Genomic DNA, 45,580 nt, shown 5'->3' with positions numbered 1-45,580 from the left:
AAAGCCAGGGTCAATTGGAGATTTTCCAGTGCAGGTGCGCGCATTCGGTTAGGGCATCTCTATCCTAAATTAAAGCATGCTAACTAGGCAAAGTTTATTTGGTGAACTACTAGCTTTGGGGGAACTAATCCTCCAAGCCCCCAGCATTGGGGGATTTAGGGGGAGATGCAGGAGCTTAGTTGGGTTCTTCATATTTCTATTCAGCAACGCTTAAAATCCCAATAAAAAAGCCCGCATTAGCAGGCTTCTGTCTTCTCAACTTTAGAATTCAGATCGATCGACCAATCCCACTACGCTCGCACTTTTGCCTCACGATTCTTGAAGTAGAACCGGAAGAACAATTTTTCGAGTTCGACCCAAACGAACATCAACGAGCTGAAACCAATACAAATTAGCAGCTCAAATGGGCTGAGATAGTGAGTTCCAAAAAAGTCTTGGAGAGGCGGCACATACACCAGTGCAAGCTGTAGAAGGCTGGTTAAGCCCACTGCGAGCAGCAGGAACGGATTGGTGAACGGGTTAAGCTCGATCGTCAAGCGAGAATTCGAGCGAATTGCCAATGCGTGCCCCATTTGTGCCAGACAAAGCGTGGTGAAGACCATCGTTTTCCAGCGATCGCGCACCAGCAGTTCTGTTTGCACCTGCTCGGTGTAGCCATATGCCCAGACCATCAGCGAGATCGCGATAATTGCCAGCACGATTCCAATTCGCACCATGTATGAGCCCAGTCCCCGCGCAAAGATGCTCTCTTTCGGGTCGTGGGGCGGACGGTTCATCACGTTCGGTTCCGCAGGTTCAACCGCTAAGGCAAGTGCAGGTAAACCATCCGTAACCAGGTTCATCCAAAGGATTTGTAGGGGAGTCAGGGGAACACCACCCGCACCCAGAAGCGGGGAAGCGGCGATCGTCAGCACTTCTCCAATGTTCGATCCCAGAATGTACTTAATAAAGCGGCGGATATTCGTATAAACAACCCGTCCTTCTTCGACCGCAGAAACGATCGTGGCAAAGTTATCGTCCAGCAGCACCATATCGCTGGCTTCTTTGCTCACATCGGTTCCGGTAATGCCCATCGCGATCCCGATATCGGCTTGCTTCAGGGCAGGTGCGTCGTTCACCCCGTCTCCGGTCATGGCGGCAATTTTGCCTCGATTCTGGAGCGCCTGCACGATTCGCAGCTTGTGTTCGGGTGCAACGCGAGCGTAGATGCCAACGCGATCGACCTGCTGCTCTAGTTCCTGCTGGCTAAACCGCTCCAGTTCCCGCCCAGTCAGCACTGCATCACCTGGATAAGAAATGCCCAAATCTTCTGCAATTGCCTGTGCAGTAAGCTGGTGATCTCCGGTAATCATCACCGGACGAATGCCTGCCGTCCGACAGCGGGCTACGGCATCGCGCACTTCGGGTCGGGGCGCATCAAGCATATCCACCAGCCCCAGCCAGACCATATCCTGTTCTGCGTTGTCCTCATTGCCTTCGGGAAGCATCTGGGTCAGCGGTCTGGCAGCAAAGCCCAAAACCCGCAGTCCGCGTCCGGCAAGCTGGTTGTTTTGTTCTAGAATCTGCTGACGCTGCGCCTCGGTCAGAGTCTCAACGCGATCGCCCACCATCACCTGCTGACACCGCTCCAGCACCAGTTCAGGCGATCCTTTACAGAACATCACCAGCGGCGAATTGGGAGACAACAACGTCGGGAATTGCTGGTGCATTTCTCCGGTCGCATCTTTGACGACAACGCTCATCCGTTTGCGTTCGGAAGAAAAGGGAAACTCGCCCACCCGGGGAAGCTGATTATTCAGTGGCTCTTTCATCAGTCTGGCTTTGCCGCCGACAACCAGCAATGCGCCCTCGGTTGGGTCGCCGATGATTGCCCATTGACCCTTTTCAGTTTGCAGAGCCGCATCGTTACACAAAACACAAGCCAGCAGAAGAGCTTGAAGATCGGCTTTATCGGGAGCCTCGATCGGTTTCGTTTCGCCCGGATGGAAAAACTGCCCTTCAGGAACGTAGCCTTCGCCCGTCACCTGAAGCGACCCAGAGAGCGGATGCACCGACTGCACCACCATTTTGTTTTGGGTCAGCGTTCCGGTCTTGTCCGAACAAATCGTTGTCACCGAACCCAGGGTTTCTACCGCAGGCAGTTTACGGATGAGAGCCTGACGGCGCACCATTCGCTGCGTTCCCAGTGCCAGGGTGACGGTAATGACTGCAGGCAGACCTTCGGGAACGACCGCAACCGCCATACTGAGCGACACTTCCAGGAAGTCGCGGAGCTGTCCAATTCCGGTCGCCAAAACCCCGCCAATGACGACGATCGCCACCAGTGCCAGGGCACCTGAAACCAGAACCTTGCTGAGCTGGTCCATCCGCTGCTGGAGCGGAGTCGGCTCAGATTGAACGCCCTGAAGCAGAGTGGCAATTTTGCCCAGCTCGGTTCGCATTCCCGTTCCCGTCACCAGGACATTGCCGCGCCCATTTACAACTTCGGTTCCCTGAAACACCATATTGACCCGATCGCCCAGTGAAGCATCCTGGGGTAGTTGGGCGTTTGCCTGCTTGACGACGGCGTGGGCTTCTCCCGTCAGGGCAGCTTCCCGAACTTGCAGGTTCGCCGCTTCCAGCAAACGACCATCGGCGGCAATTTGCACTCCGGCTTCCACCATCATCACATCGCCCGGAACCACATCCTTTGCATCAATTTCGCTGATTCTGCCGTCGCGCAGCACCCGCACACGGGGCGAAGCTAAATTCTTCAGCGCAGCCAGAGCTTTTTCAGCGCGGCTTTCCTGCACGTAACCCAAAATGCCGTTGAGAATGACGATCGCCAGAATTGCAATCGTGTCTTTAAAGGGAATTTCATCTGGCGAAGCAGTGCCTGCCCGGAGATCGATTAAGTCCAGCACGCCGGAAATAAGGGCAACTGCAATCAGCATGATCAGCATAATGTTCTTAAACTGATCAAGCAAAATTTCCCAAGAGCTGCGCCCGCTTGTCTCTTCTAGCTCGTTGAGACCATATTGCCGCTGCCGTTCGGCGATTTGTTCTGGGGATAATCCTGCTTGTCGATCGCCCTGAAGAATTTGGACCGCTTTATCAGCTTCCAGTGTGTACCAGAGTGGAGTTTGAGAAGACGGAACATCGGTAGTCATGAATCAGCTCACAGGAAATTTTGAAGGTCTGGGAATAAGAAGGGCTAGTCGTTATGAAAAAGACTCATCAGACCCATCCTATTGCGATCAGGATAAGCTCCGCTATTATTTTGCGGCTAGCAATTTAACAATATTCTCTTCTAAGGATAACTATTAAAAAAAGATAAAACGTAAAACCTGGAGAAGTAAATTGTTTGGGGCACAACCTATTCCTGCATAATAAGCGCCAGAGAATAGGAGCAATCCGCACTCCTTTAATATTTAGTTTTGTATCTTTTACTCAATAAATAATAAATTGTAGTTTTTGCTACAGTTTTTCGGGAAAGATAGAGATAGCAGGACAGACCATCGCTTCAAATCATCACTTCAAACCATCGCTTCAGTCGTCTCCTGCTCAGCCATTGAGAAGTCATTGAGAATTTCCGCAATGAGGAGGCATCGAATGTCTAACCCAAACTCCGGCACGATCGCTCATCAAGTGTCCGGTTCTCTTTTATCTGACGCAAATACTCGACTTGAAAAAGCTTTGCGCTACGTGACGATCGGCGAAGATGCGATCGAACGGCTCAGAGCACCCAAAGCTAGCCTTACCGTCTCGATCCCAGTGAGAATGGATGACGGTTCGCTACGTGTTTTTCAGGGCTATCGCGTCCGCTATGACGACAGCCGGGGTCCAACAAAAGGTGGGATTCGCTTTCATCCGGGCGTGACGCTCGACGAAGTTGAATCTTTAGCATTTTGGATGACCTTTAAATGTGCCGTGCTGAATCTGCCGTTTGGCGGCGCAAAGGGTGGCGTGACCGTGAATCCTAAGGAGCTGTCTAAATTTGAGCTAGAAAGCCTGAGCCGAGGCTACATTGACGCGATCGCCGACTTTATTGGACCCGATGTGGATATTCCCGCCCCCGATGTCTACACGAATGCCATGATCATGGGCTGGATGATGGATCAGTACAGCACGATCCGCAGGCAAATTACCCCTGGAGTTGTGACGGGCAAACCGATCACCATGGGCGGCAGCCTCGGACGTGAAACTGCAACCGCAATGGGGGCTTTCTTCTCGATCCAAACACTGATGCCGAAGCTCGATCGCAAACCTAGCGAAACGACGGTAGCTGTCCAGGGATTTGGCAATGCTGGAGCAGTTTTGGCAGAATTGCTCTACCGGGCAGGCTACAAAGTCGTGGCGGTCAGTGATTCGCAGGGCGGCGTTTATGCAGCACAAGGACTGGATATCCCCAGCGTCCGCCAAATCAAAGACGCAACACGCGGCATCAAAGCAGTTTATTGCAGGGGCAGCGTGTGCAGCCAGATTGACCATGAAGTCATCACCAATGGGCAACTGCTCGAACTGGATGTTGATATCTTGATCCCGGCTGCGCTCGAAAACCAGATCACTGCTGAGAACGCCGATCGCATTCAGGCGAGATACATTTTCGAGGTGGCAAACGGACCCATTACATCGGCAGCCGACGCAATTTTGGAAAGCAAGGGAATTCAGGTGTTTCCCGATATTTTGGTCAATGCGGGCGGCGTCACAGTTAGCTACTTTGAGTGGGTGCAAAACCGCAGCGGGCTTTACTGGAGCCTGGAAGAAGTGAACCGCCGCCTCAATGAAAAAATGACCGAGGAAACCGAGCGGATTTGGGTAACGGCAAAAGAGCTTTCCTGCTCAATGCGAACCGCCGCCTATGTTCATGCCCTCGATCGCCTGGGACAAGCTCTGCGGACACGAGGTACGCGGGAAGACTACCGCAGCTAAGCTTGCCAATTCAGTCAGGAATCCTTCCGCAAAAAAAGTGACGATCGCACGAGTCCCCCTTATACTTTTGGAACGGTCAGATTCATGCACTTGGCTGTGGTGGAAAACTCCTTTATCTAGCGTTAGTCGTGCTGAATTAATGGGATCGTGCTATAGCAGTAGAGATTAAATTCTGAAGGGTCATTCTAAAAGGTGAAAGGCTATGACGGCTGTGCTTGATCCCAGTGCTGCTCGGCGGAAATCGTCCCGCTCCTCAACAGCACCCCGTCGGAAAAATTCGGCAACGCGATCTTCACTTCGAGGAACTGCGAAGCAATCGACTCGGGGAGAGGCGAAGCAAGGTAGAGCGAAAGTGGTTCCGCTGCGGCAAACCAATCCTGTCTCAGATCCTGCTTCAGACCTGACGATTTCGGCAGGAAAACTGCGATCGATCGCCCCAGAAGCCAACTTGCGCCATCTGGAGCAATCTTCCTTAGGGAAAGCCACAACCCGTTCGGCTGCAAAGCGATCGTCAGTGCGAAGCCTGCCCCAGCCCCAGCCGCTTCCCCTCTGGCTGCGGGGACTGTTTGCCTTACAGCAGGGATCAACGCTGATTACGCTCTTGCTGGTGATTGCAGGACTGGGCGTTTATGGCTGGACGGTTTACACCCAGCAGCGATGGAGCGACGCTTATCGGCAGCTCGAGCGATTGCAGAAGCGGGAACGGCAGTTTCTCACGACTAACGAAGTTCTTAAAAATCAGATGGCAGAGCAGGCAGAAAAGCCGGGAACAGGTTTAGTGCCACCCGACCCCAACAGCACAATTTTCCTCAGTCCTGCCCCCCTGCGTCCTGCGACTGCCCCTGAAGTAACCCCTATGCCGGATACTCCAATTCCTGCCCGTCCTTTGGGCTATTAATTCGGCATTTTCTGTTTAACATTTTTTGACATTTAATGTTGAGCAGAATTTTTCTGTTCAGATTATCGTTCTGGCATCACTCCCTGTTTCGAGTTGGTCGATGGCTACTCCTCCTTTCCCGTTTTCTGCTCAATCTGCTGCCCAATTTTCGCGCCGTGCCTCTGCCCGAAGTCGCCGTCGTGCCTCAGGAACTCCAATTCCGCAGCAGCGATCGTCCCGCCGGGAAAACCGCTTTAGCTCGGTTTCTGTAGCGCGTTCTCGATCGAAAAACCCCATTCGACGCGATCGAGTCCAGCGCGATCGAAAAGTTTCGGGTTCTGGTTCCGGTTCTTTTGGGATTTCGCCAAAGGTGCAGCGGCAGCGATTGCTGATTGTCTGGCTGATTATGCTGGGTGCAATGCTGCTTTTGCTGCTCAATTTGCTGAAAATTCAAGTATTCCAGGCAGGGATGCTGCAAGAACGAGCAAAAGAACAGCAGGTGCTCGATCTGCGCCCGGTCATGCCCCGTCGTCCGATTGTGGATCGATCCGGGAATGTGCTGGCGATCGATCAGCCCGTTTATACGCTATTTGCCCATCCTTTTCTGTTTAACGAAGCTAAAGAGAAGGTTGCCGCAGACTTGGCGCCGATCGTGGGACAGTCGGTGCAGCAGTTAATGGACAAATTTAAAGCTCAGGAAAGCGGTATTCGAGTTCGGGATGATATTTCAGAAGATACCCAGGAGCGAATTGCAACTCTGGGGTTCGACGGCTTAGAGTTGGTTCCTGAGCAGGAAAGGATTTATCCGCAGCAGGCTCTTTTTCCGGAAATTGTGGGATTTGTGAATGCCGATCGCCAGGGTCAGTCCGGCGTTGAAGCTTCTCTAGAACCTCAGATTGAGCAGTCGATCGCGTCAATGACGCTCAGACGATCGGGTGATGGGGGAATTGTGCCCATTAACCTGCCCGAGCATTTTCTTCAGCATCAGAAAGACGATTTGCGGCTTCAGCTTACAGTAGACAGTCGGCTTCAGCGGGCGGCTCGTTCTGCGTTGGATGGGCAAATGCAGAAGTACAACGCCAAGCGGGGAGCTGTGGTGGTTATGGATGTGCAGGACGGCTCAATTCGATCGCTGGTCTCCGCCCCTGCCTTTGATCTCAACAAGTTTTATGAAGCAAAAATCGAGCAGCTGAAAAACTGGATTTTGACCGACCTGTATGAGCCGGGGTCAACCTTTAAGCCCGTTAACGTGGCGATCGCGCTGGAATCTGGAGCTGTGGGTTCCGATGCTTCTTTCTACGACGAAGGGGCGATCGAAGTAGACGGTTGGCCCATTCAAAACGCAGACTTTAGCTACGCAGGCGGGCGCGGACAGCTTTCCCTCACTGAAATCTTGCAGCATTCCAGCAACGTGGGCATGGTGCATTTGATGGAAACGCTACAGCCCGGTGTGTACTACGGCTGGCTCGAAAAGCTGAAGATCAATCAGCCAACAGAAATTGATCTGCCCTCGGAAGCGACCGGGCAGCTTAAGGACTACACGCAGTTTACCGAATCCGTGATTGAACCCGCGACCACCGCATTTGGACAGGGCTTTTCGCTCACGCCGATCAAACTGCTTCAGCTTCACGCCATGCTGGCAAACGGTGGTAAGCGAGTTACGCCCCATGTGGTGAGAGGCTTGGTTGACCCCCATGAAAGCCTGGTCTGGAAGCCGGACCTGCCTACGCCCGAAGCAGTCTTCTCACCCAAAACGGCAAACGCCGTACTGAACATGATGGAACACGTTGTTGAGGAAGGAACCGGAAAGGCTGCTCAGATTCCTGGCTACCGCATCGCTGGAAAGACGGGAACCGCTCAGAAAGCAAGCCCCGACGGAGGCTATATCGACGGCGCACGCATCACCAGCTTTGTTGGCATTTTCCCGGTTGAGGCTCCCCGTTATGTGGTGCTGGCAGTAGTCGATGAGCCGCAGGGCGATGATGCTTATGGTTCAACTGTCACTGCACCGATCGTCAAATCCGTCATGGAGTCGATTATTGCGATCGACCATCTCCCCCCTGCCAAGCCCACTGATCAGCCCCAGGAAGAACCCGCACAACCTTAAACCTCACTTCTTATCTCCTCATCCCCTTACTCTCACCTCTCACTTCTCCACCCCCTAGTACCGCTCCAGCAACATCCCCACCTCCTCCTCCAGCGTCATTTCCTGCATCGCTGCCCATTCTGCTTGCCGTACTGCCAGAAATGCCTGTGTCAGCGGGGTTCCCAGCGCGTTCAAAAGATGCTCATCCTGCTTCAGATGCTCGATCGCCTCACCCAGCGTTGAAGGTAAGCGATCGATCTTGCGCTGCTGCCGTTCTGCTTTTGAGAAATTACCGGGATCGATCGTCACTTCTTCACCCGGCGTGAGGGCGCGTCGGATACCGTCCAGCCCAGCAGCGACCGTGGCTCCCAGAGCCAAATAGGGATTGGCAGACGCATCCACGGTTTTTAGTTCCAGATGGGTCGGACTCGGTGGAACGGGACTGCTCGGAATCCGAACGGCTGCTTCCCGGTTGTCTTTGCCCCAGCAGCGAAACGCGCCGCTCCAGAAGTGAGGCTGCAACCGACGGTAGGAATTGACGCTGGGTGTCGTGATTGCCATCAGCGCAGGCAAATGATCGAGGATCCCGGCAACAAAAGCCAGGGCGATCGGACTCAGTTCACCCGGTTGCTGTGGGTCAGGCATGAGATTTGCCCCCTGCCGCCACAAACTTAGATGCAGATGACAACCGCTGCCTGCCTGGTTTGCAAAGATCTTGGGCAAAAACGAAGCAATCAGCTCATGCTGAAGGGCAACACCATGAACGGTTTCGCGAAACGCAATCTGCTGATCGGCGGCTGTGAGTGCCCCAGTATAGCGAATCGAAATTTCATGCTGACCGTGGCCGGACTCTGGATAATACCGCTCGACTGCAATTCCCTGGGCGATCAGGGCAGCCACGATGTCATCAATCACAGCTCGATTTTGATCCATACTCAGCGACGCACCAAACAGCGTGCGATCGACGGGCGCAATTCCCTCGCTGCTGCGGGACAGCAGATAAAACTCGTTCTCAAACGCTGCTTTCACCTCTAAGCCGATTGCCTGTGCCTGAGCAATCATGCGCTGCAAAAAACTGCGCGGACAAAGTGCCCAGGGTTGCCCCTCACGCATCATCTTTCCCACCACACGGGCATGACCGGGGGCATAGGGCAATAGCGCAAGCGTAGACCAATCCGGCACTAGCCAGGCTTCTCCCACCGGACCCAAACCACTCTCTGGCGCAGGCGCATCAGCCATCACGGGAACGGCTTGTTGGGCGATCGAAATCCCAATGCCCCAATCCTGATGTTCTTCCAAAAATGCCGTATGAAATGCCTTCGCCCGAATCACATTCGCATTATCACACCAGACAATCCGCACAAAGCGCACTGCTGCTGAATCAAGGAGCCGCTGCCAGTCTTGCATCATCGCTTTCACCATTGATTCTGCCTGAGTTTGAAAGCCATTGTGACGGGGAGTTCTATCTTTGGCAAGCAGATTCTATAGTCCGCATTGCTCATCTATATCACTGTTGTATGACTGTGTTTTAGTGTCGCCTTTGAGAATTAGCTACTTTAGAAGCCAAGAATTTTTAACACAAATTGCTAACGCTCATTGGATGACAAGCTAAACAGCCTATTCTTGCGCCTTTGGTTGAAAAAATAATGATTGAAAGAATAGCTTTTACTAAAGCGGCTGTCCAAAAAATTTGGATTCAGCAAAGTTCAAAACTCGGGCAGATCGTAGAAGCCTTCTGTAATCTTTCTTTAGGGCAAAAGACATTTCAAAGATGCCTTGAGACAAGCAGAGCAGCAAACGGATAAAGGATTTTAGCATTGTTTTACTTAACCTCACCGATCGCCTCTAAATATCACCTCTAAATAAAAACCATTTCACATCGCCCCAATTCCCTCTCAACGTAATGGAATTGCGACAATAATGAAGGAAAGTCTCTCAAAAAATGTGCGATGTATTTGACTTGGCTCGACACTAATTCCTGGCTGATTGAAATGGCAGGACAAAAAATCCTGCTCGATCCCTGGCTTGTAGGGTCGCTGATGTTTGGCAAGATGTCCTGGCTGTTTAAGAGCGATCGTCGCTCCCAGCGTGCCATTCCTGATGCAATTGATCTGATTTTGCTCTCCCAGGGACTTGAAGACCATGCCCATCCGCCTACGCTAGAGCAGCTCGATCGCCAGATTCCTGTCGTTGCTTCTCCAAATGCGGCGAAAGTGGTGAATCGGTTGGGCTACGCGCAGGTAACGGCTCTGGCACACGGCGAAAGCTTCACGCTGGCAAACGCGCTCAAGATTCAGGCAGTACCCGGTTCTTTGGTCGGACCGACGCTGGTTGAGAATGGCTATGTGCTAACCGATCTTCAGCAAGGTACTTCGCTTTATTATGAACCGCACGGCAACCACGCCCCGATGCTGAAAGCACTTGCGCCGATCGATGTGGTGATTGCGCCGATCGTAGATTTGCAGCTTCCGATCGTGGGGGCAGTGATTCGCGGCAGAAGTGCGACGGTTGAACTGGCAAAAGTCCTGAATCCTAAAGTAATTCTGCCCACCGCAGCTGGGGGCGATATTGAGATGAGCGGTATTCTTCCCGGTCTACTTAAGGCAGAAGGCAGTGCGGCGGAACTACAATCACGCCTGGCAGCAGCAAAGCTCTCAGCACAGGTGATCGAGCCGAAACCAGGCGATCGATTAGAAGTGCCGATCGCCTGATTTTTGTTTGATCATCGCTGAAACTCAGACCCTACGAGGCAGAAACCGAAACGCAATCGGCAGAGCCTTCCGAGAGTTCGCCGCCAAGCTGCCGCAGGGAATTTTCTAAATCCTGGGTAAGGTTTTGGGCACGCTGTTTCACGTTACCCTGCCCATATTGATTCACCTCAAGCGGTTTGCCGATCGCGATCTTAACCGGACAGCCCCAAGTGGGAAACTCCTGCCCATACTCCAGATGAATCGGCACAATTTTAACGCCCAATCCAGGCTGATTTCCTTCGGCTTGCAGCGCGAGTCTTGCGAGTCCGGGCTTCAGCGGGTGAACCTGATGGTCGCGAAAGATTCCCCCCTCTGGAAAGATCACCATCATTTCGCGGTTGTGCAGCACTTCAACGCCGAATCGAAGACTGGCGATCGCAGGCTGTCGCGGATTCACCGGAAACCCACCCAGTCGCTGAATCATCCAACCCTGAAGCCCTTTCACTTCATCGGCAGTCACCATAAATCGGATGTCGCGCCCTGTAACAAATCGACCTGCCGCATAGGGAACCAGCAGCGCATCCCAGCGCGATCGATGAGTTGGGGCAAGAATCACCGGACCCTCCAGGGGCAAGTTTTTCTGTCCCGTGATTTCAATCCGAAAGTAGTTGGGCAAAACGAACCAGCAGCCCAAAGGGTAAACCAGGGGTGTGAGCCAGGGAGAAATTCGCGATCGAATGGTCGTCACTGGAGCTTTGGAAGAGGGTTCCGGTGGCTCAGGCATTTGCGGGGTGGAAGCGGGTTGAATCACTTCAGGTTCAGCGGGGCGATCGTGAGAAGAGTGAAGCAAAACCATAGCTAAGCAGTTCAATAAAGCCCATCACCATTGGGGCATACCTTATACCCACATTAGTTGCTCGTGTTCATCTCTCCCTCTTTCAGGGGACAGTTCCCTCGCCGTCTATTGGCTGATTTGCGGGGCGGTGCTGTTCATGAGTTCGCCGACGCTGCCTAAACCAGTCTTGCAACTGCTGACGGCAGGCAAGTTCCAGGATGCCGCCTACTACGGGAAGCCGATGAAAGGAGCAGGCACTATCGGGCAAATTGGCGACCGTCCGTACCGCCCCTGTCTTCGGGTCATCTGCCCCATACACCAACAGCCCCAGCCGCGCCTGCACGATCGCCCCAGCACACATCGGGCAAGGCTCCAGCGTCACATACAGCGTACAGGACTCCAAATGCCAGGAACTCAATTGCTGACCCGCCTGCCGCAGTGCCAGAATTTCTGCGTGAGCTGTTGGATCGCGATCTCGCTCTCGCCGATTTTCCCCCGTGGCAATCTCCCGATTTCCCTGAACAATCACCGCTCCCACCGGAATTTCTCCTGCTTCTCCTGCCGCCTGTGCCAACTCGATCGCCTGGGTCATCCAGTGATAGTGGATGAGGTAATCAGGATGATCGATCGGGGGTGGAGGAAGGGGCATTGGAGTGGAAGGGAGAAGGGAGTGAGGGGGAGTTTTTTAAGGATTGCGCCTGGGACTGTTGTAATGCAGTTGTGATGCAGTGATGGCTGGAAGGTCTGATTATTCAGGCTGCATTAGGAGTGCATCGAGCTTGCCTTCGCGATCGATCGTATAGAGATCATCACAGCCGCCAATATGTTGATTGTTGATAAAAATTTGCGGAACAGTGCGCCGACCGTTGGCGCGTTCTGCCATTTTGACTCGTGCCGCTCCGTCTCCGTCAATTCTGTATTCCGTGAAAGGAACGCCTTTCCAGCGCAGCAGCACTTTTGCCCGAATGCAGTAGGGGCAGGTTTGCCAGGTGTAGACTTCGACGTTTGCCCTGATTTTCTCAGAAGGGCGTTTTAGGAGAAAGTTGAGGAGGTTTGGCATGGGTTGAGGGGTGAAGGGGTGGATTAAGTAGAGGGGTAAGGGGGTGGAGGGGGTGATGAAGGAGTGAAGGGGCGAGGATCGCCTGGAGAAGTTTTGCGATCGCTTTGGATGTCTGGATAAACTCCACCGCTTCACTTCAAAAGCAACTTTTTAATCTGCTCCAGCTTTCCCTGATACGGCGCGTATCGCCAGGGCAGATCAAGCCAGAAGGGCTTAGCGAGGATGCTTTTGTAGTGCGAGAAGGTGTCGAAGCTGGCTTTGCCGTGGTATTTGCCGATGCCGCTTTCGCCCACGCCGCCAAAGGGAAGTTGCGCTACGCCGACGTGCATGATCGTTTCATTGAGGCAAACTCCGCCGGATGACGTTTCTTGGAGGATGCGCTGCTGGAGTGGTTTGTTGCGGGTGAAGAGGTAGAGGGCAAGCGGTTTGGGCTTGGACAGGATCAGGTCGATCGCCTCTTCAATATCGCTGTATTCAATCACAGGCAGGAGCGGACCAAAGATTTCTTCCTGCATAAGGGGTGCATCCAGATCCACGGAGTCGAGAAGGGTGGGGGCGATGTAGCGATCGCTTTCATTTAGTTGACCGCCGACAATCGGCTGACCGTTCTGCATCAGATGAGCCAGTCGCTCGAAGTGTCGATCGCTCACAATGCGTCCGTAGTCAGGGCTGGTTGCCGGGTCGTCACCATAAAATTCGCGCAGGGCTGCGGTGATGGCTTCGATGAGTTGGGGTTTGATGCGGCGATCAACCAGCAGATAATCAGGCGCGATGCAGGTTTGTCCGGCGTTGATAAATTTGCCCCAGACGATGCGTTTGGCGGCGGTTTTCAGGTCAATATCCGCATCGACAATGCAGGGACTTTTGCCGCCCAGTTCCAGCGTGACCGAGGTGAGATGTTTGGCAGCGGCTGCCATGATAATTTTGCCGATCGCCGTTCCGCCCGTGAAGAAAATATGGTCAAACTTTTCGTTGAGCACTGCCTGACTGACTTCGACCCCGCCTTCGACGATCGCAATATATTGGGGGTCAAAGGTTGCCTCGATCAGATCGGCGACGACGCGAGAGGTGTGGGGTGCAATTTCCGAGGGTTTGAGCAAAGCGCAGTTTCCGGCGGCGATCGACCCCACCAGGGGCGAAATCATGAGCTGAAACGGATAGTTCCAGGGTCCAATAATCAGCACCACGCCCAGCGGTTCAGGAATAATTTGGGCTTTCGCCGGAAACTGTTCGGGCGGCGCACCAATGCTTTTGGGCTTCATCCAACTGCGTAGATGCTTGATGGCGTAGTCAATTTCCTGAATCACACCAACTTCAGTCGCAAAGGCTTCAAAGCCGGGCTTTCGCAAATCTGCCTGCACTGCCTGCATAATGGCTGCTTCCCGATCGAGGATTGCCTGCCGCAGCCGCTTGAGCTGATTAGTCCGAAACTCGATCGATCGCGTCTCGCCTGTCCGAAAATAGGCACGCTGTCGCCGCACGACACTTTCAATCTCAGCTTGCATCTGGTTTGTTTCGGAACCTGCGATAAATTGCACCATACCCAGCAACCTCTCCTGAGACATCTCTCTTCTACCCTAAATTCTTCTTAATAAATCGACAAGATTTCAGGAACGATCGGTTGAACTGCGGTAGCTAGAATTTGGGCAATTGGTTTTACGTTTGGTTTTACGTGTGGTTTCACTTCGCCGCGCAACTGCTTTTTTAGGGTTTATCTCAAATTCAGCCAGGGAATTCCTACCAAAAGGTGTAACCAAAGGTCTGAAAAGTTCACCGAGATCAGCAATGCGTGATTTAGATCAACAAAAAGCACTCTCGATTGTGTGTCATGCTTCGGTGTTTCTCAGTTCCGCGATCGTTTCCATTGTCATTCCGATCGTCATTCTTGCCACCAACGAAAATCCAATCGTAAAAGCAAATGCAAGAGAATCAATCAATTTTCACATCAGTCTGTATATCTATGCGATCGCCGCGTTCATTGTCGGATTTTTTGGCTTAAGTCTTTTCATTCCCTTTGTTATGGACGACTCCTTGATTACGCTAAACCTGCCGTCCGTTCTTTATTCGTTTCTCTTCGAGATTTCGCTAATGATTATGGTGGGGGCTGTGCTGCTATTTGTCCTGCTCTGGCTTGCCAGCTTGATTTTGCCGCTCGCTGCGATCGTCCGAGTTGCCAAACGCCCTGAGGTTCCGTATCGCTATCCCCTGATCTTCCGGCTCCTTTAACCTTGATTCTTATGCAAACCGAAACCAGTCAACGCAAACTCCTCTCTGCCCTCTGCCACGGCGCGATTTTGCTCAGTTCCACGATCGTTTCTGTTGCCATTCCAATTATTATCCTGTTGGTAAACGAAGACCCGGTTGTGAAAGCCAATGCGATCGAATCCCTCAACTTTCACATCAACGTTTTTCTCTATGGCATTATTTTCGGTGTGCTGACGGTGGTGTTGATTGGAATCCCACTCCTGGTTTTGCTAGGGGTTGCTACACTCGTGCTGCCGATTATTGCGATCGTCAAAGTCCTTGATCGCCCCGATCTGCCCTACCGCTATCCGTTTATTTTTCGCCTGCTGTAATCGGCTAAGCGACTACTTAAAGCATCAAGCTTGAACTCCCCACATGGGAGTATGCTATTAACGCAGTCGAACCTTACAGACTGAACATTGCAGACTAAAGAGGACTTCTCATGTCGATCGCTCGAATATTCGCCCTGGGCGGAGTCGTCATGTATCCCCTGTTGGGGCTGTCGATTCTGGCGATGGCTCTGATTCTAGAGCGGCTCATTTTCTGGTTTCAGGTCGGGCGAAAACAGGATGCCATTGTGCGCGATGTCCTGGCACTTTATCGTCGCAGTCCCAAAGCTGCCTTCCAGAAGCTCGAACAAAACGTGAACTTGCCGATCGCCCGCATTTTTTTAGCCGCCTTAGAGCTAGAGCAATCAACCCCCGACGAGTTTCGCTTAGCGTTGGAGAGTGCAGCGCAGGCAGAAATTCCCCTCCTGAAGCGATTTAACACCGTGTTTGAAACCGTGATCAGCGTTTCCCCCCTGTTGGGACTGCTGGGGACAATTCTGGGACTGATTACATCATTTGCCTCGCTGCGGATCGGCGAGTTGGGCGGACAGGCAACTGCAAACGTCACCGCAGGTATCAGCGAAGCCCTGATTTCGACTGCGGCTGGCTTGGTCGTTGCTATTTTTACCCTGCTGTTTGCCAATATGTTTCGAGGACTGTATCTGCGTCAAATTGCGCTGATTCAGGAATATGGCGGACAGCTTGAACTGATTCATCGTCGTCGCTACGAACGTGGAGGACTGCCTAATGCGTCTGCCTGATGAGCCGGAATCTCAGTTTCAAATCAACATCGTGCCGATGATCGATGTGATTTTTGCGATTCTCACTTTTTTCATTATGTCCACCCTGTTTCTGACTCGATCGCAGGGCTTACCCGTTAACCTGCCCAAAGCCGGAACCACCGAGAATCAGTCCCAGGAACAGTTTGTCATCACGATCGACCCTGCCGGAAACCTTGCTCTCAACCGAGCCGCGATGCCGCTAGACACGATCGAGGCCCAAATCAAAGCCGAAGCTGCCACCGGTCAGCAGCCGCTCGTGGTGATCAACGCAGATACAGCAGTCAGCCACGGTAACGTTGTGCAGGTGATGGATCGGCTGAGGGCGATCGATGGGGTGCGGTTGGCGATCGCGACAGAACAGCCGTAACGGGAACTACGGACGGTTAATCGATCGCAGTAGCCACAGCGTTGATGCTAGCCCGATAAAGTGCGCCAGAATCGCGTTGGTGTTGGACTGCACGACCAGTAGATCGAGCGGCGTGATAAACCGGAGCGGATTGCCCGAAAAGATGACAAAGCCCTGTTCAAAAGACTTCAGCAGCAGTGCCCCCGCGATCGCCTGCGCTCCTAAAACTGTCACCAGCAACCCTGCCAGATTGATCAGCAGCCCGATTTCCAGAATCCGAACTGTATCGCCACGCTTGGGACGCTCGGCACTGTTAGCAGCGGTGAGCTTGCGGGCCAGGCGAGTATAGCGAAACGCCCAATAAATGCTGGCAGCCAGCGCAACTAGCCCAATAAAAGCAAAGAAAAGCCCTGCCCCAGTTCCCGGATTAGCAGCGACCGGAGTGGTAGGATTCCCCGGATTCGGCGCAGGGGCACGGAGATTTCCCCCGGCAAAAATCAGCACGATTCCTGCAACGACTCCCAAAATCACCTGTGACCAGAAACTCACCCAGCCCAGAATTCGCAGCGATAAAGCAACGCGCCGGATCGCTGGAGAGACAGACACAGAACTCGATCGATTTGCCATATCCCGCACTCAAGGAAGATTCTCTCAGTGTAGATCGAGCGATTCCCAACTTGAGTTAGCGATCGAAGAAAAAACTGCCCCGTCTCGATTGCCATGCCATCAAGCTTGCCAAACCGCCCAAAAACAGCAGCCCGATTGCCCCAGATAGCGGATTGCGATCAATTCCCGTCAGCAGCATGGGAACGCGACTAGAGTAGCGAATCAAATTGCCCACATTCACCATGTAATAGCCCCAGACCAGTCCGGCATGCAGCCCGATCGCAAGCCCGAGCCTGCCTTGAGGACAGCGCGGATCAGCCACAGGACGGGGAACGGCAGTCGATCGCTTTGCCCAAACCAATGCCAGCCCCAGCAGCACCAGTCCTGGAAACTGAGGAAAAGTGCGAATAATTTCTGCGGGGGATTTAATAAAGTGGAGGCAGGCAAAAATCAGGCTATCTGCCCAAAGCACCGTTTTGGGGGAATAGTCGCGCCGCAGTTCGTCATAAATCCAGCCGCGAAAGACAAGCTCCTCGGCAAAGCCGATGCCCAACGCCATCACGCCACCTTCCAGCCCAATTCGCAGAGATGGGGCGAACGCTTGCCACTCAACCCAGCCCAAACTGCTCTGCACACCAAACAGAAAAAACAGGCTAAGCAAACCGATCGCCAGCCCCAACAATAGCTCCCGCCCATTTTGTTTGCTGAACACCAGCCCATAGGTCTGAAAAATTCGCCGATCGCCCTGTACCCTTTTACCCCAGACGCGAATCAGCAGCAGAAACGCGACAAACAGCAGAGACATGGTGAAGATCGTGACTTGATTGGCATCGCGCACGAGGAGGGCGATCGGCGCAGCAAAGGGCAGCCAGACTCCCACCACCAGCAGAAGAAACGCGATGATTCGGACTGGGGCAGGATAAAGAGCGAGGCGAGTCAGGATGGGTTTCAAGCAGGTTTTAGGGAGGCAAAACGATCGGGAAGGGGTTTATCAGGAGATTTGAAGAGGCGCCGAGGGTCTCCATTGCCCCGTTCGTTCAGGAAATCGTCAGGACAGAACCGTTTATTCATCAGGCTCGATCGTGCTGGTTAACCCCCGGCTCTTTAAACCTTCGCAGTAAAATTCGGCGTGTTCCTGGGCGCAAGTAATCACCAGGGCAATGCCATTGACGTGCGCTTCCATCATAATGCTGACGGCTTGCGGCATCGTCAGGCCACTGACGGTTTCCATCAGTGACTTAACCACATGCTCCATTGAATTAAAGTCGTCGTTGTGCAGCAGCACCTTATAGCGGGGAGCAGGTTTACGGACGGTTGATGTAGAACGCTCTTGAATCGTTTCGACTGCCACAGGCTATCTCCTCAAATCGAAGTCTGACGGTTTTGCGAAGGAGTGCAATTCAGCTCACACGGTTTCCATGTTACAGAAAATTACGTGGGCAGGCTAAAGCCGCTGCGCCTGAATCAGAACGTTGAATCAAGGTTAAATATAAGGTAGGGGACAGCGATCGTGACTTCCCCAGGTGCAGAGTCAACGCTATAGATAGAGCCAGTTTTCCCTGAAAATCAATAAAATTGCTCTATCTAGCCTTTTATGCCGTAACCTAGTGGGTGCTGCTCCCCAGGTTCAGCAGGTTCCCTTGAACAAGCCCCCGGACAAGCTTATGCAAGCAACCCCCAAAGGAAACGTTCTCCGTGTCAATTCCTCGACGGCAGACGATCAGCAAAATCCCTCGATCGCGATCGACGAGCGCGGCAATTTTGTAATCGCGTGGCAGAGCGACAGTGAGGAAGACGAAGAAGAAGTTCTCGCCCGCTTCTTTCTCCCCGGCGGCACGGCTTTTGCCCCAGAGTTTTTGGTGAACTCGCTACGGGAGGGAGACCAGGAACGCCCCGCTCTCGGAATCGATGGAATTGGCAATACGATCGCGGTTTGGCAGGCTGAAAATCAAGGCGATGCAGGCAGCGGCATCTTTGCCCAGCAATATGAGTTCAGCGGAGATGATTTCCGGGAGAATGGCTCTGAGTTTCGCATTAACACGACCACTGAGGGACGGCAGCAAAATCCGGACGTTGCGTTTGAACCGCTCGGAACCGATGAAGAAAACCGGGAAGCGCGTAACTTTGTCGTGGTCTGGCAAAACGAAGGACGCACAACGAACGAAGTGATCGGGCGCGATGAGAGTGGATTCGGCATCTTTGCTCAACGCTACAACAGTTCTGGAGCGCGTCAGGGCAGAGCTTTTTTGGTGAACACAACGACCGATCGCGCTCAGATCAATCCGGCGGTTGCAACGGACTCGGCGGGCAATTTTGTCGTGGTCTGGCAGAGCCGCACCCGGAACAACGGGTATGACATTTTTGCCCAACGATTTGATCGCTTCGGTAATCCGATCAACAATCAGTTTCAGGTGAATCCACGGGTCAGAGGCGATCAGATTAATCCTGATGTCACGGTTGGTCCGGCTGGTAATTTTGTCGTGGTCTGGCAGGACCAAGAGCAGGACGGGGACGGTTCAGGTATTTATGCCCGTCGCTACAACGCCAGAGGAAATGCGGTCGGTGCAGAGAATCTCCGCGTCAATTCCACCACAAACGGCGATCAGCAAACTCCGTCGATCGGCTCAGATAGGCAAGGCAACTTTACGATCGTTTGGGCCAGCGATAGCGATGATAATTTCAATGTGCTGGGACAGCAGTTTGGCTCGAATGGCAGCCGCATCGCCGGTGAATTCCAAGTCAACAAAACGACCGATAATGACCAGACCCTGCCCCAGATTGCAGTTCGTCCCAATGGCAATTTTGTTGTCGCGTGGCAGAGTGATGAGGGCGACGATCGCGGCACAGACATTCTGGCAAGACGCTTCACCGTTCCTCAAAATAGCGGCGGCAACGGCGGTAATAATGGCGGCAACAATAATGGCGGTAACGATGGCTCCCCGCCAACGACTCCTAGCCGACCCCGGCAACTGCGGGCAGCGCGATCGGCTCCTAAGGCAGATTTAATTGTGGGAACCGTAGAGGATGATCTGCTCAACAGCAGCAAAGGCAACGATCAAGGGTTCGGCAAAGCGCAATGGCTTGGCAAAGCGGGAGGCGATCGATTTGTGATTGGTAAAGGTCTAGGCATCAAGACCATTCTTGACTTTCAGCCAGGGAAAGACCAATTGATCCTCAAGGGCAATCTGCAGCTAGATGACCTCGTTTTTCTCCCGCAGGGCAGAAACACTGCGATCGAGGTAAACGGTCACCCAATTGCCTTTCTACAGGGAGTCAACCTTACGACAGAAAGCTTCAGCATCTAACCTGCGGGTGATTCAATGCCGTCCGAATGCGGATCAAATGCCGATCGCCAATCCCCCCTGCGATTCCTGGACAGTCTCAGCGAGGGAGTTATCATAATAGGCAGTGTTGATGTTTCTTAACAAATCGAAACTGAATGATAGCTTCCTCCCCTGGCTTAAGGGTCAAGGTTACAACGCTGCTGAAGGAAAAGGTTCTGTTCGGAAACGAACCCAGTCCAGAGCTGGCGGCAATTTTGCTGGTGTACTTTGTGCAGGGCATTTTGGGGCTGGCGCGGCTGGCGGTCAGTTTCTTTCTGAAAGATGACCTGGGCATGAGTCCGGCGCAGGTGTCGGCTCTGCTAGGGGTGGCTGCGCTGCCCTGGATGATCAAGCCGCTGTTTGGCTTTGTTTCCGATGGACTGCCGCTCTTCGGCTATCGTCGTCGTCCTTACCTGATTTTGTCTGGTCTACTGGGCACGACGGCATGGGTGGCTCTTGCGACGATCGTTCACGATGTCTGGTCGGCAACAGCAGCGATCGCGCTGGGTTCGCTTTCGGTGGCGTTTAGCGATGTGATCGTCGATTCGCTGGTGGTCGAGCGAGCAAGAACCGAGTCAGTGCAGGATGCCGGATCGCTGCAATCGCTCTGCTGGGGGTCTTCGGCACTGGGTGGCCTGATCACAGCGTACCTGAGCGGGATTCTGCTGGAGCATTTCAGTAACCAGACGGTGTTTGGCGTTACGGCAACGTTTCCGCTGATCGTGTCGCTGGTGGCATGGCTGATTACCGAAGAGCCGATCGACCACGCTACAGACTGGGCGGCGATTCGAGAGCAAATCAGCCAGTTGCGAAAAGCAGTAAGCCAGCGAGCGATCTGGCTGCCGACGGCGTTTCTGTTTGTGCTTCAGGCAACGCCCACTGCCGATGCTGCCTTCTTTTTCTTCACCACCAACGAGCTGGGCTTCCAGCCAGAATTCCTGGGGCGGGTTCGGCTGATCACCAGTCTGGCTTCGCTGCTGGGGGTCTGGATGTTCCAGCGATTTTTTAAAGCAGTGCCGTTCCGGGTAATTTTTGGCTGGACGACCGTTATCTCAACCCTGCTCGGTATGACAATGCTGCTGCTCGTTACCCATGCGAATCGGGCGATCGGCATTGACGACCACTGGTTTAGCCTAGGCGATAGCCTGATCTTGACGGTGATGAGCCAGATTGCCTATATGCCGATTTTGGTGCTGGCAGCGCGGCTTTGTCCGGCAGGGGTGGAGGCAACCCTGTTTGCGCTGCTGATGTCGGTAGTGAACCTGGCAGGCTTGCTGTCCTATGAATTTGGGGCACTCATGATGCACTGGCTTGGCGTTACCGAAAGCAACTTCGATCGCCTCTGGCTGCTGGTGCTGCTCACAAACCTAAGTACACTGCTGCCGCTGCCGTTTCTGGGCTGGTTGCCTAATGCAGAAGAAAGCCAGATGCCTCAGACTATGATTCTGCCAGAAGCCTCGGCGGAACCGATCGAAAATTTAGGCGCAACGAATTCCGAACTGGTCACCGAACTGCGCCAGTAGATTTCCTTAAAACCGCCAAATTGCCTTCAGGATTTTGCTGCTCCGCTCCCTACCCTTCACCGCCTACCGCTTGCTATGCAACTCGAAACCAACCCGTCTTCAAAAAATGCGTCTCTGTCCTACGACCTGGATCAGTGGCAGAAAGGCTATCGATCGCTTAAACAAGAATACGACTATGCGATCAACGAAATCGAAGGACAAATTCCGCCCGAGCTAGAGGGAACCCTGTTTCGCAACGGACCCGGACTGCTCGACATCAACGGACAGCAAATTCATCATCCGTTCGACGGCGACGGCATGATTAGCGCGATTACGTTTCAAAATGGACAGGCCCACTATCGCAATCGGTTTGTCCGCACGCAGGCATTTTTAGAAGAGCAGCAGGCAGGCAAAATTCTTTATCGCGGCGTGTTTGGCACCCAAAAGCCGGGTGGCTGGCTGGCGAATTTTATGGATTTGCGGCTGAAGAATATTGCTAATACGCAGGTAATTTACTGGGGCGGCAAACTGCTGGCACTTTGGGAAGCGGCAGAACCCTATCGGCTCGACCCTGCCACGCTAGAAACGATCGGCTTAGATTACCTCGACGGCATCCTGGAACCGGGAGAAGCGTTTGGGGCACACCCGATCGTTGATCCGGCCTGCCAGTTTGACCAGGGCGCGCCCTGCCTGGTGAATTTTTCGATCAAGCCTAAGGGACTCTCGACCACGATCACCCTTTACGAACTCGATCCAGCCGGCAAACTGCTGCGAAAGCAAATGCGATCGGTTCCCGGCTTTGCCTTTATTCACGATTTTGCCCTCACACCCAACTACTGCATTTTCTTCCAGAACCCGGTGGACTTTAACCCGATTCCGTTTGTGATGGGATTGCGCGGCGCAGGTCAGTGTCTGGAGTTTAAGGGCGATCGTCCGACGCAGGCTCTCATTATTCCCCGTCAAGGATCTGCCCCGATTCGAACCATTCCGATTCAGGCAGGCTTTGTGTTCCACCATGCCAACGCCTTTGAACAGGACGGCGATTTGTTTGTCGATTCAATCTGCTACGACGCGCTGCCCAGCATCGAACCGGATGAAGACTATCGCCAGGTCAAGTTTGCTGAACTCGCACCGGGTCAGCTCTGGCGGTTCCAGTTCAATTTGCAAAGCAACAGCGTCACACGCCAGCTTATCGAAAGCCGCTGCTGTGAGTTTCCCTCGCTCCACCCCGATCGCACAGCTCGTCCATACCGCTATGCCTACATAGGAGCCGCCCATAACCCGACCGGAAACGCTCCGTTGCAGGCAATTCTCAAAATCGACCTCACGACGGGAGAACGTCAGCTCTGGAGTGCTGCCCCGACCGGATTTGTGGGAGAACCCGTCTTTGTGCCGCGTCCTAATTCGCTCAGTGAGGATGATGGCTGGCTGCTCACCCTGGTCTTTGATGCCAAGCGAGAGCGATCGCAAATCGTGATCCTGGATGCTCAGAACCTCGCTCAGCCCCTTGCCCGCCTACACCTCAAGCATCATGTTCCCTACGGACTGCACGGCACATTTACCCCAGAGTGCTTTATCCGTATTTAGCCGTAAATCTGAAGGCACTCGATCGCCCGTCGCGTGAATCCTGCCTAGCGCAAACCATCAATTGAATCAGGCTTCCTTTTAGTCGCTGTCGCCACGCAGCGCACACCGGGATGCAGAATTCTGTCCCTGAATCGGGAGAGGTTTCTGGCATCCCTTTTTTATTCTAATGAAGGGTTTTAACGAAGGGTTTTAACGAAGCAAACGACATCCACACAGGAGCTTAAACTTGATCGTCCTGAAGCTTGATAAATCCATCGAATAGACAAGAAACTGCAATTAGCTCGCTCGGCTACTTCGAGGATTTAGTCCATTACAGAGACTTCGAGAAGCTTCAGACTATGTACAATCTGATTAATTTCACGCAGGAAGATATGTATCGGTGTGCGATCGACCTTCGCAGCACTTATGCAGACGCAGACAATATGGAAGAAGTCGCAGAACGAATCGTTCGCTATCTTTACAACAATTGTGTAGATCCACAAACCGGAGAATCTGCCTGTGCGTTAGTCCGCCTGTTCAAAACTCATCCTTACAAAAACTTGCCGATCGAGCTTCAGATTGCTGCTCTTGATCTTTTGAAAGTTGATTCGATCGCCGACGAAACGAAGTGCTTAACCTTGATGGCAACGGCAGGAGACGAACCGCACTGGAACACAAGAGACGGCTCATCGGGGCACAAAGCGATTCCCTTATTAAGCGTCGATTTTGTTAGCAAGATTCCGATGATCTCGCGACTAATTCAGCAATTTGGGTTAGAAATTGACACGGTTTTAGAACCCATGCCCGACCTTTTAATTCACTCAGAGCGGAAAATTCATAGCACCTTTATCTTTCATGTTCCGACCGCGTTAGGTAGCCAATATATTCCTGCTCAAAAAGATTTTGTGGTTCCTTATCAGGTGAAGTCTGTTTTAGGCTTTGGCGGTTTACTTCCTTCTGGCAATCTTTTTGTGATCATCATGTTTACTAAAACCTGGGTTCCCCAAGAAACAGCAACACTCTTTAAATGGGTATCGACCTACACCTGGCTTGCTCTCACTGCATTTGACGGAAAAGCCGTATTTGCAAATCTGATGTAATCGATGAACTCACTTACCCGCCATCTCCCATCTCCTCACCGACTCCCCACTCCCCACTCCCGACTTCCCCATTAAATAACTCAAAACTCTGCCGACAAAACTCCCGAATTTGCCCTTTCATCTCCTCGATCGGCTCAGTCTTTCCGACAAATTGCCAGTTCTCGATCGTAGACATCCGCCACTGTTCGCCGAGATGGGTAAACCCTGCGGCTTCGATGCCGATCGCCCGATTCTTCTTCGTCCCCAGGTCTTGGTAAAAGCGAATTTGCACCAGGACACTGCGGCTTTGCAGGCGGCGACTCCAGCCCGGAAAGTGAAACCCGATGTCGATCGAGTCAGGGTCAACCAGATCACGGGTATCCGGGTCGTTTGCCCAGGGCTTCAGATCTGCCCGCGCATCGGGAAACTGTGCCTTAAACAAATTCACGACGGCGGCAATTTTGGTCGCTAGCTCTAGCCCGATCGCCTGTTCTGCTGCGTTCACTCGTTACGATTCCTCCTACTTTTTTGAACGATGTCCCAAGCGCAATCGATAAAACAGTATCAATTGATACTGTTTTTTGCAGAATATCGCCGTCTTCAGAGTCTTATTCATAAAATGAAGCTACGAGTGACTTCCGTTCCCCTGACCAGTTAACCCAGAGGGAGGAAGCCAGACTCGCTTTCTTTACCGTAATTTAACTGATATCTCTACAATTCCTTCGATCGTCCGGTAGATTCGGCGATCGTGCCCTTTGCGTTTTTGCGTTGCTCAAGACGATCGATCTTTAGAGAAACTGCTTCTCTTCTGCACTGGCTCACAGGTCGAGTTTTATTTCTTACAAAAATGTTTGAACAGTCCTGACTGTTCTCCGAATTGTTCCCCCAGCCCTCCAATCCTGAAGGGAACTGAGCCTTCTCTAACGTTCAAAGTCTCCATTAATGGGGATTCAAGAAGCAGCGCAGGACTGGCACGACCTGTCAAACATCCCCTCAAAAAGGTCAGGTCAACTGCCCCAATTTTCTTGCCCCTGTTTCTCTCCAGTTTTTCTGCCTGGCAGTTTTGTGATCGTCGATTGCCCCCATTCGATCGCTGCCATCTTTCCTCGTTTTCGTTAAAAAGCTTTCGTGATTAGGAGCCGCACTTCATGACTCTTGCAAATCGGTTTCAAAATCTTCCCGTCCTCGATCAGGCGCAAAAAGAGCAGGCATTTGTGCTGTGGTTTGAGCAGGTCGGCATTCACGATGTACCGGTCGTGGGCGGTAAAAATGCCTCGCTGGGAGAAATGATTCAGCAGCTTACACCCAGAGGCGTGAATGTGCCGACCGGGTTTGCAACGACTGCCTATGCATTTCGCTATTTCATGCGGCAGGCAGGGTTGGAATCAAGGCTGAGGCAGCTATTCGCCAATCTGGACGTAAACGATATGGCGCAGCTTCGGGAGTGTGGTAGACAGGCACGGACGCTGATTCTGGACACGCCCTTTCCGCCGGAACTGGATCGGTCGATCGTGGATGCCTACATTCAGCTTTGCGATCGGTATGGAGCATCGCTAGACATCTGTGAGGGCATGCGCGGCTTAGAGCGGGAAGACTGCTTGAGCAAGCATAGTGGTGTGGATGTGGCAGTGCGATCGAGTGCGACGGCAGAAGATTTGCCTGATGCCAGCTTTGCCGGACAGCAGGAAACCTACTTGAATATTCACGGCATCAGTCGAGTGCTGGAAGCCTGCCATCTGTGCTTTGCCTCACTGTTTACCGATCGAGCAATTTCCTATCGGACAATCAAAAACTTTGATCACTTTGAAGTCGCGCTCTCAGTGGGTGTGCAGAAAATGGTGCGATCGGATCTGGCAGCCTCGGGCGTGATGTTTTCGATTGATACAGAATCTGGCTTTGAGAATGCTGCACTGGTGACGGCGGCTTACGGGCTAGGCGAGAACGTGGTGCAGGGTGTGGTGAATCCCGATGAATACATCGTGTTCAAGCCGACGCTGAAGAAGGGCTTTCGTCCAATTCTGGAAAAGCGGTTGGGCAGCAAAGAAATCAAGATGATCTATGACATTGGCGGCGGCAAAGCCACAGTGAACGTCCCGGTTGCCAAGTCGGAGCAGCAGCAGTTTGCGATCCATGACGCCGAAATCCTTCAGCTTGCAGAATGGGCTTGCATTATTGAAGACCACTATTCCTCGGTTCACGGCAGCAAAACGCCGATGGATATCGAGTGGGCAAAGGACGGCACAACCGGAGAGCTGTTTATCGTCCAGGCTCGCCCAGAAACGGTTCACTCCCAGAAGGTGGGCAATGTGCTGCGCTCTTATCGGCTGAAAGACCCGGCTCCGGCTAACGTGCTGCTCACCGGACGCGCTGTGGGCGACATGATTGGACAAGGCAAGGTGCGAATTATCACCGAACTCGATCAGCTTGAAGCGTTCCAGGAAGGCGAAGTGCTGGTGACGACGCGCACTGACCCCGACTGGGAACCGATTATGAAAAAAGCAGGAGCTGTAATCACCAATCAGGGTGGGCGGACCTGTCACGCGGCGATTATTGCCAGAGAGTTAGGCATTCCGGCAATCGTCGGCAGCGGCGATGCTACGGGTTTGCTGCATCACGGTCAGGAAGTGACGGTTTCCTGTGCCGCAGGCGAAGAAGGACAGGTTTATGCCGGACTGCTACCCTTTGAAGTCGAAGAACTGCCGCTCGACAATTTGCCTCCCACCCGCACCAAAGTCCTGATGAATGTGGGCAATCCGCACGAAGCATTTGGACTGGCTGCCCTGCCCTGCGACGGCGTTGGACTGGCCCGCACTGAATTTATTATTGCCAACCACATTCGCGTGCATCCCCTCGCCCTGATGAACTTCGATCGCCTCGAAGACAAATTCGTAAAGCAGGAAATTGCTCGGATCACGGCTCTTTATCCCCACAAACCCGACTACTTTGTCAGCCGCTTAGCTTCGGGAATTGGCATGTTGGCAGCCGCCTTTCACCCGAACCCAGTGATTGTGCGAATGTCGGACTTCAAGAGCAATGAGTATGCGAACTTGCTGGGCGGCAGAGCCTTTGAGCCAGAAGAAGAAAACCCGATGTTGGGCTGGCGCGGTGCATCTCGCTATTATGACCCGAAATATCGCGATGCCTTTGCACTGGAATGTCTGGCGTTTAAGCGAGTGCGAGACGAAATGGGCTTAACCAACGTGATTCCGATGATCCCTTTCTGTCGCACTCCCGAAGAAGGTCGCAAAGTGCTAGCAGAACTCGCGAAACACGGCTTAGTTCGGGGCGAAAACGGCTTGCAGGTCTATGTGATGTGCGAACTGCCGAGCAATGTCATCCTGGCAGACCAGTTCAGCGAAATCTTCGACGGCTTCTCGATCGGCTCAAACGACCTGACTCAGCTCACCCTGGGACTCGATCGCGACTCCGCCCTGGTGTCTCACTTATTCGACGAGCGCAACGAAGCCGTGAAAGAGCTAATCCGCATGGTGATTCAGCGTGCTAAGGCAAAAGGGCGCAAGGTCGGCATCTGCGGCCAGGCTCCCAGCGATTACCCTGAATTTGCCGCCTTCCTGGTAGAGCAGGGAATTGATTCGATCAGCCTCAACCCGGATACGGTGCTGAAGACGAGATTGACGATCGCGCAGACAGAGGGGCGGAGAGTGGGTAGATGAGTGAGTGGGTCGGTGAGTGAGTGAGGAGATGCGGGGCAGGTTTTGCTTGAGATATGGGAGATATATCAGATCAACCACAAGACCTGCCCTTAGGGCATTTTTGAGGGGGAACAATTCGCGATCGGGGAAGCGATCGAATGATTACCGTGGCTAAATCACGAGATCAGTTCGCTCCCCATTGCTGGAGAACGCTCAAACACTCAAAGTCCCTCAGAATTGACCCCTTTGGGGCTACCTAACGCAGTCAAACTCAATCCTTCACCCTTCAGTCCAGCAACACCAAAATTATTTTGCTATTTTGCGTCGCGTTCAACAGGCTCCCTGATTCGCGCTGTCACCAGGACGGCAGGTTGAGAACTGGCTTGCAGCGAAGGTACACGAGCATCGAGGATTTGCAGGCTTTCCAGCAGGGCGCAGCAAACGATCGGCTCGGTTTCGCGGTTCAGCATCAGGCGAAAGGTTTCTGCTAGTTCTTTTGGGGTGAGCAATAAAGACGGGTGAGGTTGGGTGAGGGCGTGGGTGAGTTGCCGCACTGCCAGCAGTCGCTTGAGCGGGTCGGAGTCTGCCAAATCGATGAACCAGTCTCGATCAAGCGCGGAATTCAGGGGAGCGTGGCTGATCTGGGTCTGCCGCCAAACTTGCCATGCCAACAGACCTAAAACAGTCAGAACGGCTGTGCCCTGAAGCACAAACCCGACCGCTACCCAAGACGATTGCATTTCCTGCCAGATCGAGAGCGTTAGATAGCTCATCCCTACGACGAAAATGCTACTGCCAAGGGTCAATATAAAGGGGCGATCGACGGTTTGCCACCAGTGCTGGCAGATTGCCCACAGCCGTCTTCCCTGTCCCTGTTGCAGCAAATACCCCGCTGATAGCGTCAGTAGCCCCAGCCCCAGCGAAATGACCAGTCGCCAGTTCCACAGCAGCAGCACGAGCAGCGCAGCCCCGCTCAACAGCCAGCCCTTCGAGGCAGAGCTATAGCGAACGATTTGCTGAACGCTGGGTCGCTCCAGCCATTGCAGCGCATAACGCCGAAAGGTTTGACGAAGCGGATATCGGGAACGGGATGAAGATGCTTGTGCCACAGGACTAACGAAAAATCACACGAAGGGGATGAACAAGAGAAAATAGACTGAAGCCAGCAGACCGGGAAGAATCCCTGAAAGGGTCTGAGGCATACCGTCCAGAGTCTAGCGCTTCCAGCGGCTAATCTCCAGTCTATCGTCTTGAAACTATAGGAAATTTGGGTGTCTCCTGTGTCTACTTACGATGCCATTTATGCGATCGTCCGGCAGATTCCTTCCGGCAAGGTCGCAACTTATGGTCAAGTCGCAGAGTTGGCAAGCCTTCCGGGGCAGGCGCGGCTGGTGGGCTATGCCCTGTATCGGGTAGATATGCAGTTGGACGACATTCCCTGGCATCGCGTGATTAATGCGAAGGGGAAAGTGTCCGAGTCTCCTTTTCGGCACGGAACCGATTACCTGCAACGATCGCTCCTGGAGCAAGAAGGCATCGTGTTCAGCAAACAGGGAAAAGTGAGTCTGCGGCAGTATCGCTGGCAGCCCGAATTTGTCTCAAGCCCCTACCGAATGGTTTCCGAAGCAGCGGCAGGCTCAGACGACGGCACGAGCGACGGCTCCTCGCAGTCCGCAGGCATCAGCCCGGTCTGATGAAATTCATAGCAATTTTTGCCGCGCTGTTTGGCGCGATACATAGCAGCATCGGCTTGTTTCAGCAAATCTGAGGGCGTGATGCTATCAATTGGATAAAGGCTAATGCCCACACTGGTCGAAATCGAGAGCAGTTCTCCTTGCAGGACGATCTTCTGAGAAAGGGTCAGCAAGATCTTATCGGCAACGCAAATCACATCCGAGATGCTGGGAATTCCCGGCAGCACAACGACAAATTCATCGCCGCCCAGTCGAGCCACCGTATCACTACTCCGCAAACAGCCGAGCAGCCGTTGCGCTACAGTTCGCAGCAGCAGATCGCCGATGTGGTGTCCGTAGGTGTCGTTAATTTGCTTAAACCCATCCAGATCAAGGAACAGCACTGCCACCATTTGATTTGGGTTTGCCCAGGTGAGTGCGCTGCTGAGGCGTTCTTGCAGCAGTTTGCGGTTAGCGAGTCCGGTCAACAGATCATAGAAGGCAAGCCGGGTTAAGTCTTCTTTAGCTTGCTGTAGCTCAGCGTTGGACTGCACCAGCTCAGCCGCCGTACGCCGCAGTTCTTCTTCCACCTGCTTGCGTCGGGTAATATCGCGAATCACTCCCACCAGAAACACATTGCCCGCCGCGTCTCGGTGCAGCGATCGCTTTGTGGCAATCAGATAAGTCACGCCTTTAGCATCGGTGAATTCTTCTTCGGTTTCCTGCTGAGTACCACGCTGAAACGTGAGTTGATCCTGTTCCCAAAAGCGGTTGGCTTCCTGAGCCGGGAAAAAGTCGAAGTCTGTTTTTTCCAGCAGCACGTCGATCGGGTAGCCAATAAAGTGGGCAAATGCCCGATTCAGCACAATCCAGCGATGGGACTGATTTTTGACAAAGACTGGATCAGGAATCGTATTAATGATGGAATTGAGAAATTCCTTGGATTTCTTGAGTTCTCCTTCCTGGCGAGCAATGCGTCCGGTCATCGCGATCGTTGCACTCAGCAGAGCACTCAGCGGTGGCACGAGCGGCAGCCAGTATCCCAGCAAAAAAGCAACATAGCAAATGAGCATGAGTCCCAGGCTAGCCACCCCCACCCGAACCGCCGATCGCTCCAGCGGACGGACCCACCAGCAGAGCGCAGCCCCCACCCAGCACCAGAGCCAGAGCCAGAGAATCTTAAACCCTTCTGGCGGAACGTGCAGCAGCGGACGCTGATCCAGCACTGCGCTTAAAAGCTGGCTGACAAACTGCGCCTGTAGCTCGACTCCGCTAATCGGCAGCGAGTTGCCACCCAATCCTCCGCTGTAGGAGGTGTAAAAAACGTCGCGGACGCTATCCGACGTGGAGCCAATCAGCACAACGCGATCGCGCATGATTTCTGGATCGAATTCGCCTGATAAGACCTGCGAGAGCGACAAGGATTCAAATGCGGCGGCGGGACTGCGCGGATTTGCCAGAATTTGATAGCCGCCCACATCCGCTCGCATATAACCCCCAACCTGGGAGGCGATCGGCAGCAGCTTGAGTGACCCAATTTCGACCTGAGTGCCTCGGGCACGTAAGCCGATTGATTCTGGCTCCAGGTATTTCAGAGCAAGTTTAAGGGCAAAACTGCGGTGCAGCTCTTGCTTAAGCTGAAGAAACAGCAGCGATCGACGCACCACGTTATCCGCATCAATCACCACGTTGTTAAAGCCCACCTGCTGCTGACGCTCGAGGGTTGTGGGTGGGGCGACTGCGGCACTCTCGTTATCGGGCAGCTTTTCCGTGCCAATTAGGTTGGGTGTGGTGGCGAAAATTCTTTCTAGCTCAGCTTGACCCTCACCGACTGACAGATCGCGATACAGCGTTAGCCCGATCGCTCGCGGCTCAGCCGTGCGAACTCGTTCGATCAGGTTTGCCAGCACTTGATCAGGAATAGGCCAAGCTTGAATCTGGCGGATATCGGCATCGCTAATCGTCACCAGCACAATGCGCGGATCGGCTGCCTCGATCGGGCGCAGACGAAACATCTGGTCGAGCATTGCCAGCTCAGGAGCCTGTAGCAAGCCAAAATAGCGCAGCAGCAAAATACTCGCCGAGATCACAAGGCTCACTTTCCACAGCGGACGATGCTCTCTTTTGAGAAGCACACGCAACCAATTGAACTGTTTCCGAAACTGCCTCATAAACCTTGCGCGAAGGGTGGTATTGCGTGGAGCTACCGTAGATAGAATGCCCGATGGTCGCCTGTCGATCGCACCAAAACGCTGATGTATAAACAGCCAGAAACAAATGAGCAGAAACAGGAAAAAACTTTAGATGATCCTAAAGTAGCAGGAAAGGAATGGAGCACCTAGCTTGCGCCTTTAGCAGAGCAATTCCTGAGAAGCAGCTTGGACAGTGAGAGCAGGCTTTGAGCAATAAACTTTGAGCAATAGACTTTGAGCGATAGACTTTGAGCAATAGACTTTGAGCCACAGACTTTGAAAAGAACGCAGAGGTTCCCTCCGTATAAAGCGGCATTGCCCCACGCCCTTGTCCCTACCGGGCACTTTGTCAACGCGACAAGGGCAATTCGACAACAAAATTTGAGAGATTATCAGCAATTTGGTACTCTTTGTTAAGGTTTGTGATCAGCCTTTTGAAAAAAGACCGTTTTACTGCTTGCGATCGATCGGGCAATCGGCGGCGTTGACACCCTGCAAACAGCTTCACATCGAAGTCCTGGCTTGCAGCAGTCTATACCTTAGAGCGGTTGTCTCAATTTTTGGGACAGTTCTAAGCTAACCAGTACGATTGCACCGTTTTATTCCTTGTTTTATTCCTTTGTTGAGTTGAACTGCTGAACGCGATCGCATAATTTCTTTAATCCTGACTATCCAGCCCAGTTCAGCAAAATTGTTCAATCTGCCACTGTAATCTTCGTTATATTGCGTCTAGGTAGGTACATTCATGTCCATGACCGTTGCACCAGAGCAAATCGAACGGATTGTTTGGAATCAGCACCATGACCCGTTTGAAGTTTTGGGACCGCACCAGCTTCATCAAAACGGAAAATCCGTTTGGGCAGTGAGAGCCTACCTGCCCCGTGCCAATGCTGCCTGGGTCGTTTACCCGGATGAGCGCAAAGAATACCCGATGCACGCGGTTCACGATCCGCACTTTTTTGAGTGTGTGCTCGATGTCGATGAACTGAAAAACTATCAGTTGCGGATTCAGGAAGGCGAACACGAGCGGGTAGTTTACGACCCTTATGCGTTTCGATCGCCTAGCCTCACTGATTTTGATCTTCACCTGTTTTCCGAAGGGAATCATCACCGCATTTACGAAAAGCTCGGCGCACATCCGACTGAAGTTGACGGCGTCAAGGGCGTTTACTTTGCGGTCTGGGCACCGAATGCCAGAAATGTCTCAGTGCTCGGCGACTTTAACCAGTGGGATGGGCGGCTACACCAGATGCGGGTGCGCGGAAATGGCGTTTGGGAGCTGTTTATTCCCGATATTGGCGCGGGCACGAGCTATAAATACGAGATTAAAAATCACGCGGGTCACATCTACGAAAAATCCGACCCCTACGGCTATCAGCAGGAAGTTCGCCCCAAAACCGCCTCGATCGTCACTGACCTTTCTTCCTACGAATGGAAAGATAGCGACTGGATGGAGCAGCGTCGCCACACCGATCCCCTGACGCACCCTGTTTCAGTGTATGAGGTGCATTTGGGCTCCTGGTTACACGGCTCAGCGGCCGAACCTGCCCATGATCAAAACGGCAATGTGATTCCGCCCGTCATTGTGGCAGACCTGAAGCCAGGCGCACGGTTCCTCACCTATCGGGAACTCGCCGATCGTCTGATTCCTTATGTGAAAGAGCTGGGCTATACGCACGTCGAGCTATTGCCGATCGCCGAACACCCTTTTGACGGTTCCTGGGGCTATCAGGTGACAGGCTACTATGCGGTAACCTCCCGTCATGGCACACCTCAAGATTTCATGTATTTTGTCGATCAGTGCCACCTGAATGGAATTGGCGTGATTGTGGACTGGGTTCCTGGTCACTTCCCCAAAGACGGGCACGGGCTGGCATTCTTCGACGGCACGCACCTGTACGAATACGCCGACCCCCGCAAGGGCGAACACAAAGAATGGGGCACGCTGGTGTTTAACTATGCCCGCAACGAAGTGAGAAACTTCCTGGTTGCCAATGCCCTATTCTGGTTCGACAAGTTCCACATTGATGGGGTGCGGGTGGATGCAGTGGCATCGATGCTGTATCTCGACTATCAGCGTCCGACAGGCGAATGGGTCACAAACGAGTATGGTGGACGGGAAAACATCGAAGCGGCGGACTTTCTGCGGCAGATGAATCACCTCGTCTTTAGCTACTTTCCGGGGACATTGACGATCGCCGAGGAGTCTACGGCATGGCCAATGGTGTCCTGGCCCACTTATGTCGGCGGGTTAGGGTTCAACCTCAAGTGGAATATGGGCTGGATGCACGACATGCTCGATTATTTCCACATGGACCCCTGGTTCCGCCAGTTCCACCAGAACAACGTCACCTTCAGCATCTGGTACGCTTTTAGCGAAAACTTTATGCTGGCGTTGTCTCACGACGAGGTCGTCCACGGTAAAAGCCCAATGATCGGCAAAATGCCGGGTGATGAATGGCAAAAATTCGCTAACCTGCGCTGCCTCTATACCTATATGTTCACGCATCCAGGTAAGAAGACCCTGTTCATGAGCAATGAGTTCGGGCAGTGGAGCGAGTGGAATGTCTGGGGTGATCTGGAATGGAATCTGCTTCAGTTTGAGGCACACCAGAAGCTGAAATACTTCATGAGTCGGCTGAATCAGCTTTACACCAGCGAACCCGCTCTGTATCAGGTTGATTTTACCCAGGAAGGCTTTGAGTGGATCGATTGCAGCGATAACCGCCATAGCGTCGTGTCCTTTATTCGCCAGGCAAAAGACCCAGACGAGTTTGTCATCACCGTCTGTAACTTCACGCCGCAGCCCCATTCGCACTATCGAGTCGGCGTGCCGGAGCTGGGCTTCTACACGGAGCTATTCAACAGCGATTCTCGCGAGTACGGCGGCAGCAACATGGGCAACCTGGGCGGTAAGTGGGCAGAGGAATGGTCATTTCACAATCGCCCTTACTCGATCGACCTCTGCCTCCCTCCGTTGGGAGTGCTGGTGCTGAAGCTCGATCGCCAGAAACCCAAAGAAGCTGGGCGATTGGAGTAGGACGGGGAACTGAAGCTCAACGATCGGCGACAAGAATAGGGATAAGAGGACTTTGGAGGAGTTTCGGAGGGGCTAAAACGTCTCAACCTTCAGCCAGGGTTGTCACGATAAAACCAAGGCTCATTCAGGTTCAATTGTCTCCTTTTAGCTTCACGGCTACGATAAGAAACAGTGTCAGGAGTTGAACGGGTATGTGGATTGCTGCGATCGTCTGCTTTTTTGTTGCCTTTGTGCTGGCAAGCCTGGTTGAATACTGGGTTCATCGCAAAATGCACGTTGCCCCGGAATCTACGCTGGGGGCGCGACATCTGGATCACCATAAGAAGAATGACGGACAGGGCGTGTTCTGGGAATTTCTGGACTATCTGAAGGGCAGCTTTTTTCTGATGCTGCCGATGTTCCTGGTATCCTGGCAGATGGGGTTGGGCTGGACGCTGGGTGGCGTTGCGTTTGCGGTCTTTTCTGCATACGCGCATCAGCTTCAGCACGAAGACCCAACCAAGTGCTTCTGGATGAAAATGCCTGTTCACTATGTGCATCACAAGTACGGCATGTGGCATCACAACTTTGGACTGGCAGTAGACTGGTGGGACCACGTTTTCGGCACGTACAAAGCTGTTAATTGGCTGGACGAACAAGAATTAAGCCGCCCGACGCGAAGCCATCTGGAATTACGCTGGTGGTAGAATGCCGCGAAGCTGTTCGCCCCGTCGGAAAAATCAAAAAAATTGCAAAATTTAGGCTAAAAACTCAGGTGCAGGATTCGAGAGAGAGAGTTCAAGCTGCATGATCGATTAAGACAGCCTTCCAGCTTCTTGGATCGCTGTCTAATTTTTTATCAGCGACGATCGTCTGGCTGAGATTTGTGCTGAAAGAATTCTGCGGTAGATTGATGATTGGAAGGGAGTGTTTTGGGTTTGGCGATCGTGCCTAACCATTAGAAGCTTAGCAATTAGGAATTTAACCCATTCAATGATTAATCAAAATATTAAGATCATCCAGCTCACTGGAATTCTGGATGGAACGCAAGCAGATCAGCTCCGGAACGAAGTAAGCCAATGCCTGACTACAGGAGCAAGGTGCGTTTTGATCGATTTTCAAGATGTGACATTTATGGATAGTTCTGGTTTAGCAGCTTTGATTACAGCAGTTCGCTTAATTCACGATCAGGGCAAAAAACTTTATCTTTGCTCGGTCAATCAGCAGGTCAAGATGCTGCTCGAACTCACAAGCATGGATCGAATTTTTCGCATCTTTGCAGATCAGGAAGAGTTTTTGACTCAGGCTAAAGATGAGCCTTCCAGCTAAAAATATTAGCTAAAATCACTGTCTGAAATTACTAGCTAAAATCAGCTCGGACAAGCGCGAGATCATCGCTTAAAGAACGCCCCTGAAACTGCTTAAATAGGCGATTGAGAACCTGCTCCAAATTGGTTTGCTGTCCAGCATCAATTAATAGCTGAATAAAGCTTTCCAGCCCCCACTGATTACTGGCGTGCTGCACCTCATAGGCTCCATCGCTGTAGAGATAAAGGACGCTATTCGCAGGAATTGTTGTGACCTTGCAGTTGACTTGAAATTGCTCAATCATACCGATCGGAAAATTAGGTGTTCGCAACAGTTGAGTCATGGTAGACAGGGCATCACTCGTGAGCAATACGGCAGGTGGATGTCCAGCACTGGCATAAGTGAGCTGTCGAGAACTGGGCTGATAAACGCCGTACCAGATCGTGAAAAATTTCTGGTTCTGGCTATGCATTTGAAACGCCTGATTTAGAGCAGTCAAAACGGCTTCGGGATGACGAAAATCGACTTCGGGTAGAGACTGCGATCGCAGCAAGTTGAGCAGAATCACCGATGGCAAAGCCGCCCCCAGCCCGTGTCCCGACACATCGAGCAAATACAGCACCAGATGGTTGTCATCCAGCCAGAAGTAATCAAAGCAATCGCCACCAAGCTGACTGGAAGGAATAAATCGAGCGTCAATAGAGACTTTGCCCTGCACCGGAGCAGGTAGGAGCGATCGAACATAGGCAGCCGCTTCGCTCAGCTCATCTTCAAGGCGCTGTTTTTGGGTTTGTAAATCTTGATTGAGCTGATACAGCCGCAGCCCAGCCCCAACCCTTGCTTTTAGCTCACCAAAATCAACTGGCTTTGACAGAAAATCGTCCGCTCCATTATTCAATCCCTGAATTCGATCTTCGATCGCCATTCTTGAGGTAAAAAGAATAAAAAAAGTTGTTGTTAAACGAGGTTCTGCCTTGATTTGACGGCAAACTTCTAGACCGTCCATCGCTGGCATATTCCAGTCGCAAATAATCAGGGCAGGCTGAAACTGTTTTGCCTGTTCGATGCCTTCCTGGCCATTGGCGGCAGTCATCACCTCATGCCCATCATGCTGTAGCAGTTTTTTGACGGTCAAACAGATTAACGGATCGTCATCAATTACCAGAATCTTAAACATGAATTCGGAAACGAAAGAGAGTATAAATCTGTTTAACTTAGTGCATTTTTAAACTGAGCTAGATACTCCTGAATATGATTCAGCGAAGATTCAATTTCGGCTAACAAAGACTCGATCGATTTAAACTGCTGTTGGCCAGCCTGTTGCTCTAGTTCTGCCGCAGCCGATTGGATTGATTTTGCTCCAATATTAGCACTCGACCCGTTCAAATGATGAGCGGCTTGCTCTGCCAGACGATAGTTTTGCCGATCGATCGCCTGCCGCAAAGTCGTTAAATGGTCGTGACTGTCCTTCAGAAAAACGTGCAGCAACTCAAGCTCAAACTCTGGAGAGTTATCAGAGAGCTGATGCAGGTAGTGTAGGTCAAGATATGCCTCCAGCGACAGGGAAACTGCCTTTTGATCCGTTTGAGGAACTTCTGTGGATGGGTTAGAGCCTGGTTGCTCTGGCAATTTAAGTTGTTGCATCCATTGTTTCAGAACAGCTTCCAGCATCACACGTTGAATTGGCTTCTGAAGATAGTCATTCATGCCTGCGGCGATCGCCCGTTCCTGGTCACGCGGCAAATTGCTGGCAGTCATGGCGATGATGATTGCTGGCTGAGAATGGGTTAACGCTGTACCACCCGATAATGGGGGACTGGATAAAGCAATCTGCTCGTGCTGCCGGATGGCGATCGTCGCTTCAAATCCATCCATACCGGGCAGTTGACAGTCCATCAAAATCATGTCGTATTGCTTCTGGGCAGTTTTCTGAACCGCAGAGCGACCGTCTGCCGCAATTTCGACTATATAGCCCAATGATCTTAGCTGTTGGCTGATAATTTTTTGATTTGTAAGATTGTCTTCTACCAGCAAAATCAATTGGGATGACACTTCTAATGAACTCCGGGATTGGAGAATTTGTGAGATTAATTTCTGAGATGGAAGCGTTGAGGGTTCGCTTTGCTTTTCCTCGTTTTGCTCTGTTTGAATAATCTAACTAATCTTCCAGGAACCAGGCAGCCAACAGCAACCCGATCGCCACACTAAACCAGAACGGTAAACGCAGCGAAAACAGAAATTCCACTGGGAAATAGACTGCTTTTTCAGTAAAGAAAACAGTGAGAATCAGCACCATTCCTAACAGAACAATTGGCATTACGGCTACCCCTCGTATTCAGTGTCGATCGCAATCTCCAGCGTGTCTTCGTCGATCGTGATATACAAGATGTTCGGACGACAGCATACCTGACAATCCTCCACGTAGGACTGAGTAGACCCCGCACTGAAATCGATAAACGTCAGGCTTGGTTCTCCACAATAGGCACAGACATATTCTGCGGTGTTTTGCATTCGTTTTTCTCCTGATCATCTTGCTTTTTAAGTGCCTGAATCCGCTGCAAGCTGCCGCCCGCCAGTAGAGTTTGCTGAGGATTTAAAAATCCTGCCGCTTCGAGTTCGCTGACCAGGTTTGTTTTTAGAAGCTCCCACGCCGTTTCGGTTTCAAACAGCCAGAAAAAGCCATAAAGCCCCGGCGTAAAAATCGGATTGGTCGGCTGATGAAAATCAATCAGGGTAAACACGCCGCCCGGCTTGAGAACGCGATGTACTTCTCGCAAAATCTGGCGGAGCTGATCAAGCTTCATTTCGTGCAGGGCTGCGCTGGTATGCACCAGGTCAAACTGTTCCGCCTCAAACGGCATCGCTTCTGCCCAGCCTTCGACAAACGCTGCTTCGGGTACATTTTTCTGCGATCGCTGAATCGACAGAGGTGAAGCATCCAGCCCGACCACAGGGTTCGATGCGAAGCCCTTGCCCGATTGGGCTAATCGCCGCACGAGGTACCGAGTTGCCTGACCGCTGCCACAGCACAAATCGAGAATCTGCATTGCTGGATCGATCGACAGTCCTTCCAGTGCCAACTGCCGAAACCGTGCCTCTCCGCCCACCGTTAAAGCCGCCAGACGACTGATGCCATCGTACAGCCATTGATAGCGATAGCTTAAATCTCGAAGAATCGTAGCCATAGAGTCATCCGTAGGGAATTTGGAATTGCAGAACCTGGAACAGCGCGTTGGTTTGGAGGTTCTATCTGTAGTCTTGACTCAGTCTTTGAGAGATTAAGTCACTGCTTGGCTCAGTCACTGCTTGATTAAGTCATTGAGAGATTAGCGTTTATACTCCTCCTCTCAATCTTGACACCAGGAGCAAGCGTCAGTACAACAAACCGATTGTCCCGTATAGACTCCCAATTCATTTCCAATCCCCAATTCCGAACCACAGATCATTCACCGCTCCCTTCCCATTCCAAATTCTGAACCCGAATTACAGATTACGAATAATTCGCCGCTCTAGGGCAGCCTGAACCGCTTGCTGCTGATCTCGTCGGGTAATCCAGCGATGATACGTGCGGTTATGGATTGCGACAGAGTGACCCATCATGCGGGCAGCCACTGTATCGGGAATCCCGAAATGAATCGTGCGAACTGCCCAGGCGTGGCGCAAATCGTAGGGCGAAAAGGGAATTTGATAGCGGCGAAACTGCGTGGCAACCTGCTGTCCGATGCGTTGAAGCGTGGTTTGATGCAGATCTAGATTGAGGGGCGGCAGCCGGACTTCGCGGAGATTAAAGCGATCGACCCATTCCGGGTAAAAGGGCCACACTTCATGGCTTCCGGTTTTGGTGGTGGGCAAAACTTCGATCGCGGCTTCGGCTTCGCCCTGGATCAGTGCACTGTAGTTGCAAAAGAAAACCTCGTGATTTCGCAGCCCGTAGGTCGCCATAACGCCATAGACAAATTGCCAGGTCGGGCTGGGAATCGTATCGAAAATCGCAATAATCTCTTCGTCTGACGGCAAGCGGCGCATCTGGGTTTTGCTGGGGCTATAGGTTCCCCACAGGGTTTTGAGGTCGATCGGCAGTTCCAAATGCAGAAATTGCGCCAGCGCGTTCAGAGCAGTACAGCAAACTTGCCGACTCCGGGCATTGGCGGGAATAGCTTGAATCGTGCTGTAAATTGCTTCGGTCAGGGTGAAATTGGGATGCGATCGAGTGGTGGCTTCCAGCTTTCGCAGATAGGGCGCGTAGGTTTTTTCCCAGGTGGTGCGGGTTGCGCCCGGATTGCTATCTTTTGCCAGATGCTCTAGAAAGTGCCGCTCGAACGCCTTCAGCTTTTCTGCCAGATCCATTTGATGCAGCCGCTTTCCTCCAGCGACTGGTAAATGTTGCCGCCAGTCAAAGGTATTCTGGATAAGCTGTGCTGCAATGACTTTCACCTGCTGTTCTGCCTGCTTCAATCCGCTGGGCGTTGCCGGGAGATCAAGCGGAACTCTCTGCTGATGCGCCCGCAGGCGATCGCTTCCCGGACGGGGGGGCAGGGTTCCCCGCAGACAAAGCTTACTGCCGCGCCGCTCAATCTGAAGTCCCATACGAGCAGCCTTCAGACGTTGATTTGCCTGCTCGATGCGGGGATCGATCGAACTATCGGTGTCTTTCGATGACGAATCTGACATCTTTTGTTAGGTTGCAGATAGACCGTGACTCATTTTTAATAAAAGGAAAGCTTACAATACACTGGTTAAGTAGAATGAGGGCATAGCAGGTGATGGCTTGCAGAGCCGATTGAGCGAGTAGTGAGGCAACGCTGGCGATTCTATTCAAGCAAAATCTCGATTGGAATTGAGCAGAGCGGCACAAATTAGAAAAGATTATTGTTAAAATCAGTAACAAATATTAAGGGAAGGACGAGTGGCAGTTATGGGTCGTGTTGGCGTTCTACTACTCAATCTGGGCGGACCGGATCAGCTAGAGGATGTCCGTCCCTTTCTGTTTAACTTGTTTTCTGACCCAGAAATCATCCGTCTACCCTTTCCCTGGCTGCAAAAGCCGCTGGCGTGGCTGATTTCCTCGAGTCGTGCGAATAAATCGCAAGAAAACTACAAGCAAATCGGGGGTGGCTCTCCGCTGCGCCGCATTACCGAAGAACAGGCAGACGCACTGCGCAATGCGCTGAAAGAAAAAGGGGAAGACGCTCAGATTTACATCGGAATGCGCTACTGGCATCCCTTCACCGAAGAAGCTGTGGCTCGAATTAAGCGCGATGGTATTGATCGCCTCGTGATTCTGCCTCTGTATCCGCAGTTTTCGATCAGCACGAGCGGGTCAAGCTTCCGCCTGCTAGAGCAGCTCTGGCAAGAAGACCCTGCGCTGCACGGGATCGATTACACAGTGATTGCGTCCTGGTATAAGCGATCGGGCTACCTGAAAGCAATGGCAGACCTGATCGCTAAAGAGCTAGACCAGCTCGAAAACCCGGATCAGGCCCATATTTTCTTCAGCGCCCACGGGGTTCCAGTGAGCTATGTGGAAGAGGCAGGCGATCCCTACCAGCAGGAAATCGAAGAATGCGTTGAGCTAATTATGCGAACGCTGAATCGCTCGAATCCCCATACGCTGGCGTATCAGAGCCGGGTGGGTCCGGTGGAATGGCTGAAGCCCTATACCGAAGAGGCGATCGGAGATCTGGCAAAGCAGGGCGTTGAGGATTTGCTGGTTGTACCCATCAGCTTTGTCTCAGAGCATATCGAAACCCTGCAAGAAATCGACATTGAATATCGCGAAGTCGCCGAGGAAGCCGGAATCGAGCACTTCCATCGCGTGCCTGCCCTCAATACCCATCCCATCTTTATTGACGACTTGGCAGATCTGGTGATTTCTGCGATGAATTCGCCCAGTTTAAAGCTGGCAGAAGTCACCCAGATGAAGAAAAGGGTGAAGATGTACCCGCAGGAACGCTGGGAATGGGGCATGACCACCACCGCAGAAGTCTGGAACGGACGAATTGCCATGCTGGGCTTTTTGGCACTGCTGATCGAGCTAATTAGCGGTCACGGTCCACTGCACTTTGTGGGTTTGCTGTAAGGAGTTATTTGCTGTTAGGGATTATTTGCTGTCAGGGATTGGTTAAAGAGTCTCCAATGTCTCTTAACCGGAGCTGCGGGCGAAACGATCGGATGAGTGAGGGATATCGGTTGAAGTCCGATCGCGCCTGAGGAAATCGGAAATAGCTCATCGCCAATCCAGATCATCGCCAACCCCTCTCCTTATCCCCTTACCTCCTCACTCCTCTACCCCGGCAACAGCGGCAGCAGCAGCGTTACAAAGTAATAAACCAGCGGTGCGGTAAAAACATAGCTATCGGCACGATCGAGAATTCCGCCATGTCCGGGAATAAGCTGCCCTGAATCTTTGACGCCCGCGTCGCGTTTCATCATTGATTCGGTTAAGTCACCAAGCAAGCTGGCGATGCCGATCATTAATCCTAATGCCATGCCGCTGAGGGGTGAACCTGCCCAGCCGAGATACCATGCGCCGATCGTCGCAACGGCCACACTTGCCAGCACTCCGAACACTGCCCCTTCAACCGTCTTTTTGGGGCTGATATCGGTGAGGCGGGTTTTACCGAAGGTTTTGCCAAACACGTACGCGCCAATATCGGCTGCCCAGATGCAGAGAAAGGTGAGCAGCGTGGCGGTGAGCCCAACGGGAAGGTCTTGCAAGTGGGGCAGAGGAAAGGGAGGCCAGTAGCCGCTCAAGGGTAAGTTGCTGACTTCTGCACTGCCCAGTGCCCGCAATCGCACCCAATAGCTAGGCAGGTAGCCGCCATAAAACAAGCCTAGAATCGAAGCGGAAATATCAGCGATCGTGGCAAATTTGGGCTGAAACAGCAGATAAAAGCAGATAAACGTTCCAGCAACAGGCATCACGGCATCAGCAAGCGGCGAGGAAAGGGTGGCAGTTACCAGCAGAATTTGACTGACGACGAGCGTAGTTTTTGCGGCAGGCGCAATGCCTTTGGCGCGGGTTAGCTCAAAATACTCTAGCTGCCCCAAATAGACGATAATGCCGAAGCCAAGGGTAAAGTACCAGCCTCCCAGCAGCGTCATCCCCAACGCCAGGACGATCGCCACAATTGCACTGAGAATACGCGGTAGCGGTATGGGCATAGTTTGACTCAAGACTTAGTTGCCTGAATGTTGGCCTGAATGTTGGCTGAATATTGCCTGAATGTGGCCTGAACAGTGAAGAGATAGCTTGACGAATGACGGCATAAAGTTCAGTTTCAGCACTACTCTGCCACAGATTTCAGTTCTACAGGAGAATTGACCGAACCGAGAACAAAATTGAACACCGTAGCATCCTTCCCACACCTGCTATCCACAAAAACGCAGCTAAACGCGATCGATTCAGGCTGAGAAGAGATTTGAGCAAAGGGAATTTGAGCCTGATCGGGCGAGGTCCAGCCGCAATTCCTCTTAGTCTACCTTTTCACCGCTCAGCACAAAAATGGGATCGACGGCGGCAAAGAGCTGATGGTTTCCGCGTGTTTCGAGCCGATTGACCGCCGATTGCACCACTTCAATATTGCGGGCACGCAGTTCTGCTAATCCTTCAGAAATGGCATACAGGCTTTCAAAATTGTTTGCCGTTGCCACGATGCGACCCTGAGGCAAAAGCCGCTGCCACACTGCCTGCAAAATGGTTTTAATCGGACGCCCCCCCTCTAGACACACGCAGTCAGGCGCGTCACTTAAGTTCTGCAAGCAGTCGGGCGCACTGCCTTCGATCACTTCCACATTGCTAACGCCAAAGCGATCGCAGTTTCGCCGAATCAGGCTTGCCACTTCCTCATCTCGCTCGATCGCCACAATGCGCCCCTGTGGGCAGAGCAGCCCTGCCTCAACCGGAATCGTTCCCGTACCCGCACCAATATCCCACAGGATTGAATTTGCCTTGAGCCGCAGCGAAGAAATTAGCAGCACCCGCACTTCCCGTTTGGTGAGCGGAATACCGGGCAGTTGCTCGAAGAGGGCATCGGGAATACCGGGAGTCACATAAGACCAGAGCGGAGAAGGCATGGGCAAAGGAAGGGGGAGATAGAGGGATCAGGGGGTGGGGGAGTAGAGGAGTAAAGGAGGGGGTAGTTTGCCATTTGATCTGGCGATCGAATCCCGTGACCTTTTGGGATCGGGTTTTTAATCAGCGTTGATGGCTGTTTGGCACAACTCCCTTTGTTGTATGACTTGTTGCATTACTGCTGTTAATGCATCACGACTCGAATCGTTTTCAGGGTTAAGTCGGCGCAGCCTGTGATCATCCCACCTGCTTTCAGGATTTGCTGAAGCCGATCGATCGCTTCGAGGGTCACGACTTCTCCTGGCAATAGTAGCGGAATTCCGGGGGGATAGGGGCAGACCAGCTCTGCGCTCACACGATCGATCGCCTTTGCCACAGGCAGGGTTTGGCTGGGCGCAAAAAAAGCAGCTCGGGGCGACATTGGAGCGATTATCTCTTCGGGAAACTGCGAAGCATCCAGCATCGGCAGAGGAGCATCGGGCAAAAGCAAGGGAGATGCAGGCGGCATGCTGTAATCGTGGCTGAGACGCTGAAAGGCATGGACAAGGCGATCAGCATCCTCGATCAGATTGCCAAAGGTGAGGATAAAAGTGAGGGTGGTCATTCCCGGCAGCTCGGCAGTCACGCCAAACGCTTGATGCAAAATTTCGTCGGCGGCAAATCCGCTGAAGCCTAAGCCTGAAACCTCGATCGTTAAACGAGTCGGGTCAAGGGCAGGAAAACCCAGCCGTGCAACGGATTCAGGAGCCAGGAGGCGAATATCGGGAATCGAGGAAATCTGGGAACGCACTCTCTCGGCAAGGGCGATCGTTTCACTCAGCAACGCTTTTCCCTGGGTTGCCATTTGCTGACGGGCGGCATCGAGCGAAGCCAGCAGCAGATAGTTTGGACTGGTGGACTGTACAAGCTGGAGGGCACGCCGAAGCCGATCGCGATCGATCCGGTTTCCCTGAACGTGCAGCATTGCCGCCTGGGTCAGAGCAGAAAGGGTTTTGTGGGTAGACTGAACCGCCAGATCGGCTCCTGCTTGCAGGGCAGACATCGGCAAATCCGGGTGAAAGCTAAAATGCGCTCCATGCGCTTCATCCACCAGCAAAGGCAAATTGTGGGCGTGAGCGATGCGGGCGATCGATTCCAGATCAGCACAAACCCCGTAGTAGGTGGGCGAAACGATCAGCACGGCTTTCGCATCCGGGTTGCGATCGATGGCGGCTTGAACGGCTGCCGGAGTCACCGCATGAGCAATGCCCCAGGCTGGGTCAGCAACAGGCTCAATCCATCCCGGTGTGGCTCCCGACAGAATCAGGGCTGCGATCGCTGAGTGATGGGCATTACGGGGCAAGATAAGACGATCGCCGGGTTGACAAGTTGCCAGCACTGCCGCTTCGATGCCGCAGGTCGAGCCGTTTGCCAAGAAATAGGTTG

The 45,580-nt window shown here is 52.6% G+C and carries 40 protein-coding genes (1 of these 40 running past the window's edge); 18 read left to right on the top strand and 22 right to left on the bottom strand.

The window, feature by feature from the left end:
- Positions 1–290: 290 nt before the first annotated feature.
- Complete coding sequence (locus NDA02_RS19970) at positions 291–3,149, bottom strand: cation-translocating P-type ATPase (protein WP_190791989.1); 2,859 nt, start codon at positions 3,147–3,149, stop codon at positions 291–293.
- Between the two features lie 478 nt (positions 3,150–3,627).
- Here NDA02_RS19970 and NDA02_RS19965 point away from each other — a divergent pair, with 478 nt between their 5' ends.
- The 3 genes from NDA02_RS19965 to NDA02_RS19955 all read left to right on the top strand — a co-directional run bounded on the left by NDA02_RS19965 (position 3,628) and on the right by NDA02_RS19955 (position 7,895).
- Positions 3,628–4,911, top strand: coding sequence for a Glu/Leu/Phe/Val dehydrogenase (locus NDA02_RS19965; RefSeq protein WP_190791994.1), 1,284 nt, complete (start codon positions 3,628–3,630; stop codon positions 4,909–4,911).
- A 202-nt stretch (positions 4,912–5,113) separates the two neighbouring features.
- A complete protein-coding gene (locus tag NDA02_RS19960; RefSeq protein WP_199296545.1) occupies positions 5,114–5,809 on the top strand; it encodes a hypothetical protein in 696 nt (231 codons plus the stop codon).
- A gap of 100 nt (positions 5,810–5,909) precedes the next feature.
- Positions 5,910–7,895: a penicillin-binding protein 2 gene (locus NDA02_RS19955; RefSeq protein ID WP_190791988.1), complete on the top strand. Its 1,986-nt coding sequence runs from the start codon at positions 5,910–5,912 to the stop codon at positions 7,893–7,895.
- Positions 7,896–7,949: 54 nt separating this feature from the next.
- Here NDA02_RS19955 and NDA02_RS19950 read toward each other — a convergent pair whose 3' ends face one another.
- Complete coding sequence (locus tag NDA02_RS19950) at positions 7,950–9,296, bottom strand: glutamine synthetase family protein (protein WP_242067337.1); 1,347 nt, start codon at positions 9,294–9,296, stop codon at positions 7,950–7,952.
- Between the two features lie 527 nt (positions 9,297–9,823).
- Here NDA02_RS19950 and NDA02_RS19945 point away from each other — a divergent pair.
- Positions 9,824–10,585: an MBL fold metallo-hydrolase gene (locus NDA02_RS19945; RefSeq protein WP_190791987.1), complete on the top strand. Its 762-nt coding sequence runs from the start codon at positions 9,824–9,826 to the stop codon at positions 10,583–10,585.
- 31 nt (positions 10,586–10,616) lie between these two features.
- Here the strand turns inward: NDA02_RS19945 and NDA02_RS19940 are convergent, their stop codons facing one another.
- The 4 genes from NDA02_RS19940 to NDA02_RS19925 all read right to left on the bottom strand — a co-directional run bounded on the left by NDA02_RS19940 (position 10,617) and on the right by NDA02_RS19925 (position 13,964).
- The gene (locus tag NDA02_RS19940; protein ID WP_190791991.1) at positions 10,617–11,348 is read right to left on the bottom strand and encodes a lysophospholipid acyltransferase family protein; all 732 of its coding nucleotides are present in this window, start codon (positions 11,346–11,348) and stop codon (positions 10,617–10,619) included.
- Positions 11,349–11,502: 154 nt separating this feature from the next.
- On the bottom strand, positions 11,503–12,048 hold the full coding sequence (tadA, locus tag NDA02_RS19935) for a tRNA adenosine(34) deaminase TadA (protein ID WP_190791986.1): 546 nt from the start codon (positions 12,046–12,048) through the stop codon (positions 11,503–11,505).
- A 99-nt stretch (positions 12,049–12,147) separates the two neighbouring features.
- Positions 12,148–12,459: a glutaredoxin 3 gene (gene grxC, locus NDA02_RS19930; RefSeq protein ID WP_190791985.1), complete on the bottom strand. Its 312-nt coding sequence runs from the start codon at positions 12,457–12,459 to the stop codon at positions 12,148–12,150.
- A 131-nt stretch (positions 12,460–12,590) separates the two neighbouring features.
- Complete coding sequence (locus NDA02_RS19925) at positions 12,591–13,964, bottom strand: aldehyde dehydrogenase family protein (protein WP_190791990.1); 1,374 nt, start codon at positions 13,962–13,964, stop codon at positions 12,591–12,593.
- 280 nt (positions 13,965–14,244) lie between these two features.
- Between NDA02_RS19925 and NDA02_RS19920 the strand changes: the two genes are divergently transcribed.
- From NDA02_RS19920 to NDA02_RS19905, 4 genes are all read left to right on the top strand, one after another.
- Positions 14,245–14,685 (top strand): DUF4870 domain-containing protein, encoded by a 441-nt coding sequence (locus NDA02_RS19920; protein ID WP_190791984.1) that lies wholly within the window; start codon positions 14,245–14,247, stop codon positions 14,683–14,685.
- A gap of 11 nt (positions 14,686–14,696) precedes the next feature.
- A complete protein-coding gene (locus tag NDA02_RS19915; RefSeq protein ID WP_190791983.1) occupies positions 14,697–15,035 on the top strand; it encodes a DUF4870 domain-containing protein in 339 nt (112 codons plus the stop codon).
- A 110-nt stretch (positions 15,036–15,145) separates the two neighbouring features.
- On the top strand, positions 15,146–15,793 hold the full coding sequence (locus NDA02_RS19910; protein WP_190791982.1) for a MotA/TolQ/ExbB proton channel family protein: 648 nt from the start codon (positions 15,146–15,148) through the stop codon (positions 15,791–15,793).
- On the top strand, positions 15,780–16,181 hold the full coding sequence (locus tag NDA02_RS19905) for a biopolymer transporter ExbD (protein WP_190791981.1): 402 nt from the start codon (positions 15,780–15,782) through the stop codon (positions 16,179–16,181). Before NDA02_RS19910 ends, NDA02_RS19905 begins: the two co-directional genes overlap by 14 nt.
- A 6-nt stretch (positions 16,182–16,187) precedes the next feature.
- Here the strand turns inward: NDA02_RS19905 and NDA02_RS19900 are convergent, their stop codons facing one another.
- The 3 genes from NDA02_RS19900 to clpS form a co-directional block, all read right to left on the bottom strand.
- Complete coding sequence (locus NDA02_RS19900; RefSeq protein ID WP_190791980.1) at positions 16,188–16,787, bottom strand: DUF3611 family protein; 600 nt, start codon at positions 16,785–16,787, stop codon at positions 16,188–16,190.
- A 55-nt stretch (positions 16,788–16,842) separates the two neighbouring features.
- Complete coding sequence (locus NDA02_RS19895) at positions 16,843–17,718, bottom strand: type II CAAX endopeptidase family protein (RefSeq protein ID WP_190791979.1); 876 nt, start codon at positions 17,716–17,718, stop codon at positions 16,843–16,845.
- Between the two features lie 111 nt (positions 17,719–17,829).
- Positions 17,830–18,117: an ATP-dependent Clp protease adapter ClpS gene (gene clpS / locus NDA02_RS19890; RefSeq protein ID WP_190791978.1), complete on the bottom strand. Its 288-nt coding sequence runs from the start codon at positions 18,115–18,117 to the stop codon at positions 17,830–17,832.
- Positions 18,118–18,430: 313 nt separating this feature from the next.
- On the opposite strand from clpS, the gene NDA02_RS19885 reads away from it, so the two are divergent.
- The 4 genes from NDA02_RS19885 to NDA02_RS19870 all read left to right on the top strand — a co-directional run bounded on the left by NDA02_RS19885 (position 18,431) and on the right by NDA02_RS19870 (position 24,257).
- Complete coding sequence (locus NDA02_RS19885) at positions 18,431–20,071, top strand: hypothetical protein (protein WP_190791977.1); 1,641 nt, start codon at positions 18,431–18,433, stop codon at positions 20,069–20,071.
- A 134-nt stretch (positions 20,072–20,205) separates the two neighbouring features.
- Positions 20,206–21,612: a folate/biopterin family MFS transporter gene (locus NDA02_RS19880; protein ID WP_348255692.1), complete on the top strand. Its 1,407-nt coding sequence runs from the start codon at positions 20,206–20,208 to the stop codon at positions 21,610–21,612.
- A 75-nt stretch (positions 21,613–21,687) separates the two neighbouring features.
- Positions 21,688–23,178, top strand: coding sequence for a carotenoid oxygenase family protein (locus NDA02_RS19875; RefSeq protein WP_348255691.1), 1,491 nt, complete (start codon positions 21,688–21,690; stop codon positions 23,176–23,178).
- A gap of 338 nt (positions 23,179–23,516) precedes the next feature.
- Positions 23,517–24,257 carry a hypothetical protein gene (locus NDA02_RS19870; protein ID WP_348249071.1) on the top strand — a complete coding sequence of 247 codons (741 nt, stop codon included), beginning with the start codon at positions 23,517–23,519 and terminating at the stop codon, positions 24,255–24,257.
- Between the two features lie 13 nt (positions 24,258–24,270).
- Here the strand turns inward: NDA02_RS19870 and NDA02_RS19865 are convergent, their stop codons facing one another.
- Positions 24,271–24,741 carry a hypothetical protein gene (locus NDA02_RS19865; protein WP_190789777.1) on the bottom strand — a complete coding sequence of 157 codons (471 nt, stop codon included), beginning with the start codon at positions 24,739–24,741 and terminating at the stop codon, positions 24,271–24,273.
- A gap of 643 nt (positions 24,742–25,384) precedes the next feature.
- Between NDA02_RS19865 and ppsA the strand changes: the two genes are divergently transcribed.
- Positions 25,385–27,910: a phosphoenolpyruvate synthase gene (gene ppsA, locus NDA02_RS19860; RefSeq protein WP_348255689.1), complete on the top strand. Its 2,526-nt coding sequence runs from the start codon at positions 25,385–25,387 to the stop codon at positions 27,908–27,910.
- Between the two features lie 293 nt (positions 27,911–28,203).
- Here ppsA and NDA02_RS19855 read toward each other — a convergent pair whose 3' ends face one another.
- A complete protein-coding gene (locus NDA02_RS19855; RefSeq protein ID WP_190789779.1) occupies positions 28,204–28,998 on the bottom strand; it encodes a hypothetical protein in 795 nt (264 codons plus the stop codon).
- Between the two features lie 171 nt (positions 28,999–29,169).
- Here NDA02_RS19855 and NDA02_RS19850 point away from each other — a divergent pair, with 171 nt between their 5' ends.
- Positions 29,170–29,583 carry an MGMT family protein gene (locus NDA02_RS19850; RefSeq protein WP_190789780.1) on the top strand — a complete coding sequence of 138 codons (414 nt, stop codon included), beginning with the start codon at positions 29,170–29,172 and terminating at the stop codon, positions 29,581–29,583.
- On the opposite strand, the gene NDA02_RS19845 is transcribed toward NDA02_RS19850, so the two are convergent.
- Complete coding sequence (locus NDA02_RS19845) at positions 29,496–31,697, bottom strand: CHASE2 domain-containing protein (RefSeq protein WP_348255688.1); 2,202 nt, start codon at positions 31,695–31,697, stop codon at positions 29,496–29,498. The genes NDA02_RS19850 and NDA02_RS19845 overlap by 88 nt on opposite strands.
- Before the next feature lie 802 nt (positions 31,698–32,499).
- On the opposite strand from NDA02_RS19845, the gene glgB reads away from it, so the two are divergent.
- The 3 genes from glgB (at position 32,500) to NDA02_RS19830 (ending at position 36,102) form a co-directional block, all read left to right on the top strand.
- Positions 32,500–34,794, top strand: a complete 2,295-nt coding sequence (gene glgB / locus NDA02_RS19840) for a 1,4-alpha-glucan branching enzyme (RefSeq protein ID WP_190789782.1) — start codon at positions 32,500–32,502, stop codon at positions 34,792–34,794.
- A 191-nt stretch (positions 34,795–34,985) separates the two neighbouring features.
- Complete coding sequence (locus NDA02_RS19835; RefSeq protein ID WP_190789783.1) at positions 34,986–35,480, top strand: sterol desaturase family protein; 495 nt, start codon at positions 34,986–34,988, stop codon at positions 35,478–35,480.
- A gap of 286 nt (positions 35,481–35,766) precedes the next feature.
- Complete coding sequence (locus tag NDA02_RS19830) at positions 35,767–36,102, top strand: STAS domain-containing protein (protein WP_199296298.1); 336 nt, start codon at positions 35,767–35,769, stop codon at positions 36,100–36,102.
- A gap of 31 nt (positions 36,103–36,133) precedes the next feature.
- Here NDA02_RS19830 and NDA02_RS19825 read toward each other — a convergent pair whose 3' ends face one another.
- The 6 genes from NDA02_RS19825 to NDA02_RS19800 all read right to left on the bottom strand — a co-directional run bounded on the left by NDA02_RS19825 (position 36,134) and on the right by NDA02_RS19800 (position 40,752).
- Positions 36,134–37,258 carry a SpoIIE family protein phosphatase gene (locus tag NDA02_RS19825; RefSeq protein WP_348249063.1) on the bottom strand — a complete coding sequence of 375 codons (1,125 nt, stop codon included), beginning with the start codon at positions 37,256–37,258 and terminating at the stop codon, positions 36,134–36,136.
- 32 nt (positions 37,259–37,290) lie between these two features.
- Positions 37,291–38,133: a response regulator gene (locus tag NDA02_RS19820; protein ID WP_190792648.1), complete on the bottom strand. Its 843-nt coding sequence runs from the start codon at positions 38,131–38,133 to the stop codon at positions 37,291–37,293.
- 106 nt (positions 38,134–38,239) lie between these two features.
- Positions 38,240–38,398 (bottom strand): hypothetical protein, encoded by a 159-nt coding sequence (locus tag NDA02_RS19815; RefSeq protein WP_190792649.1) that lies wholly within the window; start codon positions 38,396–38,398, stop codon positions 38,240–38,242.
- A gap of 5 nt (positions 38,399–38,403) precedes the next feature.
- On the bottom strand, positions 38,404–38,592 hold the full coding sequence (locus tag NDA02_RS19810) for a CPXCG motif-containing cysteine-rich protein (RefSeq protein ID WP_190792650.1): 189 nt from the start codon (positions 38,590–38,592) through the stop codon (positions 38,404–38,406).
- The gene (locus tag NDA02_RS19805) at positions 38,541–39,266 is read right to left on the bottom strand and encodes a class I SAM-dependent methyltransferase (RefSeq protein ID WP_190792651.1); all 726 of its coding nucleotides are present in this window, start codon (positions 39,264–39,266) and stop codon (positions 38,541–38,543) included. Before NDA02_RS19805 ends, NDA02_RS19810 begins: the two co-directional genes overlap by 52 nt.
- A 298-nt stretch (positions 39,267–39,564) precedes the next feature.
- Positions 39,565–40,752, bottom strand: coding sequence for a site-specific integrase (locus tag NDA02_RS19800; protein WP_190792652.1), 1,188 nt, complete (start codon positions 40,750–40,752; stop codon positions 39,565–39,567).
- Positions 40,753–40,996: 244 nt separating this feature from the next.
- Between NDA02_RS19800 and hemH the strand changes: the two genes are divergently transcribed.
- On the top strand, positions 40,997–42,160 hold the full coding sequence (gene hemH, locus NDA02_RS19795) for a ferrochelatase (RefSeq protein WP_190792656.1): 1,164 nt from the start codon (positions 40,997–40,999) through the stop codon (positions 42,158–42,160).
- 14 nt (positions 42,161–42,174) lie between these two features.
- Here hemH and NDA02_RS19790 read toward each other — a convergent pair whose 3' ends face one another.
- The 4 genes from NDA02_RS19790 to NDA02_RS19775 all read right to left on the bottom strand — a co-directional run.
- The gene (locus NDA02_RS19790) at positions 42,175–42,327 is read right to left on the bottom strand and encodes a hypothetical protein (RefSeq protein ID WP_190792653.1); all 153 of its coding nucleotides are present in this window, start codon (positions 42,325–42,327) and stop codon (positions 42,175–42,177) included.
- A 39-nt stretch (positions 42,328–42,366) separates the two neighbouring features.
- Positions 42,367–43,239, bottom strand: coding sequence for a phosphatidate cytidylyltransferase (locus tag NDA02_RS19785; RefSeq protein ID WP_190792657.1), 873 nt, complete (start codon positions 43,237–43,239; stop codon positions 42,367–42,369).
- 315 nt (positions 43,240–43,554) lie between these two features.
- Positions 43,555–44,157, bottom strand: a complete 603-nt coding sequence (cbiT, locus tag NDA02_RS19780) for a precorrin-6Y C5,15-methyltransferase subunit CbiT (protein ID WP_190792654.1) — start codon at positions 44,155–44,157, stop codon at positions 43,555–43,557.
- Positions 44,158–44,339: 182 nt separating this feature from the next.
- Positions 44,340–45,580 carry the 3' portion of an aminotransferase class I/II-fold pyridoxal phosphate-dependent enzyme gene (locus NDA02_RS19775; protein ID WP_348255687.1) on the bottom strand. The gene runs 247 nt beyond the window's last position, so only the last 1,241 of its 1,488 coding nucleotides appear in the window; the start codon falls outside the window, past its right edge; it ends in the stop codon at positions 44,340–44,342.

Source organism: Leptolyngbya sp. ST-U4, assembly GCF_039962215.1.
GTDB lineage: Bacteria > Cyanobacteriota > Cyanobacteriia > Elainellales > Elainellaceae > Leptolyngbya_A.
The sequence above is the reverse complement of the archived record's forward strand: the minus strand, read 5'-3'. Positions and strand labels throughout refer to the sequence as shown.

What these genes read in the sequence shown, in the direction of transcription:
- NDA02_RS19970 (WP_190791989.1), bottom strand. Translation starts at nt 3,149, where the DNA reads ATGACTACCGATGTTCCGTCTTCTCAAACTCCACTCTGGTACACACTG.
- NDA02_RS19960 (WP_199296545.1), top strand. Translation starts at nt 5,114, where the DNA reads ATGACGGCTGTGCTTGATCCCAGTGCTGCTCGGCGGAAATCGTCCCGC.
- NDA02_RS19955 (WP_190791988.1), top strand. Translation starts at nt 5,910, where the DNA reads ATGGCTACTCCTCCTTTCCCGTTTTCTGCTCAATCTGCTGCCCAATTT.
- NDA02_RS19950 (WP_242067337.1), bottom strand. Translation starts at nt 9,296, where the DNA reads ATGGTGAAAGCGATGATGCAAGACTGGCAGCGGCTCCTTGATTCAGCA.
- NDA02_RS19945 (WP_190791987.1), top strand. Translation starts at nt 9,824, where the DNA reads ATGTATTTGACTTGGCTCGACACTAATTCCTGGCTGATTGAAATGGCA.
- NDA02_RS19940 (WP_190791991.1), bottom strand. Translation starts at nt 11,348, where the DNA reads ATGCCTGAGCCACCGGAACCCTCTTCCAAAGCTCCAGTGACGACCATT.
- tadA (WP_190791986.1), bottom strand. Translation starts at nt 12,048, where the DNA reads ATGCCCCTTCCTCCACCCCCGATCGATCATCCTGATTACCTCATCCAC.
- grxC (WP_190791985.1), bottom strand. Translation starts at nt 12,459, where the DNA reads ATGCCAAACCTCCTCAACTTTCTCCTAAAACGCCCTTCTGAGAAAATC.
- NDA02_RS19925 (WP_190791990.1), bottom strand. Translation starts at nt 13,964, where the DNA reads ATGCAAGCTGAGATTGAAAGTGTCGTGCGGCGACAGCGTGCCTATTTT.
- NDA02_RS19920 (WP_190791984.1), top strand. Translation starts at nt 14,245, where the DNA reads ATGCGTGATTTAGATCAACAAAAAGCACTCTCGATTGTGTGTCATGCT.
- NDA02_RS19915 (WP_190791983.1), top strand. Translation starts at nt 14,697, where the DNA reads ATGCAAACCGAAACCAGTCAACGCAAACTCCTCTCTGCCCTCTGCCAC.
- NDA02_RS19910 (WP_190791982.1), top strand. Translation starts at nt 15,146, where the DNA reads ATGTCGATCGCTCGAATATTCGCCCTGGGCGGAGTCGTCATGTATCCC.
- NDA02_RS19905 (WP_190791981.1), top strand. Translation starts at nt 15,780, where the DNA reads ATGCGTCTGCCTGATGAGCCGGAATCTCAGTTTCAAATCAACATCGTG.
- NDA02_RS19900 (WP_190791980.1), bottom strand. Translation starts at nt 16,787, where the DNA reads ATGGCAAATCGATCGAGTTCTGTGTCTGTCTCTCCAGCGATCCGGCGC.
- NDA02_RS19885 (WP_190791977.1), top strand. Translation starts at nt 18,431, where the DNA reads ATGCAAGCAACCCCCAAAGGAAACGTTCTCCGTGTCAATTCCTCGACG.
- NDA02_RS19880 (WP_348255692.1), top strand. Translation starts at nt 20,206, where the DNA reads ATGATAGCTTCCTCCCCTGGCTTAAGGGTCAAGGTTACAACGCTGCTG.
- NDA02_RS19875 (WP_348255691.1), top strand. Translation starts at nt 21,688, where the DNA reads ATGCAACTCGAAACCAACCCGTCTTCAAAAAATGCGTCTCTGTCCTAC.
- NDA02_RS19870 (WP_348249071.1), top strand. Translation starts at nt 23,517, where the DNA reads ATGTACAATCTGATTAATTTCACGCAGGAAGATATGTATCGGTGTGCG.
- ppsA (WP_348255689.1), top strand. Translation starts at nt 25,385, where the DNA reads ATGACTCTTGCAAATCGGTTTCAAAATCTTCCCGTCCTCGATCAGGCG.
- glgB (WP_190789782.1), top strand. Translation starts at nt 32,500, where the DNA reads ATGTCCATGACCGTTGCACCAGAGCAAATCGAACGGATTGTTTGGAAT.
- NDA02_RS19835 (WP_190789783.1), top strand. Translation starts at nt 34,986, where the DNA reads ATGTGGATTGCTGCGATCGTCTGCTTTTTTGTTGCCTTTGTGCTGGCA.
- NDA02_RS19830 (WP_199296298.1), top strand. Translation starts at nt 35,767, where the DNA reads ATGATTAATCAAAATATTAAGATCATCCAGCTCACTGGAATTCTGGAT.
- NDA02_RS19825 (WP_348249063.1), bottom strand. Translation starts at nt 37,258, where the DNA reads ATGTTTAAGATTCTGGTAATTGATGACGATCCGTTAATCTGTTTGACC.
- NDA02_RS19815 (WP_190792649.1), bottom strand. Translation starts at nt 38,398, where the DNA reads ATGCCAATTGTTCTGTTAGGAATGGTGCTGATTCTCACTGTTTTCTTT.
- NDA02_RS19810 (WP_190792650.1), bottom strand. Translation starts at nt 38,592, where the DNA reads ATGCAAAACACCGCAGAATATGTCTGTGCCTATTGTGGAGAACCAAGC.
- NDA02_RS19805 (WP_190792651.1), bottom strand. Translation starts at nt 39,266, where the DNA reads ATGGCTACGATTCTTCGAGATTTAAGCTATCGCTATCAATGGCTGTAC.
- NDA02_RS19800 (WP_190792652.1), bottom strand. Translation starts at nt 40,752, where the DNA reads ATGTCAGATTCGTCATCGAAAGACACCGATAGTTCGATCGATCCCCGC.
- hemH (WP_190792656.1), top strand. Translation starts at nt 40,997, where the DNA reads ATGGGTCGTGTTGGCGTTCTACTACTCAATCTGGGCGGACCGGATCAG.
- NDA02_RS19790 (WP_190792653.1), bottom strand. Translation starts at nt 42,327, where the DNA reads ATGATCTGGATTGGCGATGAGCTATTTCCGATTTCCTCAGGCGCGATC.
- cbiT (WP_190792654.1), bottom strand. Translation starts at nt 44,157, where the DNA reads ATGCCTTCTCCGCTCTGGTCTTATGTGACTCCCGGTATTCCCGATGCC.